The organism is Streptomyces sp. NPDC002868, assembly GCF_055563295.1.
In genome coordinates this window covers 1,172,085-1,228,138 of sequence record NZ_JBVHDR010000001.1, presented here as the reverse complement: position 1 = coordinate 1,228,138, position 56,054 = coordinate 1,172,085, and the positions used below count along the sequence as shown (strand labels likewise).

General features: G+C 70.2%; 50 protein-coding genes and 1 pseudogene (2 of these 51 cut by a window edge). 28 read left to right on the top strand and 23 right to left on the bottom strand.

The features are described 5' to 3' along the window. A protein-coding gene (locus tag ACZ3H8_RS05665) for a hypothetical protein (RefSeq protein ID WP_467397753.1) crosses the window boundary here: on the bottom strand, nt 1-255 show its 5' portion. It extends 87 nt beyond the left edge of the window; 255 of the gene's 342 nt are visible here — the first part of the coding sequence; the start codon lies at nt 253-255; its stop codon lies beyond the left edge, outside the window. A gap of 126 nt (nt 256-381) precedes the next feature. Beyond that, nucleotides 382-966 (bottom strand): TIGR03086 family metal-binding protein, encoded by a 585-nt coding sequence (locus ACZ3H8_RS05660; RefSeq protein ID WP_467397751.1) that lies wholly within the window; start codon nt 964-966, stop codon nt 382-384. Nucleotides 967-1,252: 286 nt separating this feature from the next. Here ACZ3H8_RS05660 and ACZ3H8_RS05655 point away from each other — a divergent pair, with 286 nt between their 5' ends. Then, the gene (locus ACZ3H8_RS05655; RefSeq protein ID WP_467397748.1) at nt 1,253-1,420 is read left to right on the top strand and encodes a hypothetical protein; all 168 of its coding nucleotides are present in this window, start codon (nt 1,253-1,255) and stop codon (nt 1,418-1,420) included. 31 nt (nt 1,421-1,451) lie between these two features. Here ACZ3H8_RS05655 and ACZ3H8_RS05650 read toward each other — a convergent pair whose 3' ends face one another. After that, nucleotides 1,452-2,351, bottom strand: coding sequence for a LysR family transcriptional regulator (locus ACZ3H8_RS05650; RefSeq protein WP_467397746.1), 900 nt, complete (start codon nt 2,349-2,351; stop codon nt 1,452-1,454). A 106-nt stretch (nt 2,352-2,457) separates the two neighbouring features. On the opposite strand from ACZ3H8_RS05650, the gene ACZ3H8_RS05645 reads away from it, so the two are divergent. Next, complete coding sequence (locus tag ACZ3H8_RS05645) at nt 2,458-3,318, top strand: aldo/keto reductase (protein WP_467397743.1); 861 nt, start codon at nt 2,458-2,460, stop codon at nt 3,316-3,318. 112 nt (nt 3,319-3,430) lie between these two features. On the opposite strand, the gene ACZ3H8_RS05640 is transcribed toward ACZ3H8_RS05645, so the two are convergent. The 4 genes from ACZ3H8_RS05640 to ACZ3H8_RS05625 all read right to left on the bottom strand — a co-directional run bounded on the left by ACZ3H8_RS05640 (nt 3,431) and on the right by ACZ3H8_RS05625 (nt 6,554). After that, nucleotides 3,431-4,402 (bottom strand): NAD(P)-dependent alcohol dehydrogenase, encoded by a 972-nt coding sequence (locus ACZ3H8_RS05640; RefSeq protein ID WP_467397741.1) that lies wholly within the window; start codon nt 4,400-4,402, stop codon nt 3,431-3,433. Next, a complete protein-coding gene (locus tag ACZ3H8_RS05635) occupies nt 4,399-4,632 on the bottom strand; it encodes a helix-turn-helix transcriptional regulator (protein WP_307659656.1) in 234 nt (77 codons plus the stop codon). Before ACZ3H8_RS05635 ends, ACZ3H8_RS05640 begins: the two co-directional genes overlap by 4 nt. Further along, on the bottom strand, nt 4,626-5,054 hold the full coding sequence (locus tag ACZ3H8_RS05630; protein ID WP_467397737.1) for a hypothetical protein: 429 nt from the start codon (nt 5,052-5,054) through the stop codon (nt 4,626-4,628). Before ACZ3H8_RS05630 ends, ACZ3H8_RS05635 begins: the two co-directional genes overlap by 7 nt. A gap of 147 nt (nt 5,055-5,201) precedes the next feature. Further along, entirely contained in the window at nt 5,202-6,554 is a 1,353-nt protein-coding gene (locus ACZ3H8_RS05625; protein WP_467397735.1) for a M64 family metallopeptidase, read from the bottom strand. A 138-nt stretch (nt 6,555-6,692) separates the two neighbouring features. On the opposite strand from ACZ3H8_RS05625, the gene ACZ3H8_RS05620 reads away from it, so the two are divergent. Next, a complete protein-coding gene (locus tag ACZ3H8_RS05620) occupies nt 6,693-8,033 on the top strand; it encodes a helix-turn-helix domain-containing protein (protein ID WP_467397732.1) in 1,341 nt (446 codons plus the stop codon). A 28-nt stretch (nt 8,034-8,061) separates the two neighbouring features. Here ACZ3H8_RS05620 and ACZ3H8_RS05615 read toward each other — a convergent pair whose 3' ends face one another. Both ACZ3H8_RS05615 and ACZ3H8_RS05610 read right to left on the bottom strand, forming a co-directional pair. Continuing rightward, entirely contained in the window at nt 8,062-9,288 is a 1,227-nt protein-coding gene (locus ACZ3H8_RS05615) for a PucR family transcriptional regulator (protein ID WP_467397730.1), read from the bottom strand. Nucleotides 9,289-9,314: 26 nt separating this feature from the next. Beyond that, nucleotides 9,315-9,479, bottom strand: coding sequence for a hypothetical protein (locus ACZ3H8_RS05610; RefSeq protein ID WP_398982984.1), 165 nt, complete (start codon nt 9,477-9,479; stop codon nt 9,315-9,317). Between the two features lie 165 nt (nt 9,480-9,644). Between ACZ3H8_RS05610 and pgfA the strand changes: the two genes are divergently transcribed. The 15 genes from pgfA to ACZ3H8_RS05535 all read left to right on the top strand — a co-directional run bounded on the left by pgfA (nt 9,645) and on the right by ACZ3H8_RS05535 (nt 30,332). After that, nucleotides 9,645-10,592: a cell envelope lipid trafficking protein PgfA gene (pgfA, locus tag ACZ3H8_RS05605; protein WP_467397726.1), complete on the top strand. Its 948-nt coding sequence runs from the start codon at nt 9,645-9,647 to the stop codon at nt 10,590-10,592. A gap of 170 nt (nt 10,593-10,762) precedes the next feature. Continuing rightward, nucleotides 10,763-11,920: a glycosyltransferase family 4 protein gene (locus tag ACZ3H8_RS05600; RefSeq protein WP_467397724.1), complete on the top strand. Its 1,158-nt coding sequence runs from the start codon at nt 10,763-10,765 to the stop codon at nt 11,918-11,920. Between the two features lie 7 nt (nt 11,921-11,927). Next, on the top strand, nt 11,928-12,698 hold the full coding sequence (locus tag ACZ3H8_RS05595; protein ID WP_467397721.1) for a class I SAM-dependent methyltransferase: 771 nt from the start codon (nt 11,928-11,930) through the stop codon (nt 12,696-12,698). Continuing rightward, nucleotides 12,691-16,968: an alpha-(1->3)-arabinofuranosyltransferase domain-containing protein gene (locus ACZ3H8_RS05590; protein WP_467397719.1), complete on the top strand. Its 4,278-nt coding sequence runs from the start codon at nt 12,691-12,693 to the stop codon at nt 16,966-16,968. Before ACZ3H8_RS05595 ends, ACZ3H8_RS05590 begins: the two co-directional genes overlap by 8 nt. Beyond that, nucleotides 16,965-18,320, top strand: coding sequence for a condensation protein (locus ACZ3H8_RS05585; protein WP_467397716.1), 1,356 nt, complete (start codon nt 16,965-16,967; stop codon nt 18,318-18,320). The genes ACZ3H8_RS05590 and ACZ3H8_RS05585 overlap by 4 nt, the downstream gene beginning before the upstream one ends. After that, nucleotides 18,317-19,036 carry a class I SAM-dependent methyltransferase gene (locus ACZ3H8_RS05580; protein WP_467397714.1) on the top strand — a complete coding sequence of 240 codons (720 nt, stop codon included), beginning with the start codon at nt 18,317-18,319 and terminating at the stop codon, nt 19,034-19,036. Before ACZ3H8_RS05585 ends, ACZ3H8_RS05580 begins: the two co-directional genes overlap by 4 nt. Nucleotides 19,037-19,052: 16 nt before the next feature. Then, a complete protein-coding gene (locus ACZ3H8_RS05575; protein WP_467397711.1) occupies nt 19,053-19,949 on the top strand; it encodes a DMT family protein in 897 nt (298 codons plus the stop codon). Beyond that, nucleotides 19,939-20,148 (top strand): Trm112 family protein, encoded by a 210-nt coding sequence (locus tag ACZ3H8_RS05570; RefSeq protein ID WP_467397708.1) that lies wholly within the window; start codon nt 19,939-19,941, stop codon nt 20,146-20,148. Before ACZ3H8_RS05575 ends, ACZ3H8_RS05570 begins: the two co-directional genes overlap by 11 nt. Then, entirely contained in the window at nt 20,145-20,948 is an 804-nt protein-coding gene (locus tag ACZ3H8_RS05565; RefSeq protein WP_467397706.1) for an FkbM family methyltransferase, read from the top strand. The genes ACZ3H8_RS05570 and ACZ3H8_RS05565 overlap by 4 nt, the downstream gene beginning before the upstream one ends. Before the next feature lie 185 nt (nt 20,949-21,133). Then, nucleotides 21,134-21,799, top strand: coding sequence for a 4Fe-4S single cluster domain-containing protein (locus ACZ3H8_RS05560; RefSeq protein WP_467397703.1), 666 nt, complete (start codon nt 21,134-21,136; stop codon nt 21,797-21,799). Then, nucleotides 21,789-23,189, top strand: coding sequence for a hypothetical protein (locus ACZ3H8_RS05555; protein ID WP_467397701.1), 1,401 nt, complete (start codon nt 21,789-21,791; stop codon nt 23,187-23,189). Before ACZ3H8_RS05560 ends, ACZ3H8_RS05555 begins: the two co-directional genes overlap by 11 nt. Nucleotides 23,190-23,206: 17 nt before the next feature. Next, complete coding sequence (locus ACZ3H8_RS05550; RefSeq protein WP_467397698.1) at nt 23,207-25,789, top strand: AAA family ATPase; 2,583 nt, start codon at nt 23,207-23,209, stop codon at nt 25,787-25,789. A gap of 22 nt (nt 25,790-25,811) precedes the next feature. After that, nucleotides 25,812-27,491 (top strand): WD40 repeat domain-containing protein, encoded by a 1,680-nt coding sequence (locus ACZ3H8_RS05545; RefSeq protein ID WP_467397695.1) that lies wholly within the window; start codon nt 25,812-25,814, stop codon nt 27,489-27,491. Nucleotides 27,492-27,526: 35 nt separating this feature from the next. After that, nucleotides 27,527-28,387, top strand: coding sequence for a hypothetical protein (locus tag ACZ3H8_RS05540; RefSeq protein WP_467397693.1), 861 nt, complete (start codon nt 27,527-27,529; stop codon nt 28,385-28,387). Then, entirely contained in the window at nt 28,380-30,332 is a 1,953-nt protein-coding gene (locus ACZ3H8_RS05535) for an Hsp70 family protein (RefSeq protein ID WP_467397690.1), read from the top strand. The genes ACZ3H8_RS05540 and ACZ3H8_RS05535 overlap by 8 nt, the downstream gene beginning before the upstream one ends. Nucleotides 30,333-30,362: 30 nt before the next feature. Here ACZ3H8_RS05535 and ACZ3H8_RS05530 read toward each other — a convergent pair whose 3' ends face one another. Further along, nucleotides 30,363-31,304: a hypothetical protein gene (locus ACZ3H8_RS05530; RefSeq protein WP_467397688.1), complete on the bottom strand. Its 942-nt coding sequence runs from the start codon at nt 31,302-31,304 to the stop codon at nt 30,363-30,365. Next, nucleotides 31,301-32,587: a hypothetical protein gene (locus ACZ3H8_RS05525; protein WP_467397685.1), complete on the bottom strand. Its 1,287-nt coding sequence runs from the start codon at nt 32,585-32,587 to the stop codon at nt 31,301-31,303. Before ACZ3H8_RS05525 ends, ACZ3H8_RS05530 begins: the two co-directional genes overlap by 4 nt. Nucleotides 32,588-32,734: 147 nt before the next feature. Here ACZ3H8_RS05525 and ACZ3H8_RS05520 point away from each other — a divergent pair, with 147 nt between their 5' ends. Continuing rightward, the gene (locus ACZ3H8_RS05520) at nt 32,735-33,133 is read left to right on the top strand and encodes a CU044_2847 family protein (protein ID WP_467397683.1); all 399 of its coding nucleotides are present in this window, start codon (nt 32,735-32,737) and stop codon (nt 33,131-33,133) included. A 6-nt stretch (nt 33,134-33,139) separates the two neighbouring features. Beyond that, nucleotides 33,140-37,648: a tetratricopeptide repeat protein gene (locus ACZ3H8_RS05515; RefSeq protein WP_467397680.1), complete on the top strand. Its 4,509-nt coding sequence runs from the start codon at nt 33,140-33,142 to the stop codon at nt 37,646-37,648. A gap of 561 nt (nt 37,649-38,209) precedes the next feature. Here ACZ3H8_RS05515 and ACZ3H8_RS05510 read toward each other — a convergent pair. Then, entirely contained in the window at nt 38,210-38,905 is a 696-nt protein-coding gene (locus ACZ3H8_RS05510) for an SDR family oxidoreductase (RefSeq protein WP_467397678.1), read from the bottom strand. Between the two features lie 134 nt (nt 38,906-39,039). On the opposite strand from ACZ3H8_RS05510, the gene ACZ3H8_RS05505 reads away from it, so the two are divergent. Both ACZ3H8_RS05505 and ACZ3H8_RS05500 read left to right on the top strand, forming a co-directional pair. Continuing rightward, a complete protein-coding gene (locus tag ACZ3H8_RS05505; protein ID WP_467397674.1) occupies nt 39,040-39,897 on the top strand; it encodes a helix-turn-helix transcriptional regulator in 858 nt (285 codons plus the stop codon). A gap of 245 nt (nt 39,898-40,142) precedes the next feature. Continuing rightward, entirely contained in the window at nt 40,143-41,222 is a 1,080-nt protein-coding gene (locus tag ACZ3H8_RS05500) for a mechanosensitive ion channel family protein (protein ID WP_467397671.1), read from the top strand. Between the two features lie 67 nt (nt 41,223-41,289). Here the strand turns inward: ACZ3H8_RS05500 and ACZ3H8_RS05495 are convergent, their stop codons facing one another. The 10 genes from ACZ3H8_RS05495 to ACZ3H8_RS05450 are packed head-to-tail and all read right to left on the bottom strand — an operon-like array spanning nt 41,290 to nt 50,128. Beyond that, nucleotides 41,290-41,421, bottom strand: coding sequence for a DUF6893 family small protein (locus ACZ3H8_RS05495; RefSeq protein WP_398982936.1), 132 nt, complete (start codon nt 41,419-41,421; stop codon nt 41,290-41,292). Then, nucleotides 41,418-42,302 carry a hydrogenase maturation protease gene (locus ACZ3H8_RS05490; protein ID WP_467397668.1) on the bottom strand — a complete coding sequence of 295 codons (885 nt, stop codon included), beginning with the start codon at nt 42,300-42,302 and terminating at the stop codon, nt 41,418-41,420. Before ACZ3H8_RS05490 ends, ACZ3H8_RS05495 begins: the two co-directional genes overlap by 4 nt. Then, a complete protein-coding gene (locus tag ACZ3H8_RS05485) occupies nt 42,299-43,384 on the bottom strand; it encodes a hypothetical protein (protein ID WP_467397665.1) in 1,086 nt (361 codons plus the stop codon). Before ACZ3H8_RS05485 ends, ACZ3H8_RS05490 begins: the two co-directional genes overlap by 4 nt. Beyond that, nucleotides 43,381-44,070, bottom strand: coding sequence for a DUF6084 family protein (locus ACZ3H8_RS05480; protein WP_467397663.1), 690 nt, complete (start codon nt 44,068-44,070; stop codon nt 43,381-43,383). The genes ACZ3H8_RS05485 and ACZ3H8_RS05480 overlap by 4 nt, the downstream gene beginning before the upstream one ends. Beyond that, the gene (locus ACZ3H8_RS05475) at nt 44,067-44,273 is read right to left on the bottom strand and encodes a hypothetical protein (protein WP_467397660.1); all 207 of its coding nucleotides are present in this window, start codon (nt 44,271-44,273) and stop codon (nt 44,067-44,069) included. The genes ACZ3H8_RS05480 and ACZ3H8_RS05475 overlap by 4 nt, the downstream gene beginning before the upstream one ends. Next, nucleotides 44,258-44,950 carry a DUF5947 family protein gene (locus ACZ3H8_RS05470; RefSeq protein ID WP_467397658.1) on the bottom strand — a complete coding sequence of 231 codons (693 nt, stop codon included), beginning with the start codon at nt 44,948-44,950 and terminating at the stop codon, nt 44,258-44,260. Before ACZ3H8_RS05470 ends, ACZ3H8_RS05475 begins: the two co-directional genes overlap by 16 nt. Beyond that, nucleotides 44,947-45,507, bottom strand: a complete 561-nt coding sequence (locus ACZ3H8_RS05465; RefSeq protein ID WP_467397656.1) for a NifU family protein — start codon at nt 45,505-45,507, stop codon at nt 44,947-44,949. The genes ACZ3H8_RS05470 and ACZ3H8_RS05465 overlap by 4 nt, the downstream gene beginning before the upstream one ends. Before the next feature lie 10 nt (nt 45,508-45,517). Further along, nucleotides 45,518-47,302 carry a nickel-dependent hydrogenase large subunit gene (locus ACZ3H8_RS05460; RefSeq protein WP_467397653.1) on the bottom strand — a complete coding sequence of 595 codons (1,785 nt, stop codon included), beginning with the start codon at nt 47,300-47,302 and terminating at the stop codon, nt 45,518-45,520. A gap of 29 nt (nt 47,303-47,331) precedes the next feature. After that, entirely contained in the window at nt 47,332-48,387 is a 1,056-nt protein-coding gene (locus tag ACZ3H8_RS05455) for an NADH-quinone oxidoreductase subunit B family protein (RefSeq protein ID WP_467397651.1), read from the bottom strand. Nucleotides 48,388-48,424: 37 nt separating this feature from the next. Next, the gene (locus ACZ3H8_RS05450) at nt 48,425-50,128 is read right to left on the bottom strand and encodes a hydrogenase maturation protein (protein ID WP_467397648.1); all 1,704 of its coding nucleotides are present in this window, start codon (nt 50,126-50,128) and stop codon (nt 48,425-48,427) included. A gap of 213 nt (nt 50,129-50,341) precedes the next feature. Between ACZ3H8_RS05450 and hypA the strand changes: the two genes are divergently transcribed. The 4 genes and pseudogenes from hypA to ACZ3H8_RS05430 form a co-directional block, all read left to right on the top strand. After that, on the top strand, nt 50,342-50,755 hold the full coding sequence (gene hypA / locus ACZ3H8_RS05445; RefSeq protein WP_467397646.1) for a hydrogenase maturation nickel metallochaperone HypA: 414 nt from the start codon (nt 50,342-50,344) through the stop codon (nt 50,753-50,755). Then, nucleotides 50,755-51,549 (top strand): hydrogenase nickel incorporation protein HypB, encoded by a 795-nt coding sequence (gene hypB, locus ACZ3H8_RS05440; protein ID WP_467397644.1) that lies wholly within the window; start codon nt 50,755-50,757, stop codon nt 51,547-51,549. Before hypA ends, hypB begins: the two co-directional genes overlap by 1 nt. After that, nucleotides 51,546-53,915 carry a carbamoyltransferase HypF gene (gene hypF, locus ACZ3H8_RS05435; protein WP_467397641.1) on the top strand — a complete coding sequence of 790 codons (2,370 nt, stop codon included), beginning with the start codon at nt 51,546-51,548 and terminating at the stop codon, nt 53,913-53,915. The genes hypB and hypF overlap by 4 nt, the downstream gene beginning before the upstream one ends. Before the next feature lie 62 nt (nt 53,916-53,977). Then, nucleotides 53,978-54,277, top strand: a pseudogene (locus ACZ3H8_RS05430) (HypC/HybG/HupF family hydrogenase formation chaperone); the annotation flags it as partial. Here ACZ3H8_RS05430 and ACZ3H8_RS05425 read toward each other — a convergent pair. Then, entirely contained in the window at nt 54,170-54,409 is a 240-nt protein-coding gene (locus ACZ3H8_RS05425) for a pentapeptide repeat-containing protein (protein WP_467397976.1), read from the bottom strand. The pseudogene ACZ3H8_RS05430 and the gene ACZ3H8_RS05425 overlap by 108 nt on opposite strands. 11 nt (nt 54,410-54,420) lie before the next feature. Here ACZ3H8_RS05425 and hypD point away from each other — a divergent pair, with 11 nt between their 5' ends. Then, on the top strand, nt 54,421-55,557 hold the full coding sequence (gene hypD, locus ACZ3H8_RS05420) for a hydrogenase formation protein HypD (RefSeq protein ID WP_467397639.1): 1,137 nt from the start codon (nt 54,421-54,423) through the stop codon (nt 55,555-55,557). A gap of 4 nt (nt 55,558-55,561) precedes the next feature. Then, nucleotides 55,562-56,054 carry the beginning of a hydrogenase expression/formation protein HypE gene (gene hypE, locus ACZ3H8_RS05415; RefSeq protein WP_467397637.1) on the top strand. Its footprint extends 575 nt past the window's final position, so only the first 493 of its 1,068 coding nucleotides appear in the window; the start codon lies at nt 55,562-55,564; the stop codon falls past the right edge of the window.

The following is a 56,054-nucleotide window of genomic DNA, read 5'->3' as shown; positions in this document are numbered from 1 at the left end:
CCCGGAACAGTCGTGGTTGGGATAGAGGACGATGTCGACCAGAGTGTTGTTGGTGACCTCAGTCGCGCCGCTGGACCCGAGGCGGTGGCAGCCCTTGACCGAGGGGTTGGACACCATCACATGGCGGTCCCCCTCGGTTTGGTAAGAGATGGTGCCCACAGCGTCGCGGCCGAGGTCGGAGCAGCCCGCAACGGCGATGGTGAGGAGCGCTGCCCCGGCGGCAACGCCGAGGCGCCGGTGATCGGTCTCGGACATGGGCAGTCCTCGTCTGTGCGGAACGTCCTGGTGGAGGCCACCCTGCCGGGTTCCCGGCGGGGTGGCATCCGGTGAGCGGCCTGCCGGGCTACAGCGCCGCCGCGGCCGGCCCGTTCGGTGTGGGGCTCAGCGAGGGTCGCGCCCGATCAGACCGAGCAGCCGGTCCTGCAGCGGGGCGTCCCCGGGGACCGACACCTCCGGGCCGAAGACCTTCACGCCCGGACCGAACGCTTCCGGCGTGCGCAGCATCTCCAGCACTTCCTTGGGAAGCGCCGCGGTGGACGACCACATTCGCTCGACGTCTGCGGAGTCCATCGTGTCGTCCTGCCCGGTGGCTCGGGCGAGGTCCCACCCGTGAAGCACCATGTCGTCGCTGATGACCTGGTCGATCTGCTGCTCGACCGTCATACGGCCGTTGGGGGTGTCGCATTCCGTCCCGGCGCTCTCGGGGTCGTCGAGCACGGCTTGGACGTCGGCGCGGGCGGACTTGAAGGCTCCCAGCGGGTCGTCCTTCAGCAAGGGTGCAGGGCTGAGAGAGCGGCCGAGGGGGCGCAGCATCACTGCGTGCATGTCGATGATGTGGCCCACGACGTCCCGGGCGGTCCAGTCCTCACACGGTGACTGGTTGGACCACTGATCGGGACCCGCGGCGGCGACCTTGCGCTCGAAGGCGTCGGCGTGTCGGCGGTAACGGTCGGCGATCGCGTTCATGTTCCTTCTCATTTCTTCGGGCGGGCAGCGGTTGGAACGGTATTGAGGGTGCAGCAGTTGGACTGTGGCCGTGGCCAAGACTCATCGGTCGAACGGCAGCACTTGTAAGTGCGACGGGCGCCGGGGAAAGAGACCCCGGGGGGCGGTGGATCTGGCCGCTGGTCGGTGGCGTGCCGCGTGATGGCCCCGGAGCCGAAGTCAGTGTTGCCCTCATCCCGCCGACCGGCACATGCACCCGTGACGTCGGAGCTCTCCGGACGTTGACCAAGTCATGAAGAAGCGAAGCATGGCCGCTGTTGCGTCTCTCGTCACCGGCGTCGTGGCATCCCTCATCGCCCCCTCCCCCAGCGCGCACGCCGACACGCTCGACAACTCCTTGGGGCTCCCGCTCGCCGTGCCGACCGTCATGGACGGATCCCTTGAAGATGTCGAGGAAGTCCTCTCGCCCGAGTAGCCGGGCCACTGCGACCGCCAACGCCAGTTCGTCAGTTGACGATGACGTCAGACCGGCGGCCGCTCTTCACAATGTGGACCTCGCGCAGCATTGCCGCCGCGGCCGCACTTGTCGGATTGCCCGTCACGGTGACGGTCTCCCACGCCGGTACGTCCCCTGCAAGCCCGACAAAATGCACTCGATCGGTCTTGACCGCGAAGGACTGCGGCACAAGCGCCACGCCGAGCCCGCAAGTGACCAGATCGAGCAGGGAGTGCGTATCGGTCACCTCCAGCGAGACACGGCGTTCGACGTCTGCGGCGGCGAGAACGTTGTCGACCAAGTCTCTGGTGCCCCAGTCCTGGTGGAAGTCCACGAATTGCTCTTCGCGCAACTCAGCCAACTCGACCTGTTCCCGGGCGGCGTACGGATGCTCGGGCGCGCAGGCGAGGACGAGTGGCTCGCCGACGAGCGGCTCCACCACGACGTCGTCCGGGCACCGTACCGGGCGGGAGACGAACGCCAGATCCAGCCGCCCCGCGCGCACGTGGTCGATCAGCTCCCCGGATCCTCCCTGACGCAACCCGATCTCCAGACCGGGGTGTGCGGCTCGGAAGCTCGCGAGCACGGTCGGAAGGTGCACTGCGTGCAGGCACTGCAGGGAGCCGATCGCCAGGCTGCCGCGCAGTAGACCCTGCACTGCCGCTACGGCGTCCTTGGCGGCGTCAGTCGCCGACAGAGCCCGCCGAGCCTCGACCAGTAGTGCCCTCCCGGCGGCGGTCAGCTCGACCTGTCGGGTGCTGCGCAGGAACAGCGAGGCACCCAGTTCACGCTCGAGCGAGCGGATCGAGGACGACAGCCCGGACTGCGCGACATGCAGACGCTTGGCCGCCCGCGTGAAGTGGCATTCCTCCGCGACGGCGACGAAGTACTCGAGCTGCCGGAGTTCCATGATTCATCACCAGTACTGCTCAAAGGGATCAGATTCTTATGTTGGACAGCTTAAACGTCACGGTGGAGGCTGAGGCGTACCGAATGAATCTCCAGGAGGAACCTCCATGCAGACACGCACCATCGGCGACGTCCAGGTCAGCGCGATCGGTCTCGGCGGTATGCCGATGTCGATCGAGGGGCGCCCCGACGAACGGCGTTCGGTCGCGACGATCCACGCCGCGCTGGAGGCGGGCGTGACTCTGATCGACACCGCGGACGCCTATCACCGGGACGCCCACGACGCCGGCCACAATGAATCCCTGATCGCCCGCGCGGTGGCCGGCTATGGCGGCGACACATCGGACGTGCTGATCGCGACGAAGGGCGGTCACGTGCGTCCGGGCGACGGCTCGTGGACCCTCAACGGCTCACCGGAGTACGTGAAGAAGGCCTGCGATGCATCGCTCAAGCGGCTCGGCGTCGAGGCCATCGGGCTCTACCAGTTTCACCGGCCGGACCCGACGGTCCCCTACGCGGAGTCGATCGGGGCGATACGCGACCTGCTGGACGCGGGCAAGATCCGCTTCGCCGGCATCTCGAACGCCGATCCCGATCAGATCCGGCAGGCCGACGAGATCCTCGGCGGGCGGCTGGTGAGTGTGCAGAATCAGTTCTCGCCCTCATTCCGCTCCAGCGAGCCGGAGCTGGAGCTGTGCGCGGAGCTGGGCGTTGCGTTCCTACCGTGGAGCCCGCTGGGCGGGATTACGCATGCCGGCGGACTGGGCTCACAGTTCGCCGTGTTCGCGGACGTGGCGCAGGCACACGGGGTGAGCCCGCAGCAGGCGTGCCTGGCGTGGATGCTTGCCAAGGCGCCAGTGGTGATCCCGATTCCGGGCTCTTCGCGCCCCGAGACCATCCGCGATTCGGTTGCCGCGGTGGATCTGAAGCTGTCCGCCGAGGAGTTGGCCCGCCTCGACGCGGCGTGATGAGCCGACGAGGAGTGGGGGCGGCTTTCTCTCAGACAGCGTCCGACCGAACCGGCCGACACCGGGCAAGCCGCCCTGGCCCGGCACACCCGCACAGCACGGACTGGTCTCCTCACACCGTGATGACGACCTTGCCGCATGCGTGACCAGCCCTCAGATACTCAATGGCCTTGGGAACCTCACTCAGCGAGTACGTCCTGTCGACGACCGGAGTGAGTTTGCCGGCCTCGATCAGTTTCCCCAGCAACTGGAGGTCCTTCGCCCGCTCCGTGGACACCAGCATCCGCAGATTCTGACGTACGAACGGTGACAGCAGCGCCGCCCGGAGCGCGCGGTCGATGCCCTGCACCCACCGTCCTCCCGCTTCGGATCCGACGATGACGAGAGTTCCCCGAGGGCTGAGAGCACGCCGTAGATGGGACAGCGAACGACCACCCGCGGTGTCGAGGATCAGGTCGTAGCGGCGCGGGCTGTCCGCGAAGTCCTCACGTGTGTAGTCGATGACGTCGTCAGCGCCGATCGAGCGGACCAGGTCCGTCTTCTTCGTGCTGCACACACCGGTGACGTTCGCTCCGAACTCCTTGGCCAGCTGCACCGCGAACGTCCCGACGCCTCCGCCCGCACCGATGACCAGCACCTTCTGCCCTGCCTGGATCTGTGCACCGCCGCGAAGACCCTGAAGGGCGGCGAAAGCGGAGGTGGGGACTGCCGCCGCCTGCTCGAAGGTGACGTTCGCCGGCTTGGGCGCGAACTTGTCCTGGCGCGCACAGGCGTACTCGGCGTAGGAGCCCGCACAGGTGCCGAACACCTCGTCGCCGGGCTGGAACCGGATCACGTTCCGGCCGACTGCCTCTACACGCCCTGCGACATCCAGACCGGGAACACGGGTTTTGGGTCTGCGCAGCCCGAATCCCACAATGCGAAGGAGGTACGGCAGGCCCGTGACGAGGTGCCAGACGCCCTGGTCGACCCCGGCGGCGTGAACGCGTACGAGCACGTCGTCATCGCCGACAACCGGCTTGTCGATCTCCTTGAGTTCCAGGCCATCGGGTGACCGGTACTTCTCTTGGACTATTGCCTTCATGGCGTCTTTCCTTCGCTGTCCGGGTACTGGAACACAGTGTCGAGCGGAACGCTGAACACCCTGGCGATCTGAAATGCCAATTCGAGTGAAGGTGAATACCTGCCCTGTTCGATGGCAATGACGGTCTGGCGTGACACACCGATGCGTTCTGCCAGATCCGCCTGAGTCATCTCTCCGTGCGTGAACCGGAGGGCTCGGATCGCGTTCGTGACCCTGGTGGGCTTCACCATGACTGAAAACCTCGGCGATACGCGACGATCTTGGCCGTGGAACCGAGGATCGCCGACAGTACGAACGCCAGGTAGACGGCGTTGGCGATCCAGAAGTGATCCAGCTCGGCCATCGACATGCCGAGCGCTGCCACTCCCCCGATGACGACGAATGACTGGCCGATGTGTTCGCCGAACCGATTGATTTCCCTGTCGCGCTGGTCCTTCTTGTAGGCGTCCTTCGACCAGAACATCCCGATGAGCATATGGAGCACGATCGACGCTGCGATCGAGACGCCCAAGGCCCACAGCAGCGCCGCCACGTACGGCACGTCGACGAGGGGGGTGTCCCCCGCTCGCCCAAGAATGACGACGAGGTAGCCCGCATACGTACCGACCGCGAGCACCCCCATGACCCATGCGCTCTTCTCTTCGTATGGCATTCCACGAATGTAAAGCAACACAGACATCGTGTCAAAGATTCTTCACATCACCGTGCGCAGTGGGACCACCAAGGAGGCCGCCGCCTCCCGGACACCCGGGAGGCGGCGGCCCCTTTTCGTTTGCGGCCCGCCCGGGCCGGCCGGCGTTCAGAGCCGGAGCTGCCAGCTGATGGTGGACTTCAGCGTCCTGGCGATTCCCTGGTCACGCACTGACGGCGTACGGTCCTCGGCGGTGACCGACAACTTGTGCGTGCGCAGGTCGAGCAGCCACAGGGCAACGTCCGACACCCGCACCTGAGTACGGCCCGCGAAGGGCTTCAACTCCCTGCCGTCCAGATACCAGCGGATCCTCAGCTGACGCCCGTCCGCGCCCGTCAGCCGGGGTACGGCGGCCTTCGCGGTGTCTCCCAGCCGGAGGGTGCGACCGGTGGGGGTGACCGCGGTGACGACCCTCGCATGCCGGTAGAAGCCGGCGATCATCGCCTCGACACCGGGCAGGTTGAAGGGCTTGCCGAGGACACGCATCAGGGAGTTGTCGGTGGGCCGGTACAGCCCCGTGACGTAGTAGCCCCCGCCCTCGTACGTGCCGACCGTGCCGCCGTCGGGCGACTCCTCGCCGAGCCAGCGGTGCCACTTGGCGCGCTGACCGGACATGTCCTCGGCCGCCAGTGTGGAGATATTGGAATCGGCGGGCTCGGGGCCCGTGTACTTCTCGTAGTCCGGGTAGCCGGGGTAGTAATACTCGTCGGCGAGCTTGCCCAGCGAATGACCGGTCTCGTGGATTGCGACCTGGCCGGACTTCTCGTTGCCCGCCGAGGCGGTCGAGATGCCCTCGTAGCCGAGGGTCGCGCTCGGTTCGTTGTAGCCCGCGCCGCCGTACTTGGCACTGTTGGCGAGGACGAGCACCAAGTCGGCCTCCGGCGCCTTCGCCACGTACCCGTCGACCTTGTCCTGGTCGATGCACAGCAGCCGCTCGATGTCGTCGCACCAGAAGTACGAGCCCAGGGCGGTGTCCCGGACGATGGCCGGCCCGGGGTCGCCCGAGACGCCGGACTCGTTCGACACGGCGTCCACGGCCCAGACGTTGAAGAGGCTCTGGTACGTCGTGTACGGCTCGACGGCCGCCAACTCGGCCCATTTCTCCTTGGCGTCGGTGTGGAACTGCGCCAGCTCTGCGGCGGTATAGCCGTCCCCTACGACGACGATGTCCAGCCGGTCGGCGGTGGAGCCGTTGTCCACCAGCTTGGTGACCTCGCCGTCGGCGGCCTCCTCGGCCGCCGAGAGCCGGGAGGACGGCTGGTCCCGGCCCTCCTGCGGTACGCGCGTGTGGCCGGATCCGGCGACTGTGCCGTGTTCCGGCCCGGGTATCTCCACCTCGACCCCGGCCCTGCCGGGCGTCACCGGATCCGCGGCCGCGCCGCCGGGTGCGGCGGCCAGTACGGCCGCGAGGGCAGCGGCCACGCCGACCGCCGCCATCACTCTGCGTCGTGCTGAACGCATGAAGTCCTCCCCCTGATACGGAAGTTAAGTGGCTGAGTAAACGCGATGAACGAGTTGCTTAAACTAGGTGGAGGAACAGGACGTGCGCAATGCCTACTGCCCCTGAATACTGGGGAGTTCGAGAACCAGGGGGTTCCCATGGACGAACCGGCCGAGATCGGCCGCCGGGTGCAGCAACTGCGTAACCAACGCGGACTGACACAGCGGCAGTTGGCCGAACCCTCGTACACGCCCGCGTACGTCTCGACACTGGAGTCCGGCAAGGTCCGGCCCTCCGAGACCGCGCTGCGTTTCCTCGCGGAGCGGCTCGGCACGTCGTTCGAGGAACTGGCCACCGGACGACCCGCGCATCTGGCCACCGAGTTGCGGCTCGCCCTCACCGACGCCCAGCAGCAGCTCGCCACCGGCGCCGCCGACGAGGCTGCCGTCCGCTACCGCCGGCTCCTCACCGACGCGGAACACCTCGAGCTCGCTCCTGAGCAGGCCGAGGCGCTGCTCGGACTCGGTGAATGCGCACTGGAGACAGGTGAACTTGCCAACGCGGGACGGCACTTCGAGGCGGCGGAGCGGCTCCTGGCCGGTGAACCGCTGCCACGCCGTGCCCGCGCGATCCGGGGCCGCGCCATCGCGCACCTCCTGGCCGGGGAGCTGCGCTACGCCTGCTATCTCCTTGAGTCCACCATCGACGAGCTCGGCGCGAGCGGCCTGGCCGACCCCGAGGCGCTGGTCCTGCTGTACGCCGCCGTCATCGGCCCGTACATCGACATGGGCGCCCACGCCCGTGCCGCGCACGCCGCCGAGCTCGCCCTGGCCCTGGCGCCGCAGGTCAACGATCCGGTGCTGGTGGCGGGCATGCACCGGCAGGTGGCCCGTACGTTCCTCGCCGAAGGACGCACGGCCGACGCCGACGCCTCGCTCGCCAAGGCCCAGGCGATCTACCGGCAGCTGAGGCTGAGGACCGATCTCGCGCACTGCCACTGGATGCGCGGCTACGTCCAGGCACAGAACGGCGAACTCGCCCTCGCCGAACAGGAGTTGCGCACCGCCCGGGACATGCTGACCGCCAAGCGCGCCGTGCTCTACACCGCCCAGGTGGAGGTGGAGCTGGCCGATGTACTGCGGCGGCTCGGGCGGCACGACGAGGCTGCCGGCCTGCTCTCGGCGCTGCTGGAACTCGGCGACCGGCACGGTGCGGTGCACGCAGGCGGCGCGCACCGGCTGCTCGGGCTGATCGCCGAGGAGCGGGGCGAGGCCGAGGCCGCCGAGGAGCACTACGTCTTGGCGCTGGCCCTGCTGGAGCGCAGCGGAGCCAGCGGCGACCTCGCCGACCTGTGCCGTCTGCTGGGCGACCTGCTGCGCCGCAGCGGCCGCACCGAGGCCGCTCTGGACGCGTACCGCACGGGACTGGGCCACCGGGCGGCCCCCGGCACGACGACGCTGGGACCGGCCCCGGCGGCCCCGTCGTTCCCGCAGTGCTGAAGGCGGTCCGGCCAATGGCCGGTGGGAGCTACGGGACGGCCTCGGCGTCCCGAGCCGGCCCCGCATCGCGCAGGCGGCGCGCCCGTAACACCAGTTCCAGCTTGAAGCGCCGGTCCGGATCGTCCACCTCGTCGCCCAGCAGTGCGCGGATCTGGCGTAATCGGTAGCGCACGGTCTGCGGATGGACGCCGAGTCGTGCCGCGACCTCGGGGGCGCCGCCACGTGTCTCCAGCCAGGCGAGCAGCGTCTCGACGAGTCGTCGGCTGTGCGCGGGGGTGCACTGGTCGAGCGGCGCCAGGCAGCGACGGGCCAGGTCCTCGATCAGCTCCTCGGGCGGCAGCAGGACCAGCGCCTCTGTGTGCTCCGTGCAGTGCAGGACCTGGCCGGCCGGGAGCAGCCCGCGTTCCATCAGGCGTACGGCGGCGAAGGCCCAGTGCAGAGACTTGGCGGCCTCGGCGAGCGGAACCGGCGGTCCCATCGCGCCGGACCAGCCCGTCATCGCGCGCTCCAGGAGTTCCGGCCGGCCGGCCGCGTCCGGCTCGGGGACGACCATGCGCGGCTGCTCGTACTCCATGTCCAGCAGCACGTCCTGACCCACGGCCGGGGCGACGGACTCCGGGGCCGGTCGCATCAGTACTCCGACGGCGACCTGTTCGGGCAGCGGCCAGCCGATGCGCTCGGCATGCTCGGCAAGGGCATCGGTGGGATCCGTCCGGTGCTCGCTGAGCATCAGGCTGATCAACCGCCGCTGCAGTCGCAGCCGTTCGCCGGCCTGGCGAGCGGCGGCTTCGGCGTAGCCGCGTACGGACTGTGCGACGAGCCCTTCGAGATACTCGAAGCCCGACTCCACCAGCTCGTACATGGCCGGCGGCGGGATCTCCACCTGCTGCCCGATCTCGGAGAAGCGACGCCACGCGAGCCGAACACCGAGCCGGTAGATGGCCTGGAGCGAGTCCAGACTGCGGCCCTGCAGCACTTCGCCACGGCCGAACTCCTGGAAGACCTCCAGCTGACGCCCGTGCGGCCGGTTCTCCTCCACCACGAGGTGGTCCACGAAGTCCTCCAGCGCCCCGCGGATGCCGATCAGGGCCATGGGCTCGCCCGAGTCGTCGACGGCGAGTGGCAGGCCGGGGTACTCCCTGCGGATCTCTTCCAGGATGGCCTGGGCGAGTGCGGGCACCTCGGCCATGGCCAGGGATGCGAATCTGCGTGCCCGCGGGCGGGGTACGTCCCGCCAGGCCGTGCGCACGGCCATGGGTTCCTCCCTCGCTGCTGGTCGGGCTACGGCTGCGGGGACGCCGTCGGCCCGCCCGTCTCGAAGGAGACGAGAGGCACATTGGGCTGCTCGGGTGTGGCGTTCAGTGCGGCGACGATGCCGAAGGCGGCCCCCACGGCGAGGGCGGCAGCGGCCATGGTGGTCAGCACGGCGGCGGTCAGTCTGTGCATGGTTCAGCGAGCCTCTCGGTCGGAAGGCACCCCGCCCCACGGCACCGGCTCGGCGATTGCCCAGTGTGTGAGGGGCATTGACACTTCGTCAAGAGGGCGCCTACGGTCCCGGCCCGTACAGACGCGCACCGTCCTGAATCCACCCTCTGTCCGGGAGTGCCCCCCATGCGTCGTACCGCTTCGCCATTGTCGCTGGTCCTGTTGGGTATCGGCGTCTTTCTGCTCGTACTGGCTCCGATGCTCGCCTGGTACGTCGAGCCACGCGCCAAACGCACCCCGACCGATGTCGATGTCACCACGGTGTTCACCGGCAACGGCGAATACTTCGACACCAAGAACCTCCGACCCGTCAAGGAGAAACCGATCACCATCACCCGACGAGTGCTGGGCGATGTCTCCGCGAGCGAGCGCAGCGGGCGGGCGGTGTGGGACGTGTCCACGGCCATCGACACCCCCGGCACGCTTGCCTTCCGCGACCCGCGCAGGTCCTACCAGTGGACGCTGGAGCGCTGGGTGACCGACCGCCGGACCAACGCTCCGGTGCACTGCTGCGGAGAGACGCCGGAGTACCAGGGCGAGGCCTACCTCAAGTTCCCCTTCGACGTACAGAAGCGGGGTTACACCTGGTGGGACAGCACGCTGGGAGCCACGGTCCGGTTGGAGTTCAAGGGCACCAAGAAGGTCGCGGGCTACGAGGGTTACCGGTTCACCGGATCCGTGAAGGACACCAGGACGGGCACCCGGCAGGTACCGGGGCGGCTGGTCGGCCTGCCGAAGCAGAGCCAGGTGCATGCCGAGGAGTGGTACGCCAACGACGGCATCGAGCTCGTCGTCGACCGGCGGACCGGCCGCGTCATGAACGCGAGTATCGCTCCCCGCAAGACCCTGCGCGCGCCCGGTTCCGATGAGGCGAAGGTGGTCCTGCTGGACAGCGCGGGGCTGGAGTTCACCCCGGAGACCCAGCGCGAGCAGGTGGCTCTGGCGAAGGCGGACAGCGGCAGACTGCGGGCGCTGGGTGACACCGCGCCGATCGGCGCGGGAGCGGCCGGGCTCGTGCTGGCAGCGGCGGGTGTCGTACTCGTCGTGCGCGGCAGGGAACGCCCGAATCCCTAGAAATGCGCACAATGTGATGGAGCGTCAGCTCCAGGACAGGCCAAATTTGTCACCGCCGTGAGTAGCGGCGTCGAACAGCCGGGCGGACACTACCAACCCCACCCCGCCGCCAGCCGCTCGTGCCACCAACATCCCCCACCGTCCCGCACCCGAGGCGAGTTGGAGCTCGAATGCCCCAGCACGTACCCCCCACGTTGCGCGCGCCACTCCCCCACCATCCGCCGAAGTCCCCGCAGCACGGCCCTCCGTCCGGCCGTCCTCCGCATCCCCGCCGGATCGTCTTCCTCGCCCGCCGCGACCTCGGCAATCCGGCCGCCGGTGGCTCCGAACTGCTCATCGACCGTATCGCCGACGGGCTCACCGCTCACGGACACCAGGTCACGCTCCTGTGCGGCGGTCCCGCTGCCTTCCGCGACTACCGTGTGGTCTCGGCCGGCTCGGACGCCGGACACTTCCTGCGCGCCCGCCGCGCCTTCGAACGGCAGGTCGGTGACTGCGACCTGTTCGTCGAGGTGTGCAACGGCATGCCGTACCTCGCTCCGCTGTGGCACCGGGGACCGACGCTCTGCCTGGTCAACCATGTCCACACCGACATCTGGGGCGAGCGTTTCCCCGGCCCCGCCGCCAGGCTCGGCAGAAAGCTCGAGCGCTGGGCACTGACCCGCGCCCACAGCGGCAACCTGCTGGTCGCCGTCTCCCCTTCGACAGCCGACGCGCTCCACGGACTCGGAGTCCCGCGCGAGCGGATCCGGCTCGTCCACAACGGTGTCGAGGAGCCGGGCCCGCTCGCCCCCACATCGGCAGAGCCGCTGTTTCTCGCCGTGGGACGCCTCGTCGAGTACAAGCGGATCGAACTGCTGCTGCGTCTGTGGGAGAGGGTCAGACCGGTCACCGGGGGCCGGCTCGTCATCGTGGGTGACGGGCCGGAACGAGCCAGGCTGGAAGCCCTCGCCGGGCCCCGCGTGACCTTCACCGGCCGGGTCTCGGAGGCCGAGAAGCACCGACTGCTGTGCGCCGCCTGGATTTTGTTGCACCCCTCGCTCGTCGAGGGCTGGGGGCTGGTGGTGACCGAGGCGGCGGCCCGGTCCACGCCTGCCATCGGCTTCGACGTCCCCGGGCTCAGGGACTCGATCGAGGACGGCGTCACCGGCCTCCTCGCCCGCGGCGAGAGCTCGTTCGCCGCGGCCTGGTGCACGCTGGCGCTCAGCCCCGAGCGGCGTGAAGCGCTCGGCCGGGCGGCCGGGCAGCGGGCCGCGGACTTCCGCTGGGGCGCCACGGTCCGGCAGTTCCGGGCGGCGGCCGCGGAGGCCGCCATGCAGCGGAGGTGATGCGGCTGTGAAGGATCCCTCCATACGCAGGTCCATCACGCTCTTCCGGGCGTTCATGGGCGAGCAGACCGACCCGGACCGGTGCTACAGCCTGCTCGCCCAGGACGCGGCCGACCAGCTGGAGCGGCAGACGCCCCTGCACGACCGGCTGGTGGTGGATGTGGGCGGCGGACGCGGCCACTTCACCGAGGAGTTCCGGCGGCGCGGTGCGCAGAGCTATCTCTTCGAACCCGATCTGCGGGAACTGGGCGCACGGGGCACCATCCCCGCGGGCTCGGTGGTCGCCGACGGCTATCTGCTGCCCCTGGCCGACGGCGTCGCCGACATCTGCTTCTCCTCCAACGTGCTGGAACACGTCGCCGACCCGCAGACCTTCCTCAGCGAACTGATCCGCGTCACCCGCCCGGGCGGGCTGATCTACGTCTCGTTCACCAACTGGCTCTCCCCCTGGGGCGGTCATGAGTGGGCGCCCTGGCACTACCTGGGCGCGGACCGCGCCCGCGCCCGGTATCTGAGACGGACCGGGCGCCCCGCCAAGCACGCGCTCGGCGAGAACCTCTTCGCGATCCACATCGGTCCGACCCTGCGTCAGGTGCGCGCCCGCGAGGACGTGTCCCTCGTAACGGCCCGCTCGCGGTACTGGCCGTTCCTCGCACAGGCCGTCACCCGCGTCCCTGGTCTGCGCGAGATCGCCACCTGGAACCTCCTCCTCATCCTCCGGCGCCGAACAGAAACGGCAGCAGCGATGAACAGTCCCCTGCGAGCCACCCGTGGCTGAGACGACGTTGACCCTCCCCCCGAGCCGGCCCGGCCGGCCCCGGCCCACCGCGCCGCCGCCCCAGCCGGCGGATCGGCCGCGCCGCAGATCGTGGCTGCTGGCCTTCTGGGCGGCGGTCTTCGTCGCGTTCCTCTCCGTGTCACCGGGCAGGATGACCTTCGAAACCAAGCTCGGAGTGGTCGCCGACCCATGGAAGTTCATCGGCGACCTCGGGGAGCTGTGGCAGAGCCGCGCCGGATTCGGCGGACTCTCCAACCAGTACGCCGGATACGCCTTCCCGACCCTCCCGTACTACGCACTCACCGACCTGGTGCACATCCCGGTGTGGCTGGCCGAGCGGCTGTGGCTCTCGCTGATCGTGGCCACCGCGTTCTGGGGCGCCCTGCGGCTCGCCGAGCGCATGGACATCGGCAGCGCACGGACCCGGCTGCTCGGCGCCGTCGGCTACGCGCTGTGGCCCACCTTCACCATCGTCGTCGGCTCCACCTCGGCGGCCGCGCTCCCCGGCGCGCTGCTTCCGTGGGTGCTGCTGCCGCTCATCGGCACCCGCACCGGCCCACGGGTGGCCGCGGCCACGTCCGCCCTGCTGATCCCCTTCATGGGCGGGGTCAACGCGGCATCGACGCTCGCCGCCCTGCTGCCTGTGGGGCTCTATCTGCTCAGCCGCCCGGCAGGTCCTCGCAAGCGCGCCCTGATCGCCTGGTGGGTTCCCGGTGTCGTGCTCGCCACCGCCTGGTGGGTGATCCCACTGCTGCTGCTCGGCGTCTACGGCGAGGACTTCATGCCGTACGTCGAGCAGGCCGACACCACCACCGGCACGATGTCGGCGACCGAACTGCTGCGCGGCGCCGGTAACTGGGTCGCCTACCTCCACTTCGGCGAAGCCTGGCTGCCCGCCGGCTGGACGGTGGCGACGGCGACGGTCACCATTCTCGGCTCGGCGTTCGCCGCCGCGCTGGGGCTCGCGGGCCTGGCCAGGCGCGATCTGCCCGAACGCCGCTGGCTGCTGCTCACCGTGCTGGCCGTGGTCCTGATCGCCCTGGCCGGATACGCCGGTTCCTTCGGCGCGCCCTTCCACGACGGGGTCCGGGACTGGCTGAACGGGTCGCTGCGGCCCTTCAGGAGCATCTACAAGTTCCAGCCCGGGCTCGCACTCGCGCTCGCCTTCGGGCTGATGCACCTGGTGGCGGCGGCGAGTGAGAGCCGCGGGGCCCGGCCGTTCCCCGCGCGGCGTTACGCCCCCGTGATCGCCGCGCTGCTGGTACTGCCCGGTCTGGCCTGGCCGTACGTGAACGGGACGATCCTGCAGCCCGGCGCCTTCAAGAAGCTGCCCGGCCAGTGGACGCAGGCCGCGGACTGGCTGGAGAAGAACTCACCCGACAGCCGTGCTCTCGTGGTCCCCGCCACCGCCCACGGCCTCTACACCTGGGGCTCTCCCATCGACCAGCCCTTCGACGTGCTCGCCGATTCCCCTTGGGCGCAGCGCGACTTCGTGCCCTTCGGGACGCCCGGCTCGCGACGGGCGATGGACGCGGTGGAACAGGTGCTCATGAGTGGCAGCGAAGTTCCGGGCCTGCGCGACTACTTGTCACGCGCCGGCCTCTACTTCGTCGTCGTACGCAACGACCTCGACCCGGACCAGATCGGATACGTCCCGCCGATCACCGTGAAGCGCACCCTGGAGGCCTCCGGCTACCGGCGAGTCGCCGGATTCGACCCGGTACTCACCGGAGGCCGGATCCCCAGCGGCACACCGTTGCAGGTCCAGGGCATCTTCCCGCGGATGCAGGCCGTCGAGATCTACGAGCCGGCCGGCAACACCCGACGGCCCGGCCAGGTCGGCCTGCAGGCAGTCGCCGACACCGCGGTGGTCAGCGGCGGCCCCGAAGCGCTGCTGCAACTGTCCGCCGATCCGCGGCTGCGGAACAGGCCCACCGTGCTCACCGGGGACAACCACCCGGGGCTCGGCACACCCGCGGCGCAGTACGTCGCGGACGGGCTGCGCCGCGCCGACACCCGCTTCGGACTGGTCAACAGCAACACCTCGTACACCTACACCGCGGACGAACGGAACCCCACCGGGAGCCTGCAGGACCCGGACGAGCAACCGCGGCAGATCCTGCCGATGAAGGGCACCGGACACCAGACGACGGCCGTCCTGCGGGGCGCCGCCTCGGTGACCGCCTCCAGCAGTGGCAACTGGCTGTTCCACCTGCCGCAGTACGACCCGGTGAACGCCTTCGACGGCAACCCCGGTACCGCGTGGGCTGAGGGCAGTGCCAAAAACGCCGCAGGCCAGTGGCTGCGTATCGGCTTCTCCTCGCCCACCGACATCCCCGCCTCGCTTCAGCTCACTCCGCTGCCCGGCGACGGAATGCGAGCCGCCCCCACATTCGTACGGGTCGAGACCGACCACGGCTTCGAGGACAGCCCGCTGGCACCGAACGGAAACCCGCAGCCGGTCAAGGCGCCCGCGGGGCAGGCCAAGTGGCTGAAGATAACCGTCCTCGCGGCCCAGTCCCCGAAGGCCGGACTGGGCGGCGCAGGCTTCAGCGAGGTCTCCGTCCCCGGCGTCCAGGTGACCCGGCTGCTCCGGCTTCCCACCGACGCGCGCGACACCGAGGCCCGGGCGGAGGTGTTCTCGCTCCACCGCGGCAGCGACCCGGGCGGTCTCTCGCCGGCCTCCGCAGAGGAGGGCCTGCACCGCCGGCTCAGCGTCGGCCGGGGCGGAGATTTCGCCGTCACCGCACAGGCGCTGCCGGTGCCCGGCGAGGCGTTGGACCGGCTCGTCACGGGCGCCGATCCGCGGCAGGGGCGGCGGATCACGGCGACCGCCGACTCGACCAGCCGGCTCGGGAACGGTCTCAGCCCGCGCAATCTCGTCGATGAGGACCTGACCACCGCGTGGATCGCCGGCGACCGGCCGGTCATCCATCTGCGCTGGCCCGGCCGGAAGACCATCGACGAGATCGTCCTCGCGGCCGCGGGCGGACTCTCCACCCGACCCGAGCAGGTGCTGATCAGCACCCCGAACGGCGCCGTGACGGCCGCCGTCGACGAGAACGGCCTGGCCCGCTTCGAGCCGATCACCACGGACCGGCTCGACATCACCATCAGCCGGGCCGCGCCGATGACCGTCCACAACCCCGTTGCCGACAACCGGATGCAGTTGCCGGTCGGCCTCAGCGAGGTCTACGTTCCGGCACTCGCCGACCTTCGCACACCGCCCCCGGCCTCGCACTTGAGGTTTTCCGTGCCGTGCGGCGAGGGCCCTCCCGTCGCCGTCGACGGCACGCTGCACGCCACGAGCGCGTCCGGTACGGTGCGCGATCTGACCGAGCGCCGACCGGTCGAGGTCAAGCTCTGCCGGACAGCGGACGGCACTCTTCCGCTGGGCCGAGGGCTGCACCAGGTGGAGGCGGGCGACGAAGGTCCTCTCGCCCTCACCGACATCACGCTGACCCGCGGCGAGGTCCGGCCGCCCGCGGTGAGCGAACAGCGGGAGGTGACGACAACCGACTGGCGCGGCGACCGGCGGTCCGTGACCGTCGGCGCGGGCGAGGCCGGCTACCTCCAGATGTACGAGAACGCCAACGACGGCTGGAAAGCCACCCTGAACGGCAAGAAGCTGATCCCGTTGCGGATCGACGGCTGGCAGCAGGCCTGGCTGATCCCCGCAGGCACCGGCGGCACGGTCGGGCTCGAGTACGAACCCGTGCTGATCTACGACATCGGGCTGATCGGCGGCGCGGTGGCAGTGGCCCTGCTCGCGGGTCTCGCACTCGTACGCCGCCGGGGCTCCACCCCGGTCTCCGCGGCAACGGCCCCGTCGCCGCCCGGATGGGTTCTGGGCTGCGTCGCGCTGACCCTCGTGGTCGCGGTCGTGGCGGGTCCCTTCGCACTGATCGTTCCCGCGCTGGCGGTAGTTGCCCGCCTGCGGCACTCCCTACTGGTGCCGATCGCAGCGGTGGCGATGGCCGGCGCCGGGATCGCGGCCGCGACGGGGGCGGGCGATCCGGTCTCCGCCGGCCAGGGTGCGTTCGGCCCTGCGGCCCAACTGCTTGCGCTCATCGCACTGTGCGCGGCCGTGGTCACCGTGGACCGGCGGGTTCGGGGCACACCTGCGTCGGCGGCTCCGGGCCCGCAGACCCTGCCCCAGCGGGTGCGGTCGGCAAACGGCCCTGCCGAGCGTCCCGGGCCGGGCCCGGCGCCCGACCCTGATCCGCCCGGCATCGCACCGCTCAACACAAGGGAGGCCCCGCCGAGATGACCACCCTGCAACCCGCCCGGCCCGGGCCGCCGCCCGAACCCGCTCCGAGCCGGATTCCGTTTCCGGTCGTCGATGAGATCTCCCGGCACTGTCTCCGTGAGGAGGAGCCCGAGACCGTACACATAGAGGTGCGCCTGCCCCGGCAGCCGGATCCGGAACGGCTCCGGGCCGCGTTCGGCGAGGCCTTGCGCCGGCACCCGCGGATCCTGGTGCGCGAGGCACCCGGCCCCTGGTACCGGCGGCGCTACGAGTGGGAGTTGACCGGCACCCCGGACGTGGATCCAGTGAGCTTCCCCGAGCCGGGGCCCGGTGCGCTGGAGCGGACGAGAGCCAGAGCGCTGGCCGAAGCTCCGCCGCTGTCCGTTTCCCCGCCCGTCCGGCTGGACGTGGTGAGGCCATCGTCTACGGGCAGCTCGTGTGTGCTGCTGTTGACGCTCAACCACACTGCCCTCGACGGGCCCGCCTGTCTGCGCGTGCTGGCCACGGCCGCCGAACTGTACGGCGGCGCCGCCGTCTCCCCCACGTCACCGGTACGCAATCCGGTCGGCGCGCCGGGGCGGCCGGTTCCACCACCGCCCGCACGCGCGGTCGGCCCTGCCCGGCCCGCTCGTGTGGCACCCGCGACCGACGTCCGGGGTACCGGCGGAAACGGCATGCTGCTGGCCGATCTGCCGGTGCCGCGCCGGCCGGCCGGAGCCGGCTACACCGTCAACGACCAACTCCTCGTCGCCACCTGCCTGATGATCGCCCGCTGGAACCGGCTGCACGATGTCCCGCCCCGCCAGATGCGCATCACCATGCCCGTCGACGACCGGCCCCGCGGCGCCGAGATGCCCATCGGAAACGGCACCCGTCTCGTGGAGGTCGGATTCGGGGCGCAGGAGTGCGCGCGGGAGCCCGGCCCCGAGGCTGTCGCCGCCATGCTTCACCGCACCGCGGAGCGCACCCGCGCCCTGAAGTCGGCACCCCGCCCTCAACTCGGCCACGCCGCCGCCCTCCTGACCGCACCCGCCCTGCCCGTCGGGCTGCGGGCCGCCCTGACCCGTGGCGTTCGGTGGGCTGCCGCTCCCTGGACCTCGACCACGCTGCTCAGCAACATCGGGCGCATTCCGTACCCGCTGGACTTCGCCGAGGCGGGCCGGGCGGAGGCCGTCTGGTTCTCGGCTCCCGCCGCGATGCCGCGCGGGCTGACCGTGACCACCGCCAGCACGGGGGGACGGCTGCATCTGGCGCTGCGCTGGTCGCGCGCGCTCCTCGACGACGCGGCGGGGCAGCGGCTGTGCGACTTCTTCACGGAGTATCTGGCGGCGATGGCGGCCCTGCCTGCCACGCCACGAGGTGAGGGGCCATGACGGGAACTCTCCCCGCGGGGCTGCGCGAGTTCTACGAGAACCCGGCCGTCCCCGTCGCCTCCGGAGACGAGCGCAGCCGCCGCCAGGCACTGATGCTGGCCCGAGTACTGTCCTCTGAGTCCTCCCTCGTCGTCGACGTCGGCTGCGGCGACGGCTCCGCGGCGGCCACCGCGGGTCCGCTCCTCTCCCATCACCGGATCGTCGGTATCGACTGGTCCCAGGATGCGCTGCGCCGGGCCGCCACCCGGATGAACCATGTCGTGCGGGGTGAACTGACGTCGGACGGGCTGCCGTTGGCCGACGCTACCGCCGACGCCGTGCTCTTCAGCGAGGTGATCGAACATCTGGTGGATCCCGACAGTGCGATGGACGAGCTGCGCCGCATCCTCAAACCGGGCGGCCATCTGATGCTCTCCACCCCGAACCTGGCCGCCTGGTACAACCGGTTGCTGCTGGCCGCGGGAGTGCAGCCCGTCTTCTCGGAGGTCAGCCTGCGCGGCATTCACGGTCGGCCGGGATCCCAAGTGGTGGGCCATCTGCGCCTGTTCACCGCCCACGCCCTGCGGGGATTCCTCACCGCCGCGGGCTTCGAGGTGGTCACCCTGGCCGGCGCGCCCTTCCATGGTGTCCCGCGCCCACTGCGCCTTGTGGACCGGGCCGCCTGTGCCGCGCCGTCCGTGGCCTCCATCCTCCTGGTGCACGCCAGGCGGGTGTAGCGCCGTGTGGTGGGGGGTGGCCTCAGCCCTGTTGGCCAACGTCTTCTACAGCACCGGCTTCGTACTCGAGAAGCGGGCACTGTCCGGCCTGCCGCCACTGAGCTCGGGGCAACCGGCCCGAGTCGTACGGCTGCTCATCGGCAGCCCCTTGTGGCTCGGCGGTTCGCTCGCGCTCGCCGCCGGCTTCGCGGCACAGCTCGCCGTCTACCGAACCCTTCCCATCGCAGCCGCGCAGGGCATCTTCGTCTCCGGTCTCGTGCTGCTCCTGCTGCTCTCCGCGGTCGTGCTTGGCGAGCGCCCCAGCGGCCGCGAGCGACGCGGCGTGGTCATGATCACCCTCGCCCTGCTGATGGTCGTGGCCTCCCTCCAGGACTCCGACGCCGTGGGCGGGCATGCCTCGGCCGGCCGTGTCCTGCTGATCTGCCTACCCGCGCTCGCAGCGGGGCTGTGGCTGTACCGGTCCGTGGAACGCCGGACCCGCCGCCGTCACCGGCTGCCGACCGCGGGCGTCGAATACGGCGTCGCCGTCGGGCTGTTGTACGGCGTCAGCTCGCTCGCCATCAAGGGCGTCTCCAGCCATCTGACGACCCGCGGTATCGGGGACGCGGTCGTCGACCTGCTGAGGTCCCCCTATCCGTACATCCTGCTCTTCACCTCAGTCACCGGCCTGGTCCTTTCCCAGACCGCGCTGCAGCGTTGCCGGGCATCTCTGATCGTGCCGGTGTGCACCACCGTCACCTGTCTGTTCACGGCCGCGCTCGGCACTTTCGTCTTCGGTGAGTCCCTGCCCGGGGATCCACTGCGGCTGGCGCTGCGGCTCGGCGGCACCGCACTCGCCGTCTCGGTCCTGCTGATGCTTCCGCGTCATGACGAACCTCCCACGCCGACAAAGGAGTTGGCCCATGAAGCCTGACGATCCCCTGCTCCGGATCATCGCCTGCCCGATCGACAAGGGGCAGCTCACGCTGCTCCTGCCCGAGGAGTTCCTCTACAACCCGCGGCTGCACCGCCGCTATCCGATCATCGACGGGATCCCACAACTGCTTCCCTCCTCGGGTGCACGGGTACCCGACGATGAGCACGAGCGGATCCTCAGGCGGATCGGTCCGTGACAATCGCCGCCCGGATCGCCCCTCGTCTGCCGCCCCCACTGGTCGCCACGGGCGTCGATCTGCTGTATCCGCGGTATGAGCCGGAGCTGCGCCGGCTGGCCGACTTCTGCCCGCCCGGCGGCTCGGCGGTGGATGTCGGCGGCTGGTACGGCCCGTGGTCCCGGCGGCTGGCCCGGCGGGCCGGCCGGGTGGTGGCAGTCGAGCCGGTCCCCCACCTCGCCCGCCTGCTGGCCGCCACCACTCCCGCCAATGTCGATGTGGTGAACGCGGCTGCCACGGACCGCGACGGCGGCACGGCGCAGCTGTGGCTGCCGCCGGACGACCGTGGCCACCGTGGCGTCTCGTCGCTTGTGCGCAGGGACATGCACAGCAGGTCGGTACCGGTGCACTGCGTACGGATCGACAGCCTCGGTCTGCACGGCGTCACCCTGATCAAGATCGATGTGGACGGAAGCGAACTGAACGTGCTCCGCGGCGCCGAGGAGACCCTGGCCGGAGACCGCCCCGCGCTCTTCATCGAACTCGAAGCCCGCATCGGGCCGCTGGAACCGGTGCTGAACCTGCTCGCCCGCCACGGCTACCGGGGCTGGGTGCTGCCGGGCCGCGACTGGCTGCCGCTGTCCGATTTCGATCTTTCAGGCCACCAGTCCCTGACGGCGCACGTCGCCGAGCACGGCCTCCTGCGCCGAAGCCTCACCCCGTTCCGGCGGCGGTACGTCAATTCGGTGCTCTTCCTCCACGGCTCCCGGCAGCCCGTCGGCACGGCGGCAGCGGCTCCCGTACGCGGTCGGCGAGGTTGACCGACTGCGGCACGGGCGCATCAACTGCGAGGCAGGTGAGCAGCCCGGCGTGCAACGGGAACTGAGCGCCCCATGGGTACCGGTTCGCGCCCCTTGACCCGACTTCGGGGCCGGAGGAGCCTGAGAGGGCTCGACGGGACGCGCGGACATGAGGAAGCCGCCGCCGCTCGCGGGCGGGGGGATTTGTGAGACTGAATGTATCGCTGAATGTTGCCGCGACGTGGGTCGGCACCACCGCGCTCGGTCCCGGTGTCCGCTCCGTCATATGGGTGCAGGGCTGTCCCTTCAGTTGCCCCGGCTGCATGTCTCCGGACTGGATACCGGAGGTGCCCGCTCGGTCGGCCGGGGCTGCCGGACTGGCTGCGGAGCTGCTGGCCGACCCCGCAATCGATGGGCTGACGTTTTCGGGCGGCGAGCCGATGCAACAGGCCGCAGGACTGGCGCAGCTGGCCAGGTGCGCCCGCCGCATCCGCGACGTGACCCTGGTCTGTTTCACCGGATACCGACTGGAGCGGCTGCGTGCCCGTCCGCCCGCACCGGGGGTGGCCGAGCTGCTCGCCGAAGTGGACGTGCTCGTCGACGGGTTGTACATCGCGGGGCGCGACGACGGGCGCGGACTGCGCGGAAGCACGAACCAGCGGGTGCACCAACTCTCCGGACGACTGGCGGACAGCGGCTACGACTTCACCGGCCGCGCCCGTACGGCCGAGATAGCCATGGACGGCCCCGAGGCGCTGCTCATCGGCGTTCCTCCGCCCGCCCTCCTCACCGTCTTCGACACCGCCGTCGACCGGACGCGCCGGGCAGGGCGCGACAACACCGTGCACACCAGGGGGGCACATGAGCGGTAGGAAGCGCATCCAGGTCGAAGAGTCGGAGTGGTACCGGCTGCAGCGCGAGGCATCCCGGCTCAAGGACATACAGCGGAGTCTGCCAGGCCTGATCAAAGAGGTACGCCGCCAGACGCACGACGACCTGGAGCGGGTCTTCGGTGTCATCGAGGACCGCCAGCGCTCCGTAGAGCAGGTGGTGGAGGGTCTCAGCGAGCAGACGCGCCGCCTGGAGACCGAGACCCAGCAGCGCCTGCAGGCACAGTCGCGCCGCTGGGCAGAGGAGCTCAGGGCCTCCGCGGGCGAACTGCGCAAGGAGACCCGAGAACATCTCGCCGAGCAGGCACACAGGCTGCGGGGCGAGATCGCGGACGAGCGACGCCGGCGCCAGGCGGACGTACAGCGCCTGGCGACCGAACTCGGCGAACTGGTCCAGGATCAAGAACGCGCCGCCGTCATCGCCCGCGACGCTCTCTCCGACGCGCGCGCCATGCACCGGCTGATCCGGGACACACTGCCGCACCAGCGGTACGCCGCCGGACGTCTCGCGAGTCTGGAGCAGCACCTCGACCGCGCGGACGGCAATATCGTGCAGGCCAGGTTCGACGCAGCCCTGGCCACCGCCCAAGGGGCATATCAGGAGCTCAGCGAACTCCGCCTGGACCTCGAGCAACGCGACCGCGAGCAGCGTTACCTGCAGGTGCAGGCCAGTGAGCAGATCCTGGTCATACAGCTGCAGATCAAAAACAGTGCCTCACAGCCGGTGTACGGAGCCGAGGGCGAGGTGCTCGATGATGTGGACCTCGATGTCGACTACTGGTCGCGCGGCGAACTGACGGCGCTGCGAGCGGAGACGACCGCTCTCGAACAGCGCATCAAGGACGAGAAGCAGCCCCTGGAGGCGCAAGAGCTGCGCGACATCGTGGAACACAGGGCACCGGCCTTCGAGCAGCGCCTCGCGGCGATCGTCGGACGGGCCGGTCAGCGGCTGATCGCCTCCCAGCAGCGCGTGAACCTGGCCGAGGCCGTCGTGCAGACCCTCGAAGACATGACCGCCTATGAGCTGGACGAGGTCACCTATCTCGGACAGGACCAGCGGGAGGCGTACTTCGCCAAGCTCGTCCACCGCAACCAGAACGAGATGGTCATCGAAGTCGCCCCCGCCGAGGGCGACTCGGGCGGGTCCGTGCTGCGCGTGCTGTCGTACGACCACGACACCACGGCCCGTGACGAACTGGACGACCGGGGACGAGCGCTGAGCCGGCAGTTACAGGCACACGGCATCCAGGCCTCCGAACCACAGGCCGAGGAAGGAGACCCTGACCCGGCATACCGCGACTTCAAGGCCCTCGGACAGGCACCGACGCAGACCCAGGGCCAGGCGCTGCCGAGCACCGCCACGGAAAGCTGAGACGGGCGGACCCGGAAATGTCGATGCACGGCCGTCACGGCCCTCTCGTCGAGCGCCTCGAAGGGTTCCGGCTGCCCGTCGGCGACTCGCTGTTCATCGTGCACGGCCGGGGCATGGACGACGTCTTCGTCGGTCACGACTACCGCGGCCGCGGCATCGAGGAACTCCTGTGGGAGCTGCTGCACGCGGCGGGCTTCGAGCGGGTCGTGTACTCAACGCTGTCCCGGCCGCTGTACTTCAGGGACACCCGGTCGCGGGATCTGTCCCGACGGCGCAAACCGGCACCCGCGGCCACCGGCCGCAACCTGATGCGTCCCGAGTTCCGCGGCCCGCTCGGCCGGCGCCTCCTGCCCGAAACGGTGGCCGGCTCGGGGGACGGGCCCAGGGCGCCCTCCCCCGGCCCCGGCCCCGGCCCCGTGCACCCCGCACCCGTCACACTGACCGACCAGCACCGTGTGATGATGCTCGACCACTTCATGCGGCAGAGCGAGGTTCGCACCGCCGTCGTCCTCAGCCACGCCGAGGAGTCCCTGCGCTACGACCGGGCGGATCGAGCCCTCGCCGGAGCGCTCGCGGGCTGGGCGGAGCACAGCGACGACCACAACCTCTGCGTCCTCCTCTTCCGCAAACACACACTTGAAGAGGTGCAGCAGTTCGTCGCCGACCTGCGCAGCGTCCCGCGGCTGGAGAGCTACTTGCACGACCAGCGGCAGCGCTCCACCGGCCGCGCCACCGCGGCGATCGGCCATCCGCACGCAGCGGAACTGGACCGGCTCGTCCATGTCACGCGGATCAGGAACGGACTACGCATCGGCGACTGGCGCGAACTGCCGCTCGTCGTACGGGCCATGGCCGCCGAGCCGATGCCCGCCAAGAACTGGCAGTCGCTGCTTCGGCGACTGGCCGGCGAGAGGTGCCCGCTGGGCCTCGCCGAACTGCGGCAGCGACAGTGGGTCGGCGGCAGCACCCAGGATGAACTCAGCGTCTCCGACCGGATCGACCGGATGGTGGGCCTCGGCTCGGTGAAAGAGCATCTGGAGGACCTGCGCTGGCGCGTCACCACGGACGCCGCACTGCGGGCCCAGGGTCTCGGCCTCAACGCGGAGCCCGGCTCACCGCATCTGGTGTTCACCGGCAACCCCGGCACCGGCAAGACCACCGTCGCGCGCCTGGTCGGCGAGATCTACCGCGACCTCGGCCTGCTGCGCCGAGGGCATCTTGTGGAGGCCGAGGTCCCCGACCTGGTCGCCGGCGTGGTGGGCCAGACGGCGATCAGGACCAACGAGACCGTGGACCGGGCCCTGGACGGAGTGCTGCTCGTCGACGAGGCGTACCGGCTCAGCGACCAGAGCGGCCGCGGCTTCGGACAGGAAGCCATCGACACACTGCTCAGCCGGATGGAGAACGACCGCGGCAGATTCGTACTGATCGTCGCCGGCTACCCCGACAAGATGGAGGAGTTCCTCGGCTCCAACCCCGGCCTGCGCAGCCGAGCCTCCGCCGCCAACATCATCCACTTTCCCGACTACGAGCCGCCCGAGCTGCATGCCATCCTCCTCGGTCAGATGCGCGACCTCGGCCTGAGCTGGACCCCGGAACTGGAGGACCGGCTGCGCGAGGTCACGCAGGGCATGCACGCCACGCGCGGCGCGGACTTCGGCAACGGCCGAGCCATGCGCGACCTCGCCGACGAACTCAAGACACGTTGGGCACGGCGCGTACGGGCCGTGGTGAGCGAGCCCCTGGAACCGCGGGATCTGCCCGACAGATACCGGACCCATCTGCGGCAGCCCCCTCCCCCGGTCGATGAACTCCTCGCCGACCTCGACGGTTTGGTGGGGCTGGACCCCGTCAAGGAGCTGATCCGGGACCTGGTGGGACGGCTGCGGCTGCGCCGGCAGCAGGGCAAGGAGTCCTTTCCGCCGCCCCATCTGCTGTTCGTCGGCCCGCCCGGCACCGGGAAAACAACCGTGGCGCGACTCGTCGGTGGCCTCTTCCACGCACTCGGGCTGCTCAGCCGCGGACACATGATCGAGGTCACCCGGGCCGAACTCGTCGCGGGCTACGTCGGACAGACGGCCCTCAAGACGAAGGAGGCGATACGGTCCGCTCTCGACGGAGTGCTGTTCATCGACGAGGCATACAGCCTCTCCCGCCGTGAGCACGGCGGAGACTTCGGCACGGAAGCCATCGACACCCTGACCCGCGAGATGGAGGACCTGCGCGGCCGCCTCGTGGTCGTCGCCGCCGGATATCCGGCGCCGATGGACGACTTCCTCGCCGAGAACCACGGACTGCGCTCCCGGTTCACAGAACGGGTGATCTTCCCGCATTACTCGGGGCAGGAACTGGTCGAGATCCTTCGCCGCACGGCCGAGCAGCAGGGGTACGCCCTTCCCGCGCCGGCCGCCCGGCAGGCACGGACCTGGCTGGATCGCCAACGCGTCGCGCACCCACAGGACTTCGGCAACGGAAGAACCGTACGAGTCCTGCTGGACCGTATGGAGGCACGCCTGGCCCGGCGCCTCGGTGGCGGCGAAGGCCCCGCCGCCGGCCCGCTCGCCTTCGCCCCGGAGGACGTGCCCGATGGCGATGACTGATTCCGTCACTACCGCCGCGCCCTTGGCCGACGCAGCGTGCCCTGTCTGCGCCGCACCGATCGGCGACGAGCCGGAGTGCGGCGGCTGCGGCTGGCTGCTGAGCGGGAAGCTCATCCTCGGCCGCCTCACTCCGAAGATCCGGAACGACTTCGATGATCGGCTCTCAGCCGCCCGACGCCGCTTCGACCTGACCGCCGCGGCCCGTGCGTCCGGCGCGCCGTGGCGGACGGATGTCGTACGGCTCGACCGGCTGGAGGCCCTGGTTCGGGAGGGGCCGCCGCGGCCGGGCGAACGGGAGGAGGTACTGCGCGAACTGGAAGAGGAAGGGAAGCGGCCGGCGGCCGCTTCGCCCGCCAGCGCCGGCGGGCCGAGCGATGCGGCTGACGCACGGACGCTGCGGGATCTGGCGCGCGCCGCCCTCGCCACCGGGCCCGGGCGCTCGCCGGATGTCGCACTCGCCGAGATCACGGCGAACGGACTGACCGCCACCGTCTTCGGCCGCGGGCAGGACGGCGAGACCACCGAGCAGGCCGAGGTGCGCACCTGGAGCTGGGCCGAGCTGCTGGCAGGGCTGCCGAAGGACCTTGACGCGGCGCTGTTCATCCTCGCGGGCGGCATCGGGCAGACGGGACCGCGGGCAGGTACGGACGATCTCGTCATACCCGAGACACTCGAGCACATGGCGGAGCGGACCGTCCTGGTGAACCGCGTATCCGGCTGGCCCGTGCCCGAGTCTCTGCTCGGGTTGCTGGAGCAGCGGCTGCCGGACGCCGAATCCGTACGGCTGCCGGGCGAGGCGCCGCCGCCGGACACGCTGCGGCACGCGGACGGGTTCACCGCGGCGGCCTGGGAACAGGATGCGGACACCATACGGCTCGCGGGCGGCGGCGCGGACGGCTCGGTCCGCGTATGGCGGCTGTGGGACCCCGAGCCGGTCGCCGTCCGGTCCCTGCACCAAGGCCGGGTGACCGCCGTCGACATCGCCGACGAGGGCAGAACGGTGGTGAGCGGAGGCAAGGACGGTGTCGTACGGCTGTGGTCGTTCGGCGGCTCCGGGCGGGCGCGGACACTGGCCTGGCACCAGGGCTGGGTCGACGCCGTACGGATCCGGGCCGGCGTCGTGTTCAGCCTCGGCGACGACGGAATACGCAGATCCACGCTGTTCACGGAGCCGGACGATGCCGCCGCCGGGTTTCCGCTGCGCGTCGCCTGGTCGTCGGCCGCCGCCCGGCTGGCCGTCACCTCCGACGCCCGGATCCTCGTGGTCGGCGGCGCCGTGGAGGCGGTCGTCTGGGACGCCACAGACGGCACCCGGCTCTTCTCCGTGACCACCGGCTCCGCCGTCACCGCCCTCGCCCTGGACGCCGGGGACCGGCTCCTCGCCATCGGTTGCGCCGACGGCACCATCCACATCCACGACCTGCGCGAACGCAACCCAGTCGGCCAATGGACCGGCCACAGCGGCCCGTTGCGCGCCCTCGCCTTCGGGCCCGGCGGGTCCCTGGCGGCCGCCGACGACACCGGAGGCATCCGGGTGCGCAGCGCCGACCCGCGCGGAGCGCCGCCCGGCGAGGTCCAGAGCCTGGCCGTGGGGGCGCACTCAAGCCCGGTGCGTGCACTGGACTTCAACCGGCTCGGAGAACTTCTGAGCGCGGACGGCGACGGGCTCGTTCGGGCCTGGCGCCTCCCGCGCCTGCACTGACACCCGGTACCGCCTCTGCCCGAAAGGAGGGCGCCGTGACCGAAGGCTTCCTGACCTCGGCCTTCAAGCACCAGCGGCCCCAGCTCGAAATGCGCCTCGACGACAACGCAGGCACGGACACCGTGACCGCAGCCCTGCGCGAAGTCCTGGAGCGCCTCGACGCGGCGTCCTACGGCGCCTCGTACCGGGCGCCGGGACAGGCCCCGGACGGCACGCTTCCGGACGCCGCCCGCCAGCAACTCGTCGCCACCGTGGATCTACTGCGCGCCGCCGTCGTCGGCACGCTCTCCACCGTGCGCGCTCCCGCCGTACCCCCGCCCAGACACCGTCCGCCGGCGCGCCGCTCACCGTTCCCGCGCATCGCTTTCCTCGGTCTGGGCAGCGACGACGAGGACAGGTACGAGGCAGAGGCACGAGAACTGGAGGAACAGCGCCGGCGGCAGCCGCCGCGCCCGACCGTGCACACACTCTCGCTTCTCGACCACGTGCAGGCCGCCGTGGAGGCGGCGGACCGCCTGCTGGCCGAAGCGGAGCCGCCACCGCCCGAGCGAGTGGCACGCCCTTGGGCCGAGGACGCAGATCTCCTCAATCTGTTCCGCGACCTGATGGCGGCGCACGCCGAGCGGGACGGGGAGCTCGCTCTGAGGCAGATCGATCGGCTGCGCAAGAACCTCGCGCTGCTGCACGACATCGAGGTCGTGGACTACGACGGGACCAATGAGGGGCTGTTCGCCTTCGGCACCCATCCGGATCCGGACGACCACCGGGTGGTTACGGTGCAGCCGGCCCTGGTGGCCACGGACGGCCGTGTGCTGCGGCGGGGAGAGGTGCGGAAGCCCGGCACGCCCGGTGACGGGAAGCCGGGCGAGGAGAACAAGGAGCAGAACGATGGCTGACACGTCCGGAACCGTGGTGGTGGGCTTCGACCTCGGTCATGGCGAGAGTGCGCTCGCCAAGACCCGCACCGACACGACCCTGCCGCCCGAAATCGTCGACATCGGTTCCACCGGAGGCGGCAGGCAGCACGTCACCGCGGTGGCGGAACACCCGACCCGCGGCGTGCTGGTCGGCCGCGAGGCAGCCGACGCCGAGGACGCCACCTGGTTCGACCTCGCCTTCAAGTCGCCCGAGATCGATCGTGAGGAGGTGCGCCGCCCCGTCCTCCTCTTCGTCGCCAAGGTGAAAGGGGACGCCGTCGCCCGCGACGGTGAACTGGGTGACAAGGGCCGGGTGCGCTGGGTGTTCGGGGCACCCTCGGGCTGGAGCGCCGAGCTGAGGCTCGCCTACGCCGATCTGCTGAGGTCCGCAGGCCTGCAGCATGTGGACGTGGTCCCCGAGTCACGGGCCGCCATGCTGTACGCCCGGGAGTCCAGGGAAGTCACCATCAGCCAGGACCAGTTGGCGGGAAGCATGCTCGTGGTGGATCTCGGATCCTCCACAACCGACTTCACCCGTCTCCTCAGCTACCACACCGGACCGCCCATCGACACCGGCGTTCAGCTCGGCGCCGGGCTCATCGACCGGACGATTCTGGAGCGCCAGCTCGCACAGCATCCGGAACGGGAGGCCTTGGAGGAACTGCTCCACAACGACCGGAAGCTGCGGCTGCGACTGGAGCTGCTGTGCCGGGAGGCGAAGGAGACCTTCTTCCGCACCGACCCCAGCAGGTTCGCCGACAACCCCGAGGCCACGGTCGGGGGGACCAAGAAGGTACGGGTTGCGAAGCGGTCGTTCTACGTCGACATCGAACTGACGGCCGCCGACATGGAGGCCGTGCTGGACACCCCCCAGCCGAGCCTCGGCGGCCGCTCCTGGCGGCAGGCGTTCCGGAACGCACTCGGCGAGGTCGCCGAAGAGCTGGGCCATCAGCCGGACGCCGTACTGCTCACCGGAGGGGCATCGCGCATGCACTTCGTGCAGGAGCAGACCCGGGAGGTGTTCGGGGCGGACAGGGTGCTGCTCGGCCTGGAACCGGAGGTGGCGATCGCTCGCGGACTGGCCCTGGCCGGCCGGATGAGCCTGCGGGCCGCGGGCTTTCGCGCCGACATCCGCAAGCTCCTCGAGGGCGACCGGATCGGATCGCTCGTGCAGGACAGGCTGCCGTCGCTGGGCGCGAAGCTGGGTGAGGCGGTCGCGGACGGAATGACCGAACGCCATGTGATCCCCGCCTTCCGGCGCTGGCAGGCCGGCCAGATCACGACGCTCAACGACATGGCGGCGGGCATCACTTCGGCGCTGCACGCCGAGCTGACCGATCCCGACAACCCACGGCTCAAGCAGGTGATCACCGACTGGCAGAACGAACTGCGCCCTGATCTCGAGGAGTTGACCAGGCCCATCTGCCGACGCTGGCACATTCCGCCGTCAGCGATGGCACTGCCCGCTGTGGAGGTGAGCGGCGGGCAGCTGGAGGTGCCGTTCGACTCGGCGGCCGCCACGCAGGTGCTGGACAACATCGCCAAGGTCATGAACGTGGTGGTCGCCGGAGTGGTCGCGACGACTCTGTTCGGTGCCGGCACGGCCATCATCGCCGCGACCGGACCGTTTGCTGTGATCATCGCCTTCGTCGTGGTGCTGGTCGGGCTCAGTGAGGGCAAGGAAGCGGCGATGCGCAAGGCGCAGGAGGCCAATATTCCGATGTGGATGCGCAAGGTCGGCGGCGAGAACCGGCTCGTCAACAAGCTGCGGCAGGGGGCAGGGCCCCAGGAGGCGCAGCTGGCCGCGGCGTTCAGCGCACAGTTCCTGGACGACGGAGGGCAAAAACTCATGAGTGAGATCGCCAAGGGCATCGCCGATGACCTCGACGCCCTCGCCGAAGCGGCGGAACTGCTCGTCTCCTGAGCAGCGGGCTGCTGTTCGCCGCTACGCCACTCAGCGACGCCCGGCCGGGTCCTCGCCGCTCCAGGCGACGACAGCCCGGCCGGGACCGGCGGCCGGGTCGCCGGCCTCCAGCGCGCGGCTCAGAGCCGTGTCGACCTCGTGCAGCCGCTTCTCGATGCCGTCGATCAGCACCCGGGCCCGCTCCAGAGCGGTGAGGTGCCTGCCGTCCGCATGGGCGGCGTCCTCGAACGAGGCCAACGCCTCCATGAGGCGCCGGTTGGCGTCGGCATGAGCGCCCAGTTCCGCCAGCCGGGCCGAGGCCGCGGCCACGTCCGCTTCGGCGCCCGCCAGCGACGTCTCCGCCGCGGCCAGTTCCGCCTGTTTGCGCGCGGCCTCTTCCAGCGCCGTACGCACCGAGGGAGCGAGCCGCGACAGCTGATCCTGTGTCAGCCGAAGCAGCTCGGCACTTCCGCGCTCCAGGGTCTGCTCCGTACCGTTCGCCCGCTCCCGCAGCAGCAGAAGCCGTTCCTCGACGACGAGACGCTGCCCCTCGATCTCGTCCAGTACCTCGACCAGCCGTACCAGGCGGCGCAGTTCGGTGACCCGTGCCCGCAGCGCGTCGTGTTCCGCGAGCCGGTCCCGCAGCTCGTTCTCGTCCTTGGCCGCCGCGTCCATCTGCTGCCTGCACTCGGCAATCCGCCGCCGCACCTCCGTGATCTCCCGCTCCCGCTGCTGGACGTACTCCCCCACATCCGGGCCCGGATCCGCGGCCGCGAGCAGCCCGGGCACGGCCCGCGACACGACCTCGGTCTCACTAAGCGCGTCATCGAGAAGAAACACCGCCTCGACAGGGGCCGTCGCGGACTGCTCCCGTGACAGTCGGCCCATGGCCTGTGCCGACCACATCAGGCTCCAGCGCAGGGCGTGGAGGGCGTCGAGGTCGTCACCGCGCTCCACCGCCTCGGCGAGCCGTTCCTTCGCTTCCTCGCTCAACGTCCTGCCTCCGTAGTCGTCACGCCGCGGCCGACGGGCCCGCCGAGCGGCAGCAGAACGGACTCCCCGCCTCCCACCGGACGGAAAACCAGCACTCCGAATCCGGTACCCGCCGGATGCAGGCCCACCTGGGCGCTGCCCGCAGGCAGTCCAGGGCACGGCAGTTCGAGGGCTCGGTGCGGCCCCTGCCCGTACTCCTGTACGTCGATCCCGACCCGGAAGCCGCTCGCTGTGGGTATGTCCACGGTCAGGGGTTCGCCTCCGTCAGTCACCGTCATGGGCACGGCCGCTCCGGTCACGGTGAGTGGGATGCGCACTTCCGCCGGCCTGCCGCGGCGGAGCCGGTGGGCGAACAGGGTCAGCGAGTGCCGGGCCGTCTCGGGCGCCCGGACCACGCCTTGCGCGATCCGCAGCGCGCCGAGCGCCGTCGCATGAGGATCGAGCACCTGCGGGCCCGGCTCCGGGGTGGGGTCACCGAGCGAGTCCCGTACTGCGACGAGAGTCAGGGGATGGGCGTTCAGGTCACCACTCACCAGGACCCGGTGCTCTGCCGTCGGTCCGGGACCGGGGGGACAGCGGTCGAGAAGACCCGTGACCGTAGCCCGAAGGGCCTCCGCGACCGTTTCGAAGTCGTCGATGACAGCTCCTGCCGTCATGGTCCTGCGTCCTTCGGCGGTCTCACAGGCATGCACCGGGGCGGTTCGGTAGCGCGGAAAGGTCCTCGCACGGGCGAGCAGCAGAGCGGCCCTTCGCCCACGGTCACTCCCGGCATCCCGATGGGCCCGGGCGAGGGCCACCAGCTCGGCCCCATGGCCGGATACGGGACGGCTCTCGGTTGCGACGAGACCGACGGAAGGACCGGAGACGCGGCACAGCCCCGCGCCGACCTCGTCCGTGCCGACGTGCAACACCAGTCGGTCGGGGCCCGCGGCGGGCGCGTCCTGAACGCCGCAAGCCGCGGCGGCAACCGTCTGGGGGACGAACTGACGTAATGGAAGCCCCAGTTGGGCGATCAGCTCGCCGTACAGCGCCTCCCGCCGCGCGACACCCTCGCCGTCGAACCAGCTGTCCGGAACAGCGAGTACGAGACTCTCGACCTGCTCCGGGGCCCGGCGCAGAAACTCTCCAAGCCGCCGTGGCGCGAACTCCGGCGGCCGATCGCCGTCCGCGTCGCCTGTCACGACCGCCCCCGTGCCGACGTCCATGCCCACGAACACGGCCCCACCGCCCGCCCGCCGCCCCGCGCGCCCGCGCGCCTTCTGTTTGGCCGGTTGCTCGCGCACCGGTCCCGCCCAGATTAGCGAGCGACGGCCAACTTCCGGCAGTTTCAAGGAAGATGGTCTCATTTCAGAATCCATGCTGATGATACGGACTACACTCGTGGCGCACTTCGGCCGAGGGGCCGGCACAGGGGCGACGGGGGCGGGCGTATGAGCGATCTGGTGCGGTTCGAGACACGGGACGGCTCGGCAATGATCGTGGAGGTCGAGGACACCGCGCCGGGGCTGGAGAACGTTTCGCGCGACGACAACGGCGTACTCGAGGCCGGCCGACGTCTCGACCAGATCCTTTCCGGAGCCCGGCCCACCATCGAAGCGGTGCTCGGGCTGCTGAGGGGACTGGCGCCCGACGAGTACGAAGTGGAGTTCGGCATCAAGCTCAACGCCGAGGCGGGTGTCGTGGTCGCCAAGACCGCCACCGAGGGTCACTTCAATGTGCGCCTCGCCTGGCAGCGGTCCGAACGGCGGGAGGCTGACGGGCCGGCCGGTGCCACCGGGACAACCGGCTCCCGTGCTCCCGCAGCCACCGGCTCCATCGGGCCGGAGTGACCCGTCATGGTGCTCTGGGAGAAAGCACCCTGGCTGGTGAGCATCCGACGAGCGCATGACCGGGCGCCCAACGGCGCAGGTGTGCTCGTGACCGACCGTCATGTGCTGACCTGCGCCCATGTCACGGTCCCGAACAACCGGCGACAGCCGCCCGAAGGGCCCCTCTTCGTTCACTTCCACCACGCAGACCCGCACGAACCGATACCCGCCGTCGTCGTCGAGGGCGGCTGGCACCCTCAGGACAGCGTCCTGCGAACGGGCGACCTGGCCGTACTGGAACTGCAGAACCCGCTGCCGAGAACCGCCGCCGTCGCGCCCCTGGTATCCACCGAAAATGGCGTCTGGGGCCACCGCTTCCATGTGTACGGCTACCCGGAGGGCGACCACAGAGCGGGCGGCGTATCCGCGAACGGCACGATCAGCGGGCGCGCGGGGCCGGACTGGATCCAGCTCGAGTCGACGTCCACGCTCGGCCATGGTCTGGCCCCGGGCTTCTCCGGTTCGCCCGTGTGGGACATCACGCTCGGGGGTGTCATCGGCATCGTCGCCGCCCGTGACAAGCCCGGTGAGAAGCACGATCCCAGGACCGGGTACGCGATCCCCGTGGAAGCGCTCGGCGGATTCTGGCCGCCGCTTCGGGAGTTGATCCGCGAGCCGGTCGCGGAGGAACAGCGCGCCGAGGTCGAGAACCTGCTGGCGTTGGCGCTGCGGCCGGACGGAGAGCTGCCCAAGATCCGCGACGTCCGCATCTACGACATCGGCGTGACGCCCTCCAAGAATCTCGCACGCGACCCGGACCCGCCGTATGTGCCCCGGCAGAACGAAGACGGACTCCTCGAAAGCGCCTTGGACACCGAGCCGTTCATCCTGCTGGCCGGGGACTCCAAAGCCGGCAAGTCCCGCACTCTGATCGAACTGCTGCGTCGCGCGTGCCCGGACGCCCGGCTGATCGTTCCCAAGGACACTCCTTCGGCGCCCGGCGACCTGGGCAAGTTGTCGCTGCCCACCGGCGGGGACCGCGCGGTGCTCTGGCTCGACGACATCCACGAGTACCTGCGGCCGGGCGGCGTCGACCTGAAGGTCCTCGAAGCTTTCGCACGGCACCAACCGGCCGTCACCGTGGTCGCCACGATCACGTCCGAGGCGTACAGCCGGCTCAAGGCCCCCAAGGGGGAGGTGAATCGCGCGGCACGCCAGGTGCTCGGCAGGGTGAAGCCGATCATTCTGCCCCGTCTGCTGCGCGACGAGGACCGAGCCGAGGCACAACGCCTCTATGAGCACGAGGACTTCACCGACCGTGGTATCGGCGAGCAGATGATCGCCGCTCCCCTCCTCGAGGATCGGCTCAACGGGGGCAGGGAGGAGTGCCCCGAAGGCTGGGCCGTGGTGCGGGCCGCCGTCGACTGGCAGCGGATGGGGTGCGAGGCATCACTCACCAAAACCGCACTGCGGCAACTCTTCGTCCACTATCTGGCGGCGGGACCGAGTCACCGGGCCGCGACGGACGCGGCCTTCGACACCTCGCTGGACTGGGCGACCAAGGACGTGGCCGGCAGCATCGCCCTGCTGAGCGAGTACCTGGGAGGCGGAGACGACGGCGAAAACCATTACGAGGCGTTCGCCTATCTGCCGGGCTACGTCGACGGCCGCGGCGACCCTGAAACGACACTCGTCCCGCGCTTTGCCTGGGATTACGCGGTGCAGTACGTACCGCCCGACGACCTGCTCGGCATCGCCTTCGCCGCGTTCACCCGCGAGGAACCGGACATCGCCGTCAGCGCCCTGGAGCGCGCCCACGCCAGCGCGGCACGCCGCGAAGTCATCGCCTGGGCGGCTCTGATCCTGGGCGAAGTGGCGATGCGCAACGAGGACCTCGAACGCGCCAGGACACTGCTCGAAGAGGCCCATGCCTCACAATCGTCCGACGTTGTGCCGCTGGCGCAGGTCGACCTGGCCGCCCTGTTCCAACTCATCGGAGAAACCGAGGACGCGCAGCACATGCTGGAGTTGGCGCTCGCGTCCCGCGACCCACAAGCGGCGCCGCTGGCCCAGGCCAGTCTCGGCGGGCTGCTGCTCGCCCAGGGCGAACTCGACCGCGCACGCGAACTCCTGGAATCCGCGGTCAACTCGGGAGACCCGCAAATCGTCCCGCTCGCCGCCGCGAACCTCGGCGGACTCATCGTGCAGCGCGGTGAGATGTCCGCGGCGCGTGCACCCTCCCAGGACAAGCGCGAACCGTCCGGTCCTCCGCACACATCACCCAACTCGCCGGGACGCCCGGGCAGCGCCGGCGGCGGACCCCTGAGCCTGCCGCGCGCAGTCCGTGAATCGGCGATCTCCCAGGCCGTGCCACTCGCACAGGCGAACCTCGCCGCACTTCTGATCGACACGGGCGACCTGGAACGCGCCGGTGACCTCCTCCACGCCGCCATATCCTCCGCCAACCCCCTGGTCGTACCGCTGGCCCAGGCCAGTCTTGGCGGGCTGTTCATCCAGCAGGGCAACTTCGACCAGGCCCGCGAACTCCTCGAATCCGCCGTCCGTTCCGACAACTTCTTCGCCGCGCAGCATGCCGAGGTCACCCTCGGCTGGCTGCTGTGCCTGCAGGGCGAACTGGCACAGGCCAGGGAACTCCTTGAACGCGCCCTGGGTTTCAGCAATCCGGAAGTAGTGCTGCGCGCCCGCTGCCTGCTGGGCGGAGTCCGGGCGACCGAAGGGGACCTCGAGGGCGCCGTCGAAGCACTCCAGAGGGTGGTCGACTCCCGGCATCCCGGCTGGGCGGTGGCCGCCCGGGCTGATCAGGCCACCTACTGGGCACAGGCCGGCGACTACGAGCAGGCCCGCGCCGCATTCGCCGAGATCGCCGGCTCGAACCACCCCGAACAGGCCCCGCGCGCCGCCGACCTGCTCGGTGACGTGCTGGCCGCCCAGGAAGACTGGGCAGGTGCAGAAACGGCGTACAGGGAGGCCATCAACTCCGGCCACGCTGTGTGGGCCTCCATCGCTCGTATGGACCTTGCAGTGATGCTCACCAGGCTCGGCGACGAACGAGGCCTCGTCATGCTTACCCGAATCGCGGACTCCGCCGAGACGGACCAGGGCCCGCGCGCCGGGGATCTGCTGGGCGACGCGCTGGCCGCCCGGGGCGACTGGGCAGGAGCGGAAGCGGCTTATCGGAAGGCAATCGACTCCGGGCACGAGTACTGGGCCGCGGTCGCCCGCGTGGACCTCGCGCTGATGCTCGCGGACATCAACGAGATTCCTCGGTCCGAGGCCCTGCTGGCCGAGGAGGCCAGGACGGAGTCGTCGCTCGCCGACATCGCCGCGGGCTTCCTGGGCATCCTGCGCATCCATCAGGGACACGCCGACGAAGGCCGTGAACTCCTCGAGCGGGCCGCTGCGTCGGACTCGGCCGAGGCTGTGGACCTGGCTGGTATCCAGCTCGCGAAGCTGGCGGCCGACGCGGGTCGGCTGGACGAAGCGGCGGCGCGTTTCCAGGACTTGCTGGCCTCCGACAGTGGCGTCGCGACCGAGATGGCTCCGCTGGCCCGCGCTCACTTGGGCGCACTTCGGCTGCGCCAGGGCGAGGTTGACGCGGCACTGGAACTGCTCGACGAAGCGGCCGCCTCCGACCGCCCCGACGCGGCGGCGATCGCCCTGGTGGGCCGCGGTGAGTATCTGCTGGAGGCCGGGGACACCACGGTCGCCCAGCAGTATCTGCATGCCGCACTTGACATGGACGACCCGGAAGCCTCACCCAAGGCCGTCGCGCTCATCGGAGTCGCCCTGCTCGCCGAAAACGACCTCGAGGGAGCAAGGGAGGCGCTCGCGGAGGCGCTCGCCTGCGAGGTGGCCGCGATCGAACCACTGGCCAGGCGCTACCTCGGCAGCGCGCTGGCCCAGCTCGACCGCTGGGCCGAGGCGCAGGAGGTACTGCTTCCCCTGGCGCGCTCCGACGACACGGAACACCGGCCACAAGGCCTCGTCGTACTCGGCCAGTTGGCTGTGTTGGGGGGACGGCCCGACGAGGCACAGGAGTACTTCGAGGAAGCCGCCGCCTCGGTCGACATGGACGCCAGAGCCCAGGCACTGCTGGCACTGGAGGATTCGGGACATGCGGTCGGACACCGGCCCCCCGTGCGCGCCCTGCCACCGAGCACCAATCCCTGGGCCGAGCCTGCTCCAGAGCTCGCAGCGGGGACATCGGGCAAGGCGGACCTGACGACCGATGCCCCGGTCACGGTGGCGGCCCCTGCGGCCGCCCCTGCCCTGGGGCGGAAGGGGCCGGCTTCCCCGCCCGGGCTCCCGCTCGACCTGCTCGTCCTCTTGGGCCGGGCCGCCGAAGGAGAAGGCCTGCCCGACGAAGCGCGTTACTGGTTCGACAAGGCCATCGCCGGCGACCACGGTGCGGATGACACCGTACTGCGCCGGGCAAGGACCCTCCTTGCCGAACTACCCACCGGGGCTTCGGCCGTGTCCGATCCCGGGGACAAGGACGAGGACGGATCACGCTGACGCGAAGCGTCCTGGACCGCCTGTATGCGGCGGCGAGGTCGGACGAGGCAAGCCTCGCTCCGAGATCAACGCCCTTCGGCCAGAGCAGGTCCGGCGACAATTTGGGCCTGGCCACTGATCCGGAGCGGGCCGCACGGCTGTGGAAGCTGTCGGCCGAACTCACCGGAGTCGATGTCTTCAGCTAAAGGACGGCCCGCCGCCCGTGAGGGCGCCAAGCGTCGGCCCGGTCGCGACCCGCTCCTGTCTGGGGCCGACGCGAGCCCGCGGAGTCACACCGAGGTGCCGGCCGTGTGCCGGTGCACTTCTCGGATGGCGGCTGCAAGCGCCCGACGCATGTAGAGCCGCCAAGCCGGTGCGATCAGGAGTCGCACGGTCAGGAACCGGAATCGCTTGGGCCGGAATGCGTAGGTCCACTCGATGCGGCTTCTTCCGTCGGCGGTGCGGTTGTAGTCCCACGAGCCGATCGCGCCGTCGGACCCGGGTAGGCGGTTGCGTGAACCGTCACCGGTACCAGGCGTTGCGCCATGGTTTTCTTCCCTTCTCGGGTGTGTCGGCCTGGGGTTACCAGACGACCGGGCCGGTCTTGTCGAAGAAGCCGCCGGTCGGGCCGTCGGCGCCGATGGCCGCCATGCGGACGATGATGTCCGCGCCCGCTTCGACGCTGTTGGTGCCCTGGTGGCCGTTGAGGTCGGTGGCGGTGTAGCCGGGGTCGACGGCGTTGAACCTGATGGCCGGGTACGCCTTGGCGTACTGCGAGGTGATCATGACCAGGGCGGTCTTGGAGGAGTTGTAGTCCAGCAGCGCCACATGGAATTCGATGCGGCCCGGGTCGGAGGTCGCCGCCAGCGAGCCCAGGCCGCTGCTGACGTTGACGACGACCGGGGCGCTGCTGGCCTCCAGGAGCGGCAGGAAGGCGTGCGTGACGCGCACGACACCGAAGACATTCGTGTCGTAGGTGGTCTGCATGTCGGACCCGGTGACCTCGCCGACCGGCTTGCCCGCACCCGCGATCCCGGCGTTGTTGATCAGGACGTCGATGCGGCCGGCGTCCTCGCGGACGAATTCGGTGGCGGCCTTCACGGAGTCCTCGTCGGTGACGTCGATCTGGACGAAGCGGGCGCCGAGCTCGGCGGCCGCCTCCCGCCCGCGCCGGGCATCGCGTGCCCCGATGTAGACGGTGTGCCCGGCCGAGATCAGGCGGCGGGCCGTCTCGAAGCCGAGGCCCTTGTTCGCTCCGGTGATCAGTGTGGTGGTCATGCGTTCACTCCGGTAATCGGTGGGGTGGTGATGCCTCCACCCTCACCGCACCGGGGACGTACAGGCAGTACCCGCCTTTGCCTGTGGACTGCCAGTACCAGGCTGTTCGGGCGCGGTGGCCGGATACTGGGGGCGTGAGTGAATCCAGGGAGCTAGGCACAGCACTGCGCGGCTGGCGCGACCGGATTGCCCCCGCCACGGTCGGACTGCCCACCGGCGGTGTACGGCGGGCAGCGGGCCTTCGGCGCGAGGAGCTGGCCCAGCTCGCCTGCCTGTCGGTGGACTACATCACCCGCCTCGAACAGGGCCGGGCCACCTCGCCGTCCCCGCAGGTCCTGTCCTCGCTCGCCCGCGCCCTGCGGCTGTCGGCGGCCGAGCGAGAGCACCTGTTCCTCCTTGCGGGCCGGCCGGCGCCCGGCCCCGGACAGCTGTCGGCGCACATCCCACCCGGTGTCCGGCGGCTGCTCGACCAGCTGGACGGCGCACCGCTGAGCGTGCACGACGCCGCCTGGAACCTGATCCTCTGGAACCCGATGTGGGCCGCGCTGTTCGGGGACGCGTCCTCGCTGCGCGGACGGGAGCGCAACATCGTGTGGCGGCACTTCGCCGGCCTGCCCGGCCGGGTCAGCCACACCCCTGAGCAGGAGGCCCGATTCGAGGCGGCCGTGGTCGCCGATCTCAGAGCGGCGACCGCCCGTTACCCCGCCGACGCCGGCCTGCGCTCACTGATCAAGGACCTGCGGGGCGTCAGCACCGACTTCGCACGCCTGTGGGACACCGGAATCGTCGGAGTCCACGAGACGGACACCAAGACCATCCACCACCCCGACATCGGAACGCTCACCCTCGACTGCGACGTGCTCATAGCCCCCGGCAGCGATCTGCGCATCGTCACCTACACCGCCGCGCCCAACAGCGACGCCGCCGACAAGCTCAAGCTCCTCGTCGTCATCGGCACCCAGGCCATGACCGAGGGCAGCACCCCGGCATAGAAGTCGGCGGCGAATCCGGGACGGCGGCTGCCGTGCCTCGGAGCTGAGCCGAGGTGGGGTCAGCCACGGCGCGGACGACCACATGCGGCAGGATGGGCGATCGCGTCGGACCGGTCGGTCCGTATGTCTCGACGTGACCGCACACCCGAGAATCGAGCAGACAACAAGGTGACGAAACATCACATCCGGTGCTCTGCGCCGAATGCCACCGTCAGCCCTCTCCCCCGTACGACGGGAGCAGGCCGATGAATCGGGCCCTCACGCTGCACGACCTGATCGTCGCCGGGATCGCGTTGGCCGCCGGCATCGCGGCAGGCCTGCTGCTGCGCGCGACCCTGCGATGGCTGGGAGAACGGGCACGCAGAACGCGATGGAGCGGAGACGACTTCGTCGTCGACGCCTTGCGGACCCTGGTCCCCTGGGCGGCGATAGCTGGGGGCTCGGCGGTGGCGGCCACGGCGCTTCCGCTGACCGCCAGAGTCGGACACAACGTCAATATGACGCTGACGGCGCTGCTCATCCTGGCCGCGACTCTCACGGCGGCCCGCGTGATCACCGGCCTGGTGCGGTCCCTGGCACAGTCCAGGTCGGGGGTGGCCGGATCGGCCACCATCTTCGTCAACATCACGCGCGTCGTGATTCTGGCGATGGGCTGCCTTGTCGTTCTGCAGACCCTGGGCATCTCCATCGCGCCGCTGCTCACCGCGTTGGGGGTGGGCGGTCTGGCAGTCGCTCTGGCCTTGCAGGACACCCTGGCCAATCTGTTCGCAGGCGTGCACATCCTCGCCTCGAAGACGGTGCAGCCCGGCGACTACATCCGGCTCAGCAGCGGCGAGGAGGGCTATGTCGTCGACATCAACTGGCGTAACACCGTGGTGCGTCAGCTGTCGAACAACCTGGTGATCATCCCCAACGCCCAGCTCGCCGGCACCAACATGACCAACTTCAACCGGCCGGAGCAGCAGCTGTCGATCATGGTCCAGGTGGGGGTCGGCTACGACAGCGACCTCGAGCACGTCGAGCGGGTGACGACCGAAGTCGTCGAGAACGTGATGACCGATATCACCGGCGCCGTTCCTGACCATGAACCGGCCGTCCGTTTCCACACGTTCGGGGATTCCAGGATCAACTTCACGGTAATCCTCGGGGTCGGCGAGTTCAGCGACCAGTACCGGATCAAGCACGAGTTCATCAAGCAGTTGCATCAGCGGTATCGGAAGGAGGGCATCACGATTCCCGCTCCGACGCGAACCGTGACGGTGCAGCAGAGGGATGCGCCTGTAGCGTTCCCGCACCAACGCGAGGCGACGGAGTCTGTGCCGTAGCCGGGCGGGCCGGGCGTACGCCGCGCATTCTCTGCACGTCCCCCGTCCGGCAGCGCATCTCATCGGCTCACATGGTCTCCATCTTGTAGTAGCGCCATGCCTCGGGTAGTTCCGAAAGGACGATCGCGGTCGCCGCTACGGCCAGAGCGCCCACGACGACGCGAACCACGCCGGCCGGAATGAAAATACCGTTCTTCACAGAGACTCACCTTTTCTCGACTCGTTCTTCGTTCGGACCGCCGCTCTTTCAGGAGGTGGGTCGCCGAACCCTCGTACGGGCTCTTTCAGCAGGGCGTCGACGACGGACGCGACGAGCGGCACAGCACGCGCGACGGCGTCCCGCACCGGCTCGCTGAGTCCCACCACGACATCCGGTTCTTCGCCCGTCATGCGTACCTGTGGCTCGCAGCCCAGGACGAGTACCCGCGGGAGGTGTCCGTCGCCCAGCCGCCGAGCCAGAGCGAGCACCTTTACGGGATCCATTGCGTGTGCCTCGGGCAGAGCCGCCTCCGGGGGGAGGTCCGGCTCGATGACGGTGAGGGTGCCCGGTGCTTCGCCCCGGGGCGCCGCGTCGACCAGCAGTGCGGCGTCGTAGCCGTCGAGCAGCCGATAGGCCAGGTCCATGCCCCGGATGCCGAAATCCACGACGTGCACGCCCGCCGGAACCGGCCACTCCCGCAGGGCGGCAATCACCTCGGGTCCGAACCCGTCGTCGGCGAGGAACATGTTGCCGATGCCGGCGACCAGCACTCGGGAACGATGCGACGCGCTCTCGTGGTCGGGACTCAGAGGTTCCACCTCCTCGGGAGTGAAGAAGAAGCGATGTCCGATCTTCCCGCTCGCTCCCAGATCCCGCCCGGGGTCGTCCTGCACCAGCACAGCGAGGTGGAGCCGGCCTTCGAAGTCCTCCTCGACGGCGTCGACTTCGGCCTCACGGCCGACGAGTGCCAGGTCGAGGATGTCGGCCCTGCGCGAGGGCTTGAGTCGCACCCGGGTCCCGCGCCCCACCGTCACACCGTCCACCAGGACGGTCGTCGGCACGGCCTCATCTGCCGCGACCGGCTGTCGTCGTTGATTCATGCGTCCTCCAGCGAGGGGAAGGCCGGCGGTGCGGCTGAAGGGCGGAATTCGCGAATCGCGCCGTGCAGCGCCGCCATCGCGTCGGGGTCGAGCCCGGCGCACCGGTCCAGAATCTCCCGGGCCCGGGGGTCGCAGGCTCTGGCCTCGGCCTGCTCCTCCTCGGTCAGGCTGAGCACGCTGAGCACGAGGAGCTGGTCGATCTCCGTACCGTCGAAGAGATCGCCGGGGCTTTCCGGGGCCACCGTGGGGAAGTCGTACAGGGTGATGGGGGAAGCCAGCACGGTGTGCGAGGTGTGCCCGCTCCCCTCCCCGGCGAGGACCGGCCACACACCCCGGTTGGCGCAGCTCGCGGCGGCCCCGCGCAGCCGCTCCGGCGGGTCCAGGAGCGAGACGAACCGGCCTTCGTCGCTGTGCAGGATCACATGGGTGGACGAGAAGGCGTACGAGGCGGCCCGCTCGCGGGCGTCCCGGTCGGCGGGCTCGGGCGCCGGGCAGGCGGTGGTGTTCTCCACTCGCACGGTGAGCCTGTCAACGCCGTGCACTGTCGGCTGCGACTCAAAGGTCAGGACCCCGGTCAGCCGCCGCCAGCTCCGGATGACGCTGCCGACTCGGCACCCGGAGGAATCAGTCAAGTGCTCGGTCTGCGAGCCCTCGGGGATGTCGACGGCGGTCTTCCGGGGCCCGCCGGGGACGGTGACCGTGATCAGGGCTTCCCGTTCAGTGGCCTCCTGCCAGGCGAGATGCCGTTCACCGTTGACGGTGAGTTCGTCCACCGGCTCCGGCCCGTGTGGGCCTTCGCGCACCACCTGCCGGTCCACGACCTGGAGGAACCGCAGTCGTACGGCCACCTCTCGCGGTGTGCCGCCGTGCTCCAGCAGCACCTGAGCAGTGATGGACGCGGGCTCACCGAGCACCTCGGCGCACTCGCCCCCGGGAAAGACTCCGCCGAAAGTCCAGCGTTTGGTGTTCTTGAGCGCGGATCTGCGATACGGCCACAGCAGATAGCCCTCGTACAGGCAGGTGCGGGCGATCGTGTCGACGGATGTCGTGACAGAAGTGGCAGCGGTGGCAGCGGTGTTCATGGTGCTCCTGAGCGGTCGAGCAGAGCGCGTACGGCGTCGCCGACGCTGCCCAGTGTGTGCCGTGCGCGGTAGTCGTCGAGCCGGTCGTGGATCTCCTGGGGCAGCCGTAGCCATGGGGTGGTGCCGTGGTAGCGCTCGATGAGCTCGTGCCAGAGACCCGCGGGCATGCGGCAGAAGGTCTCCGCGGACGAGGGAACGGGAGCGGTCCGCAACATGCCACCCGGCGGCGGACCGGAAGCCTGGTAGAAGACCATGCCGTTGAAGAGGAACCCGAGAGGCACCTCACCGTCCTTGACCGCGCGCAGATACTTCGTCACGGCCAGCTCGGTCTCTGTACCGCACGGCACAAGCAGCGGCACGGACGTGCGGTCGTCGAAGGGTGGCACCTGCACGGTGGTCCGGGCCCATTGGAGCGGCCTCATGGTGCGGCTCCACTCCTCGGGAAGTCCGAAGAGCTCGGTCAGCGCCCGGTGCGCGTCCGGCGCGTACGCCCGCCGGGTCACGTCGATCCGCACCGTGGTCGTGAGAGCCATGCCCCGGACCGGTCCGCCCCCCTCCCGGGCGACCTCGAGCGTGAACCGGAGGGTCGGTACCGCCGCGAAGGGTTCCGCCTCCACGGCGATGACCGCGAACGTCAGATCGGGACAGGCCCGGATGACCACGGCATCCTGCTGCGATGCGGTCATGCCGGGGAGAGATTCGGCATATCGGGCATGATCGGCTCGCGGTGCCTGGCGTTGATGCCCGTGGAGCGCCGCGCGGTCGATGTGTCGTCGGGCCGGTGGCCCGGCTGGCGCTTGATGAGGCCGCGGTGATTGCCGCGGCGCACCCCCGCGACGTGCGCGGCCCTGTCGGTCCGTACATCCGGCTTGCCTACGGTGATGCCCATGACGCCTCCTGGGTGTCGGGGGAAGGGCGGGTGGAAAATGCCCGGAAGAAGCCGTCGACCTGCCGCCACACTTCGGGTCCCCCACCCAGCCCCTTCCAGTGTGCGCGCACCAGGGCGGCGAGGCGGTAGCAGTCGTCGAGCGGCACCAGCCAGTACTGCGGTTCATGGGAGCCACCGCCGTGGGCACGGTGAACCAGCAGCGCCTCGATCTCGGGAGCCATGGCGGACAGGGCGGGATGGGCCGCCTCCACTCGGGACCAGTCGGCAAGGTCGACGACGGACCGCATCAGCCCCAGAGGGCTGGGGTAGGCGGCGTTCACCTGCCCAGACGTCGCGGACCGGGTGAAGAACGCGAGGTCGACGGGAACGCCGAGCCCCGCCCACACCATGTCGTCGATGCCGCAGCCCTCCAGCCGTCGGCGGGCGGTCGGCAGCAGCAGATACCGTGCTCCCCCTGCTTGCCCGCGGTCGAAGAGCAGCGAGCAGGCAGGACATGCGCAGGAGACCGTGCCCGCGCCCGGGTCGAGCAGATGCCGGTGGTCCGGCGGGATCGGTTCGGCGCACAGGTCGCACCGCTCGTCGTCGGCGCCCCCCGACGCGGTGCGCCGGGCTCGGGACGGCGTGCCTCCCTGAGCCAGTCGGCGCAGTCGGCGGGCGGCGAACGTCGGTGTCGTCATCCCGTCTCCCGGCCGGCCGTGACGGGGCTCCGGAAGAGCGAGTCCACCGGGATCAGCGCCTGGGGTTTGGAGGCCCGTACGGTCTCGATCTCGACCTGCTCGATCTCGGGAGCGTGGCCCATGACCGCGTCCCGCACGGCGGCGTCCGGCGGCTCGGCCGAACAGCCGCAGCCACCGCCGCTGCCCTCCGTCAGCCGTACGCGCGCGACGGCTCCGTCCAGGCCCAGCAGCTCGATGTCACCGTCCTTGCGCCGCAGTACGGACCGCATCTCGGCGATGGCCGCCTCGACACGGGCTGCCACTGGGTCCGGGTGGAGGTCGTGTACGAGGAGCAGATGGCCGACCAGTTCGTCGGCGGCGAGCCGTCGCACGGCCTCGGCCCCGTCCGCGAGTTGGCCCATGATCCGCCGCAGGCACTCCCCGTACAGATCCACGAGCGCTTGAACGGCGTCGTTCGCGCGGGCCGCCGCCGCGTGGTCCGGCAGGCCGCCCAGCGCGGCGAGCAGTTCTTCGAGCCTCAGCACATGGCGGCGGGCTTGTTCGTCGTCCCAGGGCATGCCCCGCCTCCTAGGAGAGTGCGCCGAAGGTCGGCGAGTGGGACTGCTTCAGGGTCCGTCCGCCGCCCAAGTACATGTGCACGCCGCACGGCAGACACGGGTCGAAGCTGCGCACGGTGCGCATGATGTCGATGCCCTTGAAGTCCTCGGGGCCGTTCTCCTCGAAGATCGGGCAGCCCTGCACGGCATCCTCGTACGGCCCGGGCGTGCCGTACATGTCCCGCGGGCTGGCGTTCCACGGGGTGGGCGGGTACGGGTGATAGTTGGCGATCTTCTTGTCGCGGATCACCAGATGGTGGGAGAGGACACCGCGGACGGCCTCGTGGAAGCCGACGCCGATCGCCTCGTCGGGGACCGTGAAGTCCTGGAAGACCTTCGTGCGCCCGGCCCGTACCTCCGCGAGGGCCTTGTCCACGAAGTGCAGCGCCATCCCGGCTGCGTAGGCGACGAAGTACATACGGGCGCGGTTGCGCTCGATGGTGTTGGGGAATGCGGGCGGCTTCCACTCCAGCCGCACCTCGGGACTGCTGGGCGTCTTCGGCAGGTCGATCTCGACGCTGTGCCCGGTGGAGCGGACGTAGGGGGTGTGGACCTTGTTGGCGAGGGCGGTCGCCCACAGCCGGGCGATGGGGCCGCCGCCGGTATCGAGGGCCAGATGGTCGCCGGTGCGCTTGTCGTACCAGCGGGGGCTCATGACCCAGCTGTAGTTGCCGCCGTCGAGGTCCCGCTTCTGCGGTGCCGGGAGCGTGGTCTGGTTCCATGGATGGCGCTTGTCGACGGGGTTGCCCAGCGGGTCCTTGTCGACGAAGGTCTCCTCGGCCGTCCAGTCCTCGTAGTAGGAGCTGCCGAGCAGAATGCGCATCCCGAGGTTGATGTCGACCAGGTCGGTGGTGACCAGCTGGTTGTCGACGACGATGCCGGGGGTGACGAACATGGAGTTCCCCCAGGTGTTCATCGTCCGGTAGTCGTAGTCGACGATCTCGGGGTCCTGGAATGCGCCCCAGCATCCGAGCAGTGTCCGTCGGCGCCCGACCTCCTCATATCCGGGCAGGGCCTCGTAGAAGAAGTCGAACACGTCGTCGTTCATGGCGACGGCCCGCTTGACGAAGTCGAGACAGCGGGTGAGCCGCACCAGGTAGTCGGTGAAGAGCTGCGGCGTGGCGACGGTACCGACCCCGCCCGGGTAGAGGGTGGAGGGGTGCACGTGCCGGCCCTCCATCAGGCAGATCATCTCCCTGGTGAGGCGGCTCATCACGAGCGCTTCCTTGTACGTCGCCCCCTCGAACGGGTTGAACGAGCTCATGATGTCGCCGATGGTGCGATTGCCGTGCAGTTCGGCGTGCGGTGCCGGAGTGCGCTCGGCGCGTTCCCACACCCCGGGGTTGGTCTCCTTGACCATGCGTTCGCAGTAGTCGACGAAGACCATGTTGTCCTGGAAGATCGTGTGGTCGAACATGTACTCGGCGGCCTCGCCGAGGTTGATGATCCAGTCCGCCAGCGGCGGCGGCTTCACCCCGTACGCCATGTTCTGCGCGTACACCGAGCACACCGCGTGGTTGTCACCGCAGATGCCGCAGATCCGGCTGGTGATGAAGTGCGCGTCCCTCGGGTCCTTGCCCTTCATGAAGACGCTGTAGCCGCGGAAGATCGACGAGGTGCTGCGGCACTCGACCACCTCACGGCGAGGAAAGTCGATCTTTGTATAGATGCCGAGGTTGCCAACGATCCGGGTGATGGGGTCGAAGGCGACATCGGTGAGGTCGCGTTGCTCGGGCGGAACGGTCTCGCTCGACAAGGCACAGTCCTTTCGGGGCGTCGGCGGGGTCAGCGGCGGGGCCAGCGCGGGGCGTAGCCAGAGGTCAGTTCCGCGCGGCGGTGGCGCCACTTGGGTTCACGGTTCGCCGCCCTGTTGGTGATCGCGCGCAGGGATCGGATGAGCGGGCCGTAGGAGGAGCTGAGGATCGCGGAGGAGACGCTGCCACCAGGGGGCTCGTCCATGAACGGCATGAACTTGTCGGGGAAGCCCGGCATGGTGCAGCCGATGCAGATGCCACCGACATTGGGGCAGCCGCCGACACCGTCCATCCAGCCGCGCTTGGTGACATTGCAGTTGACGACGGGCCCCCAGCAGCCGATCTTCACCTGGCACTTGGGAGAGTTGTAGTCCTTGGCGAAGTCGCCCTGTTCGTAGTACGCCGCCCGGTCGCAGCCCTCGTGCACCGTCTTGCCGAACAGCCAAGTCGGGCGCAGCTGCTCGTCGAGCGGGATGGGCGGGGCGACCCCCGCCGCCTGGTACAGCAGCCAGGTCACGGTCTCCATGAAGTTGTCCGGCTGGACGGGGCAGCCGGGCACATTGACGATCGGCATACCGCCGGCCGAGCGGAAGTCCCAGCCGAGATAGTCGGCGAGGCCCATGGCGCCGGTGGGGTTGCCGGCCATGGCATGGATACCGCCGTAGGTAGCGCATGTTCCGATCGCGACGACGGCGAACGCCTTGGGGGCGAGCCGGTCGATCCACTCGTTGAAGGTGATGGGCTCGCCGGTCTCCGGGTCGTTGCCCATCGAGGTCCAGTACCCGTCCCCGTTGATGCGCTCGTTGGGCACGGACCCTTCCACGACGAGGACGAACGTTCCCAGTTCGTCCCGGGCGGCCTGGTGGAAGGCCCGCATGAAGTCGTCGCCGGACTCGTAGGACAACACCTTGTTGTGCAGGACAACCTTGGGGAGGCCGGGAATGGCGCCCAGGACGACGTCTTCCAGGCTGGGCAGCGAGGCAGCCGTGACCGACACCGAGTCCCCGTCGCAGCTCATCCCTTCCGAGGTCCAGAGGATGTGGACCTCGTCGACGGCGCTCGGAAGAGCCTCGGTTTCGGTGCTCATGGGGCATTCCTTTCTGCCGAAGGCTTCCGCAGTAGGCTCACACGGGCTGATATTGCTCACAATTCGGACGCGCCCGTGAGGGGGCAGAGCAGGGCGTGGCTGTTTTGCGCACGAACGCCGACCTGAGGGCGTGGTACGGCGAGCCCGGCTCGAAGAAGATTTCCCGCATTCGCGCCAGTTCCGCGGCCCGGTAGCCGCTCAGCGGCCTGACGGCATCGTCGCGCTCCCGCTCCGCCTTCTTCCGGCCGACCAGTGCGCGCAGCCGGGCGGAAGCAGCGAGGCGCTGAGCCGAACGGGCAATTTCCCCGGCGAACTCCTCAGGCCCGCAATCCAGCACCCGGTCCGCCAGCCCCAGACGCAGCGCGGTCGCGGCGCTCACCGGCGCCGCCTGAGACATCAGCCGCTCCGCCGCCTCGGCGCCGACCCGGCGCGGCAGGGTATACGTCCAGTACTCCGACCCGTAAAGCCCCATCAGCCGGTAGTGGGGGTTGAGCACGGTCCCGGACCTGCACCACACCTCGTCCGCCGCCAGGGCCAGCATCGCTCCGCCCGCCGCCGCGTTGCCTGCGAGCGCCGCCACGACCAGCCGGTCCGTGGTCGTCAGCACCGCCTCCACCAGGTCGTCCATCGCCTGGATGCACGCCCAGGACTCGGCGGCGGGATCGTCGGCGGCCTCGATGACGCCGAGGTGGATGCCGTTCGAGAAGAAATCCCTGGCCCCGCCGAGCACCAGCACGTCGACCGGCCGGGAGGCGGCGAAGCGGTACGCGTCGAGCAGCCGACGGCACTGATCGGTGCTCATCGCACCTCCGGGGAACGAGAAGCGCAGGAAGCCAACGGTCCCCGCCTCCTCGTACGGGATGTCCGTCCAGGTGCGCCGCCCGGCCGCCGGCTGGAGCGGAGCGGGCAGCTCCGGCACCTCGGGCAGCCGGTCACCGAGCGCCAGGACCGCCGGGAGCTTGTACGTCCGGGGGCCGCCCGCCCGTCCGCGCGAACGCAGCTGGGGGATCCACACGGCTCCGTCGACGGTGGCCCGGCACACGGCGCCGTGCCGCGTGGCCAGGACTTCGCCCGGTGCGCCCGTCAGCGCGTCCTCCTCGTGCCCGCCGCACAGGTACCACTCCCCTCCCAGGAAGGTGTCCAGCACGCCCGGATGGGAGTCGGCGGCACGCAGCTTCCGCAGCACCGCGGCGGTCGGCTCCGAGCACCAGTCGATCCGGCGCTCCTCCTGGCGCAGATACGGGCGGAACGAGCCCTCCGAGCCCTGCGGCCGTGGTTCGAACGTGCCCGAGGCGAAGCGCTCGACCGCCCGCAGAACGGCTTTCACGGCGGCATCGGTCATTTCGCCCCGGTACAGATCGCTCTTGCCGACGGCCGGAACGTCGAAGGCCTCTGACGCCCAGACGGGACCGGCGTCCATCTCCTCGACAGCCTGAAGTACCGTCACCCCCCACCGCCCGGCGCCCTCCTGCACGGCCCGGTCGAGCGAGGAGGGCCCCCGGTCTCCCGGCGGCCCCGGATGCACGATCAGACATGTGCGGGCCGACCACACCTCCTCGGGGATCGCGGTGGTGAGCATCGGCGCGATGACGAGATCCGGCGCGTGACGGGTGACCGTCTCCGGGCTCGGCGCGTCACGGGCGGCCAGTTCGACCGCGACCGTATGCCCCCGGTCCCGCAGCTCGCACATGACCCGCTGCGACAGGCTGTTGAACGCGCTCGCGACCAGCAGCACGCGCATGACGTCGCCTCCTCCGAGCCGGTGAGTGAGTGGGAGCGCGTGCACCGGGGTCCGGAGCAGTGGTCCCGGTGGGCACGCGCCACCCTGATGTTCGCTCCCGTGCCGCCGCGGGCCCGCCGGACGCGCCGTGCTTGGGCCACCGGGGGGAATCGGGGACCGCCCCGCCTCCGTCATCCGGGAGCCGCCCGCCGCGGCTGCCTAGCGTGGTGCCCCATGCACGAACTGTCGATCGCGGCGGCCGTCGTCGAGAGGGCCGGGCACACCGCCCGCGCCCATGGAGCGACTTCGGTGGAGTCGGTGCGGCTGCGCGTCGGTGAGCTGGCGGGTGTGGTCGGCGACGCCCTGCGGTTCTCGTTCGAGCTCGTCGCCGAGGGCACCGTGGTCGCCGGCGCCGAGCTGATCGTCGAAGACGTGGTCGCCAGGGCCCGGTGCGGCGGCTGCGGCAAGGAGTTCGCCGTCGGGTCGCCGCCCCACCTGTGGTGCCCGGGATGCGACCGCCCCGCCGCGCAGTTGCTCACCGGACGCGAGCTGGAACTGGCCGAGGTGCGGCTGCCGGACACCGAGCCCTGCCGGGCCGCCGCCCCACGGGGAGCAGGGCTCGGACAGAGCCCAGGAGAGGACATCTGATGTGCCGGAGCGTCACTGTGCGCCAGGCGGTACTGGCCAAGAACGACAGCCTGGCGGCTTCCTTGCGGGCCGAGCTCACCACCAGAGGCGTGACCGTCGTCAACATGCTGTCCAGCCCCGGCAGCGGAAAGACCGCCCTGCTGGAACTCGTGCTGCGCCGTGCCACCGAACGCGGAGTGCAGGTGGCCGCGCTCACCGCCGACCTCGCGACCGAGAACGACGCCCGCAGGCTCGCCAGATCGGGCGCGCCGGTGAAGCAGGTACTCACCGGCGGCCTGTGCCACTTGGAAGCCGCCCAGCTGCGCGCTCATCTCGAAGGGTGGCTGCCGGACGGCGCCCGGGCGCTCTTCGTCGAGAATGTGGGCAACCTGGTCTGCCCCGCCTCCTACGACCTCGGAGAGACGCTCCGGGTGGCGCTGATGTCCGTGACCGAGGGTGAGGACAAGCCGGTCAAGTACCCCACGGCGTTCGGGTCGGCGCACCTGGTGGTGCTCACCAAGACCGACCTCGCGGACGCCGCCGGGTTCGCCGAGGCGGAGTTCACGTCGAACGTCGAACGGATCAACCCCGGAGTGGAGGTACTGCGCACCAGCGCCCGCGGTGCACGGGGCGTCGACGATCTGCTGGACCGGGTGCTGGCCGTGTGCGACGGCGCCGAACCACACAGCCCGCTGCTCGCCGCCGAACACGCCCGCGCCCACGGCCACACCCATGGCGAGGAGCCGCACGAGCACAGCGGCCAGGAGAGTCACGCTCACGACCACGGGGCCGTCGGCACCCGCTCCACCGTATGACGAGCACGCTCCCAGACAGTCCGGAGCAGGGCGCCCTGCGCCGCAAGGTCACCGTGCGCGGAACTGTGCAGGGCGTGGGCTTCCGCCCCTTCGTCCACCGGCTGGCGTCCGAACTGGACCTGTCCGGATTCGTACTCAACGGCACGGACGGAGTCTTCACGGAAGTTGAGGGCACGCCGGCGGCGGTCGAGGAGTTCTGCCGCCGGCTGCGGGAACAGCCGCCTCCGCTGGCCGACGTACGCGACATCGGCTACGAGACCGTGGCGCCACTCGGCGGAGGCGGTTTCACCATCCGGCACTCGCGCACCGAGGGCAACGGCGCGTCGGCGATCCCGCCCGACACCGCGACCTGCGCCGACTGCCTGCGCGAGCTCGCCGACCCCCGTGACCGCCGCTACCGCCACCCTTTCATCGCCTGCACCCACTGCGGGCCTCGCCTCACCATCGCGACCGGTCTCCCCTACGACCGGTCCACCACCACCATGGGGGTGTTCCCCCTGTGCCCCCTGTGTGCGAGGGAGTACGACGATCCGGCGGACCGCCGTTTCCACGCCCAGCCGGTCGCCTGCCCGTCCTGCGGGCCCCGGCTCCGCCTCACCCCGGCAACCGGCACGGAGCCGGGCCCGGCAGACGGTGCGGATGCCCTCGTCCGCGCCCGTGAGCTGCTCGCGCGGGGAGCGGTCCTGGCGGTCAAGGGCCTCGGCGGGTACCACCTCGCCTGCGCCGCCGACGACCCCGGCGCCGTGGCCACGCTTCGCGCCCGCAAGGAACGCGGCGGCAAACCGTTCGCGGTGATGTGCGCGGATCTCGCCGCCGCCGAGCGGATCGCCCGCGTCGGTCCCGCGGAGAAGACGGTGCTGACCGGACACCGGCGTCCCATCGTGCTGCTGCGCCGACGCGCCGGCGACGAAGCGGGCGGACTCGCCGACGCCGTATGCCCTGGCAGTCCGCAGGTGGGCGTGATGCTGCCCTACTCCCCGCTGCATCAGCTCCTGTTCGGTCTGCGCGGCGATCCGCCGGGCCCCCGCGTCCTCGTCATGACCAGCGGCAACCGCTCCGGTGAGCCGATCGTCACCGACGACGCCGAAGCGCTCTCCCGGCTCGCCGGGATCGCCGATGCCTGGCTGTGGCACGACCGGGCCATCGCCGCGCCCTGCGACGACTCAGTGGTCCGGCTGCGCCCCGACGGCTCCGAACTGCTGCTGCGCCGCTCTCGCGGGTACGCCCCCGCGCCCGTGCCCCTGCCGGTACGGGTACCGCCGACGCTGGCTGTCGGCGGAGACCTGAAGAACACGCTGTGTCTGGGAGCCGGCCGTGACGCATGGTTCTCCCCGCACATCGGCGACATGGGTGACCTCGCCACGGTGACGGCGTCCGAACAAGCGGCACAGCGCCTCACGGCACTGACCGGAATCACGCCCCGGCTGCTCGCAGCCGACCGGCACCCGGGCTACCACTCCTCCCGCCGGGCCGCACGCCGCGCGGCCGAAACGGACATCACGCTGCGGCTGGTTCAGCATCACCACGCCCATATCGCCTCTCTCATGGCGGAGCACGGACTCGACGGCAGGACTCCCGTCATCGGCGTCGCCTTCGACGGCACCGGCTTCGGCGACGACGGAGCGGTCTGGGGCGGCGAGGTGCTCCTCGCCGACTACCGCGGATACCGGCGGCTCGCGCATCTCTTGTACGCCCCGCTGCCCGGCGGCGACGCGGGTGTCGGCAACCCCTGCCGGACGGCACTGGCCCGGCTGCGCACCGCGGGCCTGCCGTGGACGGCGGACCTCCCCTGCGTGGCCGCCTGCTCGCCCGAGGAACTCCGGCTTCTCGCCCGGCAGCTGGAACGGAACATCGCCTGCGTGCCCACCTCCAGCATGGGACGGCTGTTCGACGCGGTCTCCTCTCTGCTGGGCATCTGCCACCGAGCGCGGTACGAGGCCCAGGCCGCCGTCGAACTGGAGGCCGCCGCCACACTTGCCTGGGACTGGGACGACAGCGGCACTTACCGCTTCGGGCTGCGGAGCACCTACGGCGACGGGACCACCCGGATCGATCCGGCACCCGTCCTGCGAGCGGTCGTCGGTGACCGACGCGCCGGTGTCCCGGTTCCGGTCGTCGCCGCCCGGTTCCACCGGGCGGTCGCGGCAGCGGTCACGGACATCTGCCTGATCGCGCGCCGCGGGACCGGAATCGGCACGGTCGGCCTGACCGGAGGCGTGTTCGCCAACGCGCTCCTCGACGAGGAGTGCACCGAGCGCCTGACAGCCGCCGGCCTCGCGGTGCTTCGCCACCGGCAGGTGCCCCCGGGAGACGGCGGACTCGCCCTCGGCCAGCTCGTCGTGGCCGCTCAGAAACACGACCGGTAGTCAGCGACCGGTAGTCAGGGACCGGTAGTCAGCCAACGAACCATCGACGAACGGAGAACACCATGTGCCTGGCAGTGCCCGGCAAGGTGGTCGGGATCGGAAAACGGGACAGCACGCCTATGGCGAGCGTCGACTTCGGCGGCGTCGTCAAGGAGGTCTGCCTCGCCTATGTACCCGAGGCAGAGGTCGGCGAGTACGTGATCGTCCATGTGGGATTCGCCCTCCAGCGCCTGGACGAGGAGTCAGCCTTGGCCTCACTGCGCCTTTTCGAGGAACTGGGCCTGTTGGAGGAGGAGTTCGGCGACCCCTGGGGCCGGGCGGCCGCCGAGGCGGGCCTGACCGAGGCGGGCTTGGCCGAGGCGGGCTTGGCCGAGGCGGGCTTGACCGAGGCGGGCTTGACCGAGGCGGGCCTGACCGAGGCGGGCCTGACCGAGGCGGGCCTGACCGAGGCGGGCCTGACCGAGGCCGACATCCCCGAGGTGACAGAGGCCCAGAAGGAGCCACGATGAAGTACATCGACGAGTTCAACAACCCGGATCTCGCCCGGCGGCTGCTCGACGACATCCATGCAACGGCCACCGGCGGGCCGTGGGCGATGATGGAGGTCTGCGGCGGCCAGACCCACTCGATCATCCGGCACGGCATCGACCAACTCCTGCCCGACTCGGTCGAGTTGATCCACGGCCCCGGATGCCCCGTGTGCGTAACACCTCTGGAGATGATCGACAAGGCTCTGGAGATCGCCTCCCGCCCCGACGTGATCTTCTGTTCGTTCGGTGACATGCTGCGCGTGCCGGGCACCGGCCGCGATCTGTTCCGCGTACGCAGCGGGGGCGGCGACGTCCGGGTCGTGTACTCCCCGATGGACGCCCTCGACATCGCGCGCCGCCACCCGGACCGCCAGGTGGTGTTCTTCGGCATCGGCTTCGAGACCACCGCACCCGCCAATGCGATGACCGTCCACGAGGCGCGCCGCCTCGGCATCCGCAACTTCAGTCTGCTCGTCTCACATGTACGCGTCCCCCCGGCCGTCGAGGCCATCATGAGCGCCCCGAACTGCCGGGTGCAGGCGTTCCTGGCGGCGGGACATGTGTGCAGTGTGATGGGCACCGGTGAATATCCGGACCTCGCAGAACGGTTCGAGGTCCCGATCGTGGTGACGGGTTTTGAACCCCTGGACATCCTCGAAGGCATCCGCCGCACCGTGCACCAGCTCGAACGAGGCGAGCACCGGGTCGAGAACGCCTACGAGCGGGCGGTCCGCGCGGACGGGAACCCGGCGGCTCTGCGCATGATCGAAGAGGTCTTCGAGGTGACCGACCGCGCGTGGCGCGGCATCGGCGTCATTCCACGCAGCGGCTGGCGGCTGACCGACGCGTTCAGGGACTTCGACGCGGAGCGGCGCTTCGACGTGGGCGGCCTGCGCACTGATGAGCCGAGGGCCTGCCGCAGCGGCGAGGTGCTCCAGGGGCTGATCAAGCCCCACCAGTGCGAGGCCTTCGGGACCACGTGCACCCCCCGTACCCCGCTCGGCGCCACGATGGTCTCCAGCGAAGGTGCGTGTGCCGCCTACTACCTCTACCGCCGCCTGGAAGTCCCGGCGCGGCCCGTGCATGTCCAGGAGGCGACGACCGTTGGCTGAAACCATGACAGAGACGAAGGCTCCGGTCGACCCGGCCACCTGGTCCTGCCCCGCCCCGCTGCGCGACCACCCGGTGATCGTCATGGGACACGGCGGTGGTGGAGCCCTGTCCGCCGAACTCACCCGTCACCTTTTCACTCCGGCGTACGGCAACGAGACACTGGCCGGCCTGGGCGATTCCGCCGTGCTGCCCGTGGGCGGATCCCGGCTGGCGTTCTCCACCGACTCGTACGTCGTGCGGCCGCTGTTCTTCCCCGGTGGCAGCATCGGTGACCTGGCCGTCAACGGAACGGTCAACGACCTGGCGATGAGCGGCGCCCGCGCCGCGTTCCTCTCCTGCGCATTCATCCTGGAGGAAGGTGTCGGCCTCCCCGTCGTGGGACGGGTCGCGGACGCGATCGGGGCGGCCGCCGCGGCGGCGGGCGTCACTGTCGTCACAGGCGACACCAAGGTGGTCGAAGCAGGGCACGGTGACGGTGTCTACCTCAACACCTCGG

Excerpts from the sequence above, each read along its gene's own strand:
- ACZ3H8_RS05645 (WP_467397743.1), top strand. The coding sequence starts at position 2,458 with ATGCAGACACGCACCATCGGCGACGTCCAGGTCAGCGCGATCGGTCTC.
- ACZ3H8_RS05475 (WP_467397660.1), bottom strand. The coding sequence starts at position 44,273 with ATGGGCATCACCGTAGGCAAGCCGGATGTACGGACCGACAGGGCCGCG.
- ACZ3H8_RS05520 (WP_467397683.1), top strand. The coding sequence starts at position 32,735 with ATGAGCGATCTGGTGCGGTTCGAGACACGGGACGGCTCGGCAATGATC.
- hypA (WP_467397646.1), top strand. The coding sequence starts at position 50,342 with ATGCACGAACTGTCGATCGCGGCGGCCGTCGTCGAGAGGGCCGGGCAC.
- ACZ3H8_RS05570 (WP_467397708.1), top strand. The coding sequence starts at position 19,939 with ATGAAGCCTGACGATCCCCTGCTCCGGATCATCGCCTGCCCGATCGAC.
- ACZ3H8_RS05550 (WP_467397698.1), top strand. The coding sequence starts at position 23,207 with ATGTCGATGCACGGCCGTCACGGCCCTCTCGTCGAGCGCCTCGAAGGG.
- ACZ3H8_RS05600 (WP_467397724.1), top strand. The coding sequence starts at position 10,763 with ATGCCCCAGCACGTACCCCCCACGTTGCGCGCGCCACTCCCCCACCAT.
- ACZ3H8_RS05465 (WP_467397656.1), bottom strand. The coding sequence starts at position 45,507 with ATGCCCTGGGACGACGAACAAGCCCGCCGCCATGTGCTGAGGCTCGAA.
- ACZ3H8_RS05585 (WP_467397716.1), top strand. The coding sequence starts at position 16,965 with ATGACCACCCTGCAACCCGCCCGGCCCGGGCCGCCGCCCGAACCCGCT.
- ACZ3H8_RS05650 (WP_467397746.1), bottom strand. The coding sequence starts at position 2,351 with ATGGAACTCCGGCAGCTCGAGTACTTCGTCGCCGTCGCGGAGGAATGC.
- ACZ3H8_RS05625 (WP_467397735.1), bottom strand. The coding sequence starts at position 6,554 with ATGCGTTCAGCACGACGCAGAGTGATGGCGGCGGTCGGCGTGGCCGCT.
- ACZ3H8_RS05500 (WP_467397671.1), top strand. The coding sequence starts at position 40,143 with ATGAATCGGGCCCTCACGCTGCACGACCTGATCGTCGCCGGGATCGCG.
- hypF (WP_467397641.1), top strand. The coding sequence starts at position 51,546 with ATGACGAGCACGCTCCCAGACAGTCCGGAGCAGGGCGCCCTGCGCCGC.
- pgfA (WP_467397726.1), top strand. The coding sequence starts at position 9,645 with ATGCGTCGTACCGCTTCGCCATTGTCGCTGGTCCTGTTGGGTATCGGC.
- hypD (WP_467397639.1), top strand. The coding sequence starts at position 54,421 with ATGAAGTACATCGACGAGTTCAACAACCCGGATCTCGCCCGGCGGCTG.
- ACZ3H8_RS05620 (WP_467397732.1), top strand. The coding sequence starts at position 6,693 with ATGGACGAACCGGCCGAGATCGGCCGCCGGGTGCAGCAACTGCGTAAC.
- ACZ3H8_RS05635 (WP_307659656.1), bottom strand. The coding sequence starts at position 4,632 with ATGGTGAAGCCCACCAGGGTCACGAACGCGATCCGAGCCCTCCGGTTC.
- ACZ3H8_RS05655 (WP_467397748.1), top strand. The coding sequence starts at position 1,253 with ATGGCCGCTGTTGCGTCTCTCGTCACCGGCGTCGTGGCATCCCTCATC.
- ACZ3H8_RS05490 (WP_467397668.1), bottom strand. The coding sequence starts at position 42,302 with ATGAATCAACGACGACAGCCGGTCGCGGCAGATGAGGCCGTGCCGACG.
- ACZ3H8_RS05510 (WP_467397678.1), bottom strand. The coding sequence starts at position 38,905 with ATGACCACCACACTGATCACCGGAGCGAACAAGGGCCTCGGCTTCGAG.
- ACZ3H8_RS05450 (WP_467397648.1), bottom strand. The coding sequence starts at position 50,128 with ATGCGCGTGCTGCTGGTCGCGAGCGCGTTCAACAGCCTGTCGCAGCGG.
- ACZ3H8_RS05455 (WP_467397651.1), bottom strand. The coding sequence starts at position 48,387 with ATGAGCACCGAAACCGAGGCTCTTCCGAGCGCCGTCGACGAGGTCCAC.
- ACZ3H8_RS05630 (WP_467397737.1), bottom strand. The coding sequence starts at position 5,054 with ATGCCATACGAAGAGAAGAGCGCATGGGTCATGGGGGTGCTCGCGGTC.
- hypB (WP_467397644.1), top strand. The coding sequence starts at position 50,755 with ATGTGCCGGAGCGTCACTGTGCGCCAGGCGGTACTGGCCAAGAACGAC.
- ACZ3H8_RS05515 (WP_467397680.1), top strand. The coding sequence starts at position 33,140 with ATGGTGCTCTGGGAGAAAGCACCCTGGCTGGTGAGCATCCGACGAGCG.
- ACZ3H8_RS05535 (WP_467397690.1), top strand. The coding sequence starts at position 28,380 with ATGGCTGACACGTCCGGAACCGTGGTGGTGGGCTTCGACCTCGGTCAT.
- ACZ3H8_RS05660 (WP_467397751.1), bottom strand. The coding sequence starts at position 966 with ATGAACGCGATCGCCGACCGTTACCGCCGACACGCCGACGCCTTCGAG.
- ACZ3H8_RS05485 (WP_467397665.1), bottom strand. The coding sequence starts at position 43,384 with ATGAACACCGCTGCCACCGCTGCCACTTCTGTCACGACATCCGTCGAC.
- ACZ3H8_RS05580 (WP_467397714.1), top strand. The coding sequence starts at position 18,317 with ATGACGGGAACTCTCCCCGCGGGGCTGCGCGAGTTCTACGAGAACCCG.
- ACZ3H8_RS05470 (WP_467397658.1), bottom strand. The coding sequence starts at position 44,950 with ATGACGACACCGACGTTCGCCGCCCGCCGACTGCGCCGACTGGCTCAG.
- ACZ3H8_RS05480 (WP_467397663.1), bottom strand. The coding sequence starts at position 44,070 with ATGACCGCATCGCAGCAGGATGCCGTGGTCATCCGGGCCTGTCCCGAT.
- ACZ3H8_RS05615 (WP_467397730.1), bottom strand. The coding sequence starts at position 9,288 with ATGGCCGTGCGCACGGCCTGGCGGGACGTACCCCGCCCGCGGGCACGC.
- ACZ3H8_RS05610 (WP_398982984.1), bottom strand. The coding sequence starts at position 9,479 with ATGCACAGACTGACCGCCGCCGTGCTGACCACCATGGCCGCTGCCGCC.
- ACZ3H8_RS05555 (WP_467397701.1), top strand. The coding sequence starts at position 21,789 with ATGAGCGGTAGGAAGCGCATCCAGGTCGAAGAGTCGGAGTGGTACCGG.
- ACZ3H8_RS05640 (WP_467397741.1), bottom strand. The coding sequence starts at position 4,402 with ATGAAGGCAATAGTCCAAGAGAAGTACCGGTCACCCGATGGCCTGGAA.